24 protein-coding genes and 4 pseudogenes are annotated in these 43,614 nt (G+C 41.1%); 19 read left to right on the top strand and 9 right to left on the bottom strand.

Annotated elements, in window-relative coordinates:
• Positions 1 to 122: 122 nt before the first annotated feature.
• From PseudUWO310_RS15770 to PseudUWO310_RS15745, 5 genes and pseudogenes are all read right to left on the bottom strand, one after another.
• On the bottom strand, positions 123 to 13,742 hold the full coding sequence (locus tag PseudUWO310_RS15770) for a putative Ig domain-containing protein (RefSeq protein WP_142602903.1): 13,620 nt from the start codon (positions 13,740 to 13,742) through the stop codon (positions 123 to 125).
• A gap of 45 nt (positions 13,743 to 13,787) precedes the next feature.
• A complete protein-coding gene (locus PseudUWO310_RS15765; protein ID WP_142602901.1) occupies positions 13,788 to 14,159 on the bottom strand; it encodes a hypothetical protein in 372 nt (123 codons plus the stop codon).
• Between the two features lie 649 nt (positions 14,160 to 14,808).
• Positions 14,809 to 15,258, bottom strand: a pseudogene (locus tag PseudUWO310_RS15755) (transposase); the annotation flags it as partial.
• Between the two features lie 86 nt (positions 15,259 to 15,344).
• Positions 15,345 to 16,391, bottom strand: a complete 1,047-nt coding sequence (locus PseudUWO310_RS15750) for a DMT family transporter (protein WP_142602896.1) — start codon at positions 16,389 to 16,391, stop codon at positions 15,345 to 15,347.
• Positions 16,392 to 16,420: 29 nt separating this feature from the next.
• Positions 16,421 to 18,121 carry an ATP-binding protein gene (locus PseudUWO310_RS15745; protein WP_223805693.1) on the bottom strand — a complete coding sequence of 567 codons (1,701 nt, stop codon included), beginning with the start codon at positions 18,119 to 18,121 and terminating at the stop codon, positions 16,421 to 16,423.
• Between the two features lie 352 nt (positions 18,122 to 18,473).
• On the opposite strand from PseudUWO310_RS15745, the gene PseudUWO310_RS15740 reads away from it, so the two are divergent.
• The 12 genes and pseudogenes from PseudUWO310_RS15740 (at position 18,474) to PseudUWO310_RS15685 (ending at position 32,581) form a co-directional block, all read left to right on the top strand.
• Entirely contained in the window at positions 18,474 to 19,211 is a 738-nt protein-coding gene (locus PseudUWO310_RS15740) for a sensor histidine kinase (RefSeq protein ID WP_190316050.1), read from the top strand.
• Positions 19,212 to 19,257: 46 nt separating this feature from the next.
• Entirely contained in the window at positions 19,258 to 19,938 is a 681-nt protein-coding gene (locus PseudUWO310_RS15735; protein ID WP_142602890.1) for a response regulator transcription factor, read from the top strand.
• Between the two features lie 221 nt (positions 19,939 to 20,159).
• The gene (locus PseudUWO310_RS15730; protein ID WP_142602888.1) at positions 20,160 to 20,537 is read left to right on the top strand and encodes a hypothetical protein; all 378 of its coding nucleotides are present in this window, start codon (positions 20,160 to 20,162) and stop codon (positions 20,535 to 20,537) included.
• 97 nt (positions 20,538 to 20,634) lie between these two features.
• Positions 20,635 to 21,282 (top strand): DUF4079 domain-containing protein, encoded by a 648-nt coding sequence (locus tag PseudUWO310_RS15725; RefSeq protein ID WP_142602911.1) that lies wholly within the window; start codon positions 20,635 to 20,637, stop codon positions 21,280 to 21,282.
• A gap of 101 nt (positions 21,283 to 21,383) precedes the next feature.
• The gene (locus PseudUWO310_RS15720; RefSeq protein ID WP_142602886.1) at positions 21,384 to 22,745 is read left to right on the top strand and encodes a 2Fe-2S iron-sulfur cluster-binding protein; all 1,362 of its coding nucleotides are present in this window, start codon (positions 21,384 to 21,386) and stop codon (positions 22,743 to 22,745) included.
• A 167-nt stretch (positions 22,746 to 22,912) separates the two neighbouring features.
• Complete coding sequence (locus tag PseudUWO310_RS15715) at positions 22,913 to 23,692, top strand: MIP/aquaporin family protein (RefSeq protein ID WP_142602884.1); 780 nt, start codon at positions 22,913 to 22,915, stop codon at positions 23,690 to 23,692.
• A 304-nt stretch (positions 23,693 to 23,996) separates the two neighbouring features.
• Complete coding sequence (locus PseudUWO310_RS15710; RefSeq protein ID WP_142602882.1) at positions 23,997 to 24,803, top strand: glucose 1-dehydrogenase; 807 nt, start codon at positions 23,997 to 23,999, stop codon at positions 24,801 to 24,803.
• 10 nt (positions 24,804 to 24,813) lie between these two features.
• Positions 24,814 to 26,394 (top strand): annotated as a pseudogene (locus PseudUWO310_RS15705) (GMC oxidoreductase).
• Between the two features lie 191 nt (positions 26,395 to 26,585).
• Positions 26,586 to 27,413 carry a hypothetical protein gene (locus PseudUWO310_RS15700; protein ID WP_142602880.1) on the top strand — a complete coding sequence of 276 codons (828 nt, stop codon included), beginning with the start codon at positions 26,586 to 26,588 and terminating at the stop codon, positions 27,411 to 27,413.
• Positions 27,414 to 27,585: 172 nt separating this feature from the next.
• Entirely contained in the window at positions 27,586 to 29,130 is a 1,545-nt protein-coding gene (locus PseudUWO310_RS15695) for a GMC oxidoreductase (protein ID WP_142602878.1), read from the top strand.
• Positions 29,131 to 29,337: 207 nt separating this feature from the next.
• A complete protein-coding gene (locus tag PseudUWO310_RS15690) occupies positions 29,338 to 29,691 on the top strand; it encodes a hypothetical protein (RefSeq protein WP_142602876.1) in 354 nt (117 codons plus the stop codon).
• Between the two features lie 244 nt (positions 29,692 to 29,935).
• On the top strand, positions 29,936 to 32,581 hold the full coding sequence (locus PseudUWO310_RS15685) for an MGH1-like glycoside hydrolase domain-containing protein (protein WP_223805691.1): 2,646 nt from the start codon (positions 29,936 to 29,938) through the stop codon (positions 32,579 to 32,581).
• Positions 32,582 to 32,752: 171 nt separating this feature from the next.
• Here PseudUWO310_RS15685 and PseudUWO310_RS15680 read toward each other — a convergent pair whose 3' ends face one another.
• The gene (locus PseudUWO310_RS15680) at positions 32,753 to 33,490 is read right to left on the bottom strand and encodes an SDR family oxidoreductase (RefSeq protein ID WP_142602872.1); all 738 of its coding nucleotides are present in this window, start codon (positions 33,488 to 33,490) and stop codon (positions 32,753 to 32,755) included.
• A gap of 194 nt (positions 33,491 to 33,684) precedes the next feature.
• On the opposite strand from PseudUWO310_RS15680, the gene PseudUWO310_RS15675 reads away from it, so the two are divergent.
• Positions 33,685 to 34,587, top strand: a complete 903-nt coding sequence (locus PseudUWO310_RS15675; protein WP_142602908.1) for a LysR family transcriptional regulator — start codon at positions 33,685 to 33,687, stop codon at positions 34,585 to 34,587.
• A gap of 186 nt (positions 34,588 to 34,773) precedes the next feature.
• Here the strand turns inward: PseudUWO310_RS15675 and PseudUWO310_RS23965 are convergent.
• A pseudogene (locus PseudUWO310_RS23965) lies at positions 34,774 to 35,758 on the bottom strand (ATP-binding protein); the annotation flags it as partial.
• A 265-nt stretch (positions 35,759 to 36,023) separates the two neighbouring features.
• Between PseudUWO310_RS23965 and PseudUWO310_RS22995 the strand changes: the two are divergent.
• The 6 genes from PseudUWO310_RS22995 (at position 36,024) to PseudUWO310_RS15645 (ending at position 41,655) form a co-directional block, all read left to right on the top strand.
• Positions 36,024 to 36,161, top strand: a complete 138-nt coding sequence (locus PseudUWO310_RS22995) for a hypothetical protein (protein WP_190316047.1) — start codon at positions 36,024 to 36,026, stop codon at positions 36,159 to 36,161.
• A 300-nt stretch (positions 36,162 to 36,461) separates the two neighbouring features.
• On the top strand, positions 36,462 to 37,217 hold the full coding sequence (locus PseudUWO310_RS15665; RefSeq protein WP_142602871.1) for a ParA family protein: 756 nt from the start codon (positions 36,462 to 36,464) through the stop codon (positions 37,215 to 37,217).
• Positions 37,214 to 38,275, top strand: a complete 1,062-nt coding sequence (locus PseudUWO310_RS15660) for a ParB/RepB/Spo0J family partition protein (protein WP_142602869.1) — start codon at positions 37,214 to 37,216, stop codon at positions 38,273 to 38,275. The genes PseudUWO310_RS15665 and PseudUWO310_RS15660 overlap by 4 nt, the downstream gene beginning before the upstream one ends.
• Positions 38,276 to 38,491: 216 nt before the next feature.
• Positions 38,492 to 39,649 carry a DUF262 domain-containing protein gene (locus PseudUWO310_RS15655; protein WP_142602868.1) on the top strand — a complete coding sequence of 386 codons (1,158 nt, stop codon included), beginning with the start codon at positions 38,492 to 38,494 and terminating at the stop codon, positions 39,647 to 39,649.
• A complete protein-coding gene (locus PseudUWO310_RS15650; protein ID WP_142602865.1) occupies positions 39,646 to 40,755 on the top strand; it encodes an AAA family ATPase in 1,110 nt (369 codons plus the stop codon). The genes PseudUWO310_RS15655 and PseudUWO310_RS15650 overlap by 4 nt, the downstream gene beginning before the upstream one ends.
• A gap of 3 nt (positions 40,756 to 40,758) precedes the next feature.
• Positions 40,759 to 41,655: a type II toxin-antitoxin system RelE/ParE family toxin gene (locus tag PseudUWO310_RS15645; RefSeq protein WP_223805689.1), complete on the top strand. Its 897-nt coding sequence runs from the start codon at positions 40,759 to 40,761 to the stop codon at positions 41,653 to 41,655.
• 11 nt (positions 41,656 to 41,666) lie between these two features.
• Here PseudUWO310_RS15645 and PseudUWO310_RS15640 read toward each other — a convergent pair whose 3' ends face one another.
• Both PseudUWO310_RS15640 and PseudUWO310_RS22990 read right to left on the bottom strand, forming a co-directional pair.
• Positions 41,667 to 42,245, bottom strand: coding sequence for a type I restriction endonuclease subunit R (locus PseudUWO310_RS15640; protein WP_317845579.1), 579 nt, complete (start codon positions 42,243 to 42,245; stop codon positions 41,667 to 41,669).
• A 77-nt stretch (positions 42,246 to 42,322) separates the two neighbouring features.
• A pseudogene (locus PseudUWO310_RS22990) lies at positions 42,323 to 43,614 on the bottom strand (hypothetical protein); the annotation flags it as partial.

Here is a 43,614-nt window from a genome sequence, read left to right as displayed (position 1 = left end):
CTAGAACTAATCCTCCTCCCGCCTGTGCTTCTATTGCCAAACGCGAAAAGTTAGATTTTCGTATCGAATTTGCTCGTGTTACCCTTGTCTCATATTGAGACTCAACTGAGTTTTCTGCATCACTAAGCATAAGTTGTTTGATCATTAGGACTCTTAAACTCTAAGAGCGTATTGCCATTCTTATCATAACTATAGGAAGTTATATCACTGGCACTCGTTTCTGTAATTAACCTATCCCCAGTATCGTAAGAGTAAGTTGTCATTCCTGTTAGTGAATCAAACCTACCCAATCGGTTGCCTACTGAGTCAAAAGTATAATCTGTCGTGCGATTTCCAGTTAGAGGATCGATAATTGCTTCTTGAGTCAGTCTGTAGAGATCGTCATAAGTATAAGTTTCTTTCCTACCTCCAAACTCATCTACCGTTTTGATATTGCCTACAGGGTCAAAGGTATAACTGTAATTGGAGAGAACCGTACCCGTTGCAGTAGTATTTGTAAACACAGATAGACGATCCATGTTGTCATACTGTCTAGTTTCTACTACTCCATTTGACAACTTCGTCTCTATTAGATTGCCAACTTTGTCATAAGTATAAGTAGTCACATCACCTGTGGCATCAGTAACTGTATCTAATCGACCAAGGACATCGTAGGTATATTTAGTCTTACCTGATGGTGTTTCTACAGAGGTGATATTGCCATTTTTATAGGTATAACTAACTGTCGTCCCATCTGGTTCTATACGTGAAGTTAAGAGATCGTTGGCATCGTAAGTAAATAAAGTCGTACCTCTTGTATCAGTCTCAGACTTTCGTTTGCCTGTTGAGGTATAGGTAAACGTAGTGGATGTACCATCAGCAAAGTGCTTTGCTGTCAATAGATTATTACTGTCATACTCATAGGTAGTTGTATTGCCGTTAAAATCTTTTATACTAACCAAATTTCCAACACTGTCATAGCTCATTTCTGAGCGATTTCCAAGTGGGTTAACCATCGCTAATCTCCTTCTCAAACCATCATATTCATACCGTGTAATGTGATTGTTAGCATCAGTCTGAGATGTTAGATTACCCACTTCGTCATAGGCATAGCTGGTACGTTGGTTAAGTGGATCGATAACCGCAGTAAGTCGGTTCAAGACATCATATTCATACTGTATCTTCTTACCAGCCTGATCGATTTTAGCAGTGACATTGTTAAGGGAATCATAAACTGTTCTTGCAATTGTGCCATCAGGCAAGATGGTATCCAATTGACGACCGAGGCCATCGTAGGTAAATTGTGTGGTTCTACCTAAAGCGTCTGTGGTTGAGATTTTATGACGGGCTGGATCGTAGGTATTGATTAAGGTGTCACCTAGTGAATTAATAACACTGGTGATATTTCCAGAGGCATCATAAGTATATTCTGCTTTTATCCCACGTTCATCTATTATTGATTTCAGCCATCCTGCGCGATCATAGGTAAGTATTTTGCGAGGATTATCAGAAAGATCGTTAGGCGTATCATCAGGAGCAATTAGTTGGGTTGCTCTTCCTAATGCATCGTAGCTAATAAATGAAGTTCTACCTTCGCGATCAGTAGAGGAAATGCGATTCCCTTTGGCATCATAAGTGTAAGAATTAGATTTACCATCGCTAAAGATAACGGATGTAAGTTCACCTTTCTCGTCATAACGAGATTCAGTACGTCTTCCCAATGGATCGATAGTAGTAATCTGTTTATTGTTGGGATCGTATTCAAAACGAGAGATATTGCCTTCTGCATCGGTGACAGATGTTGTATTATTGTTACCATCAAAGGTCTTTGTTGTAGTTAAGGTACGAATTCCTAAAGATGTAGTAATTTTGAAGGTTTCAGTAAGTTGATTACCTCGAGCATCATAGGTGTAAGTGGTTTCATTTCCTAATGGATCGACCATACGGATACGATTTCCAAAAACATCATATCCGTAGCTGGTTATACCCCCTTTAGCATCTTTAATAGAAATAGCATTTCCTCTAAAATCGTATGTATAGGTTGTCTTATTCCCTTCGGCATCAATTTTAGAAAGAACATTTCCTTTACTATCTAAAGTATATTTAGTTGCATTTCCAAGGGGATCTATACTAGTCAGAAGTTTACTGTTGGCTCCATACGTATAACGAGAAGTATTCCCTAATCCATCTGTTTGGGAAAGTAGATTATTACTATAGTCATACGTATATGACTTTGTACGACCTTCTGCATCAGTTTCGGAAAGTAAGTTGTTCTGCTCGTCATAGGTTCTTGAAATCAAACCACCTAGAGCATCGACTTCTGATACAACATTACCCCTCTGGTCATAAACATAAGTCGTCGGATTGCCCAAAGCATCCTTAATCGTCTCTGTGGAATTAGTCGGATCATAAGCCAACTCCACAGGATTACCCAAAGCATCCACCAACTTCACCAGACGACCCTGCGCGTCATACTCATTCTTCACCCCAGATCTTCCAAGAGGATCGACAACTTCTGTCAAGAAATGGTCGCGGGTGGGTTGAGCATACTTAAACTGGGTCGTATTATTCTCCCTGTCCGATACCCCAATCAAATCACCCTTAGCATCATACTGATACTTCACCACCTGACCGAGAGGATCGGTTACAGAAGTAATCCTTCCACTAGCATCCCTCTGGAATGTCACCGCCTTTCCTGTATCGCTACCTGTGCTGAGCGCAGTCGAAGCAGTAATTCCCGCATCCGTAAACGTGAGCGTATTGCCATTGGGATTGGTAACTTTATTCAAATCCCCCGTCGTGCCATCAATCTCATACACAATCCCCTCCTTCGTGGTGAGAATATACTTATTCCCAAAATATCCATCCGCAGGATTGTAAGCCACCCCACTACCAAGGGAATAGTACTTACCATCGATGTAACTTAACTTAGTATCGACAACGGTCAAGGTACTAGTGGAGCCTTTCTCCGATGTAAAGGCAGGATGATAGATCGATGTATCGTAGCCATCGATCGCAGGGAAATAGCTAGAAATTGGATCGCGGGTGGGCTTAAAGGTAAAGGTTTCGCGCTTGCCCCCTGGCAAAGTGATAAATACCTTCGTACCATCCTTAAACGCCTGTGTTCTCAAACCTGTCTGTTCGTAAACCTCATCCTTTGCCAAACTCGTGCGGAGATCCGTATCTCGAAACTCCAATCTCCACCCATAGCCAAAATCATCGCTAACCTTAGCATTGAGTGAATCATAGGTGCGGGTTACATTAATCGGAATACCTGATATCGGTATCGATAGGTCAGTGAATGAAAGAGTAAAGTTTCCTAGTTTCAGATTCCCTTCTACGCTTACAGTCTGTTCCCAACTCGTAGACTTACCCGTCAAATCCTTGGCCGTTACCCGCACCGTATACAAATCATTAGCTAAAGTGGAAGGGTCAAAAGTGCCTAACTTGCCATTTATAACCTGTGTCGTTCCCCCACCAATCAATACAAAATCTTCGGTACCAATGGGGGCAACTTCAATCTGGTAGTCTTGAAAATTCGTATCCGCCACCGTACCGTAAATATCCACGGCATTGGTAATCGTAGCCCCATCGATTAAAGTATTAGCTCCATCCTTCATGGCAAAAGTAACTGTCGGTGCATCTACATCAGGGGAAATAGCATTAAAGATTACTTTAGCTTGACCGATGTTGCCAGCTTTGTCTTTCGCTATGGCTGTCCCAGTATATGTCCCTAAATTAGAGAGTTTGAAATCTGTTTTACCATTGGCATCGACGAGCAGATTTTGTCCGTTGATATTTAAGCTGAGACTATCTACATCCACGTTGTCAGTCGCATTGACGACTAGAGTAGCAGTTTCATTTTGATTGAAAACGGATTGGTTGACAAAGAGATTAACGACAGGAGCCTCTGTGTCAGCATTGATGCTAAGATTAAAGGCTTGAGTCGTTACACCGCCGCGATTATCGCTGACCTTAACAGCGATCGCATGATTGCCAATGTTCGCAATTTGTGGATTCCAGCGAATTCGACCAAGACTGTCTATGGTAATGCCGAGGGCTTTGCTGATGGCATCAAGTTCGTAGCCGATTGGATCATTATTTGGATCTGTGGCTTTGACATCGTAGCGGTAGATTTGACCAGCGATCGCTTGGACGATTGGCTGGCTAGTGACGATCGGAGCTAGGTTGGTAATTACTTCTAGACTGTATTTCTGAGTCGCTTTTTGTCCTTGGTTATCTGTGGCGACAACCTCGATGGGGAATGTCCCAGCTAGGGAAGAATTCCAAGAGATTAAGCCAGTATTGTCTATGCTCATGCCTGAAGGAGCCGAAGCAAGACTGTAGGTAATAGATGCGGATTCGGGGTCACTGGTGGTGACTTGATAAGTATATTTTGCTCCTGCACTAGCTCCATAGATCGGTTTAGAAGTGATGGCGGGCGGGAGGTTAATTGGTGTAGCAGAGACTTGAATTTGATAGTTTTGACTGGTCGTGCCGCCTTGATTATCATCGACGCGAATCGAGATATTAGCGGTAGTAGCGGTGGTAGGTGACCAGGAGATTAAGCCTGTATTATCGATGGTCATGCCTGAAGGAGATGAATCAAGGAAATAGTTGAGGGGATTACCTTCAGGATCTTGAGCCAGTACGCGGTATTGGTAGATGCCATTGGCGGCAGCAAGCGTAATCGGACTAGAAGTGATGATAGGCGGGAGGTTAAGGGCGCGGATTTTGAGGTTATAGGTTTGGGTGGCGATCGCTCCTGATGAATCGACTACTTGCAGGATAACCGCATGGTCACCGATATCTTTGCTGGTAGGATTCCATTGCAGTTGTTTGGTAACGGGGTCGAGGATTAAGCCGTCTGGTGCTTGGTTGAGGGTAAGAATCAAGTTGTCATTGTTTGGGTCATCAACCTTGACGCTGTATCTATAGGTGCTGTTGACAGTGCCTGAGACAATCGGTTCGGAAGCGAAAAAGGGCGGTTTGTTTTTAACGGTAGCACTGCTGGCAACTTCTAAGTTGTAGGTCTCAATATCAACGCCGCCGCGATTGTCATCGACTTTGATAGTAATGGGGAATTTGCCAGTTTGATCTGCGGTGGGTTGCCAGAATAGACGCGCGCTGTTGCCCAAACTGCTTTGGATGGTTAAACCTGAGGGGGCGTTAACTATTGAGAAGGTTAGTTTGTCGTTATCGGGATCTGTAGCCGTAATATTTGCGGTGTAGGGAAGTCCCAAAAGGGTGCGCTCGGAGGCTCCATCAAGATTGAGGATTGGAGAATTATTCGGTTTGGAAGCTACGACATTAATTTGGAAAGTGTATTTTGCTGTTCCGCCTTGCTTGTCATCGATGCCGATGGTGAAGGTATTTAAGCCTAAGTCGGTGGCTTTCGGTGTAAATTTGAAGGTTTGTTCCTGTCCTAGATATCCAGAAGGAATAAAGCTAATGTAGTAAGGAATTTTCTCTAGGGTTGCTGAACTTAGGCTAGTGGTAAGGGTGAAAATAGGGTCGCTTACGCCGTAGGTATTAAAGGTGCGGATGTCGTATTCAATGGTCTGTCCGACACCGACTTCGCTGAGGGCGGGTGGGGGAACTAGAAATTGCGGGTTGAGATGTAGGGGTGGAACTTCGATGCTGAAGCTTTGCAAGGTGATACCGCCTCTGCCATCACTGGCTTTGAGGATGCCGGTCTGAGTACCGATTTGATCGGCGCTGGGTTTCCATGCGAGTAACCCTCTAGTTTTATCGAAGGTCATGCCATTGGGAAGGGTGACTGCTTCTAAGGTAATTGGATCGTTCTCAGCATCTTGAAGTTTGGGGCGATAGAGAACGGTCTGTCCAACTTGAGCGGCAGTGGGGGCGGTGGTCAGGAATTCTGGGGCGGTGTTGCTGGGCGGAACGACGGGTGGAATGAATGCTCTGATATTGCCGAAGTTGTTGCCGCTGTTTGTTTTACCTGGTGTAACTACAACAGTACGATAGTTTGGATTGGTAGGATTCGTAATCTGGAATCCTGGTTGTAGTTCCTGTACTACGCGATAGCTTCCAGCCGCAACATTAAAGTGATAGATCCCATTGTCGTCAGTCTTGGTATAGACTTCATCAGCTTCACGAATTCCATTATTATTTTTATCGATGAAAACAATTTGATTGGCTAAACTGAGCGGTTTTACACTAGGAACATTCCCTAAGCCTGTAGGAGCAAAGACTAAATTGGAGATGGAGTAGCTAACACCAAGGTTAAGATCACCATTAGCAAGAATTGGTCTGATATCGCTCTTAAATATGGTTTGATTTTTTGTCCCATCAAAATATTGATAGCTTCCCTGCGGTAGGAGATAGTCTCCAACAAAAGGCTGAAATATATCAGCATCTATTATCTGCAACTGATAAGGAGAGTTGGGGCTAGATCCTCCTGTATCTTGACTTATGCCGATAGCATTAGAATTAGGCAATATTGGAATTGAGTCACCATTAATATTCCACCCTACTGTACTGGCAATAAGATCTGGTCTAGTAGAAGATTGCGGAAAGGTTCCATCGTAGCCACTAAGTGGAGAAATATAGCTTTGAATTGTGCCTGATGAGTCAATTGTAAACTTAAGTCCAGAACCAGGAAGTATCAGCTTCCCTGCTAAATCTCCGTAAATTGATTCATTAGGGACTAAAGCCATTCCTTGAAAAGGATATATAAGGGGAAATGAAATTCCATTGTCAGTAAAAGTTGCAAGATTTGACACATTTCCATCAGCTTTTACGCGTAAAATAGAACTGCGTCTATAATTATCTATACCATTACTTTCAACTTTAACCAGAAGATCTCCTCCAAAATTTCCAGTTGTATCAAATAGAAACTCAGATGCATAAGCATAACTTGTATTGATTCCAATTACATTAGCCAAATTAGAAGCTATAATAGCAACAATAGACGTTGTATAAGTACCATCTAAGTTCTTTGTAGTCTTTTGAATTTTAATTGGGTCATAAGTGTATTGTGAAGCGATTGTATAAATATCTCCAGTCTTAAAATCTCCAATATAGTCTTTTGGCACAATTGCAATTTGAGTGGACTGCCCAGATCCACCGCCTAGAAAAGAACCTGCTGGATTAGGTGATAAGAATTGAGATGTTGTGCCGTCAGAGTTGATAGATCGATAGTCGGTACCAAGAGCATCTGCAATGGTACCAGTTGAATTTATAGGCGCACTGATGATCAGTTTGTCATATGCATCAGAGTAGAACAATGTATATGGATAGATACGAGAGGTTAAATCAGGTAGGAGTGTCGAACTAACATTCATCCCATCAAACAAAGCTGCTGTTGTAGGATTGTTTGTAAGAATAGGGAAATCCAATCTATTCCCAGTTTTGGGTTGATTAACTTTTGGCTGTTGCTTGAGGAGATCTACTAGATCCTGTGGAGGCGTATCGCTGTCATAGTAAACCCTACCCCATATCTGTCCAGGCAAGACTCCCGACACATCCACGCTAAAGCTCTGAGTATCTATCCCACCTTTTCCATCATCAACTGACACCTTAATCTGTTGCGTTCCCACATCCGTCGGTTTCGTCGTCCAAGTAACCCAACCCGTATTCGCATCAATCGTTACTCCATCTGGTGCCGCAACAATCTTGTAAGTTAGTTTGTCGTTATCCGCATCCGTAGCCTTGATTTGAGTTAGATATCCCGTAGCAGCATATGCGGTTGTTTCTGGAGTGCTGGTAATAACTGGAGCATGATTTCTAATAAGTCCGAAGTTGTTGCCGCTGTTTGTTTTACCTGGTGTAACTACAACAGTACGATAGTTTGGATTGGTAGGATTCGTAATCTGGAATCCTGGTTGTAGTTCCTCTACAACGCGATAGCTTCCAGCTGCAACATCAAAGTGATAGATCCCATTGTCGTCAGTCTTGGTATAGACTTCATCAGCTTCACGAATTCCATTATTATTTTTATCGATGAAAACGATTTGATTGGCTAAACTAAGCGGTTTTACATTAGGAACATTCCCTAACCCTACAGGGGCAAAAACCAGATTATCGGTAGCATAGCTTACCCCAAGTTGAATGTTACCGTTTACATCAGATCCTTTAATATCGCTTTTAAACAAAAACTGAAACTTTGTACCATCGAAATAGAAATAATTAGCGTTTGTTTGACTCAGATAGTCTCCAACAAATGGTTGCAGAAGATCGGCACTAATCACTTGTACTTGATTTGGGAAATAACTGCCAAATGTACCTGAGACAGAAAATTTACCAAAAGCATTAGAATTTGGCTGGATGATAACAGGGGCAATGCCAGAAAGACTATATTCCCTATTTGTTGATTGAGGAGATGTCCCATCATAACCTCCAGGAGGGAAGGAGTAAGTTTGAATCTTACCTGATGAATCTATTGTAAAAATAATATTGCCTATTCCCTGCATTAATAATTTTCCAGACAATACTCCGTAACTTGATTCATTAGGGATTAGCGTCATATCCAATGACGAATCTGGATATATAGTTGGAATTGGAGTATTGGGAAGAATATTATTAAAAGTTGCTAGGGTTGAGACAGTTCCATCAGCTTTTATTCTATAAATACTTTGACCGATATTTCCTTCCGATCCGTCAGCGCTAGAAACTTTAGCTATAAGGTCGCCTCCAAAGTTGCCAGTTGTATCAAATAATAATTGTTCTACTATGTCGAATTTACCTCTAAGTGTTGAAGGATTTAAGATAGGAGCTTTTAAGGTTGCAAAATCAGTCGTAGTATATGTTCCATCTAGGTTCTTTGTAGTCTTTTGAATATTGGCATTAAAAAGATTAGGTGCGACAGTAAAAATATCTCCTGTTTTAAAATCTCCTATGTAATCTTTTGGCACGATTCCAAACCTATCTCCATCTCTTGTTCCTCCCAAAAAAGTTCCGCCTGGATTAGGAGATAATAATTCAGAAGTTGTCCCATCAGAGTTTAGTGAGCGATAATTCGTCCCAATATTCGTTGGCAATGTGGTACTGAGAATAAGTTTGTTATATGCGTCGGAATAGGAAAGAAAGTATTGATATGCGCTAGGTGCTAAGTCAGGTAATAGAGTCGTACTCAAGTTTATCCCGTCATATTTAGCTGCTGTTGCTGGATCGTTAGTGAGGATAGGGAAATCCAATCTATTCCCAGTTTTGGGTTGATTAACTTTTGGCTGTTGCTTGAGAAGATCTACTAGATCCTGTGGAGGCGTATCGCTGTCGTAGTAAACTCTGCCCCATATCTGTCCAGGCAAGACTCCCGACACATCCACGCTAAAGCTCTGAATATCTATCCCACCTTTTCCATCATCAACTGACACCTTAATCTGTTGCGTTCCCACATCCGTCGGTTTCGTCGTCCAAGTAATCCAACCCGTATTCGCATCAATCGTTACTCCATCTGGTGCCGAAACAATCTTGTAAGTCAACTTATCATTATCCGCATCGATCGCCTCCACTCTCGATACATAACCCGTAGCCGCAAAAGCTGCCGTCTCAGGCGTACTGATAATTATCGGCGCATGATTTCCCGCAATTTCTCCACCCACTGAAACCTGATATTTCTGCTGCGTAACGCCACCCCTACCATCGGTCACCTGCAAAATCACATCCGCAATTCCCATCTGTGTACCTTTGGGCTGCCAACTTACCAATCCCGTATTGGCATCAATGCTCAGCCCTGTAGGACTTTTAACAATCGAGTAAGTGAGATTGTCATAATCGAGGTCACTAGCTTTAACTTGATAGGTATAGAGTTTAGTTATATCGGCACTGACTTCAGGATTGCTAGTGATGACTGGAGGACGATTGGGAATTAAACTTCCATCCATTACATTCAGATTAAAGGTTTGAGTTGCCCATCCGCCTTGATTATCGGTGACTTTAATACTAATACTTTGAGTGCCAGTAGCATCGGCAGTATAGGTGAGCAGCCCAGTTTGACTGTTAATGCTGGCATTAGTTGGACCAGATTCAAGAATATAGGTAAGTGGATTTTGATCTGGATCGGTAGCAACTACTTGATAGGTATAAGGTTTGCCAATTAATGATTCTGTCGGTGCAGTAGAAGTAATAACTGGATTGCGATTGATGCCAGCTAGGACTTGCAAGTCATAGGTAAATTGAACCTGATTGGGATTGTAAAAAGCTAAGGTGCCTAGCTGAGTATTCTGCTGTGGATTTAAATTTTGGTTGTTAACAAGGTTGCTAAAGTTATAAAAAGGAATGCCATCGGGGGTTTTACCTGCGGTATTGATGACTTTGACACTGGGGTCGCTGATATTCCCAATGCTTACAAGTAAAGGACTACTGATGCTATATGTACCTTGATTTAGCAAGGTTATATCGGTGTAAAGAGTTTTTGTTTTTGAGTTAAAGGAGGTTTGTTGATATTGGGCTAAGATGCTGAGAGATACATCGGTGACACCAGCAAAGTCAGTAAAAGGTTGGTTGACCGAAATATTATTAGGAATTATGACCGAGGAAATGCCAGAGCCTCCTGATTGAAGTTGAATATTGCGAATTGTAGCGGTGGTATTAGTATCTTTATCGTCGTTAACTAGTCGAATTGTGAGGTTGGCTATTTGTCCATTTGTACCCGCAGGAAGATTGACGCTTACGGTTTTAGTAATTGGGTTATAGGTGGTATCGGCTCCAAGAACGGGAGTTTGTCCATCGCTAATGTTAAAGAAGACATCTTTGCGATTATCAATGGTATGGACTAATGTATTGCCGTTCTGGTCGGTAAGCGAGATTTCTAAGGAATCCTTGATTTGATTTTGACTGGTGGTATCAAATAGTAAGGAATCAAGTTGAAAGCTGAGTATAGATGGACTAGTGGGAAGAGTTAAGGATTTGGTCTTGGCAGTAGTAAAGTTACTGTTCTCGGTGAGTTGGATGCTGCTGTCGAGGTTGAAAGTTTGGAATGTACTCAGTCCACCGATATCGGTAACCTTGAGCTGGATATTGTAGATACCAGAGTCGGTAAAGCTAGGTGTACCAATGAGTTTAGCAGTGCCGTCATGATTGTCGGTCAGGGTTAGCCAAGTTGGCAGATTGGTGGCGGTAATGTCGCGTTTATCATTCTCTGGATCGGTAGTGATAATGTTATAAAGGTATGATTGGCTACCATTGTTAGTTGGCGTGCTAGTAAATACTGGAGCTTCGTTAACATTGGTGATATTAACTGTAAAGCTTTTCTCGTATGATAAACCGCCCTGATCCGTAGTTCTAACTCGAATGCTGTAAGAACTCTTAGCCTCAAAATCAGGCGAGTTTACAATACGGAGTTCGTTGTTAGCGATCGCAAAAGAAGCATTGTCTGTACTTCCAGTTCCCGTAACCAAACTATAGGTAAACGTGTTACCCGAATCAGGGTCTGTGCTTGTAAAGTTACCAATTAGAGAATTTGCAGCTACATTCTCTGGAGTTGTATTATTGCTGAGAACTAATGCGATCGGTGCTTCATTAACATCAGTGATACTTACAGTAAATACTTTCTCAAAGGACAGCCCCCCCTGATCTGTCGTTCTGACTCTAATGCTGTAGCTATTCTTCGCTTCAAAATCAGGTGAGTTAACAATGCGTAACTCATTGTTGACAATCGTGAAAGCAGCATTATCAGCACTTCCAGTTCCAGTAACCAAACTATAGGTAAACGTGTTACCCGAATCAGGATCTGTGCTTGTAAAGTTACCAATTAGAGAATTTGCAGCTACATTCTCTGGAGTTGTATTATTGCTAAGAACTAATGCGATCGGCGCTTCATTAACATCAGTGATACTTACAGTAAATACTTTCTCAAAGGATAGACCTCCTTGATCTGTAGTCCTAACACGAATACTGTAACTATTCTTAATTTCAAAGTCAGGGGGATTGACGATTCGCAACTCATTGTTAGCGATCGCAAAAGAAGCATTATCTATACTTCCAGTTCCCGTAACCAAACTATAGGTAAACGTGTTACCCGAATCAGGGTCTGTGCTTGTAAAGTTACCAATTAGGGAATTTGCAACTACGTTCTCTGGAGTTGTATTATTGCTAAGAACTAATGCGAGCGGCGCTTCATTAACATCAGTGATACTTACAGTAAATACTTTCTCAAAGGACAGTCCGCCCTGATCTGTCGTTCTGACTCTAATGCTGTAGCTATTCTTTACTTCAAAATCAGGAGAGTTAACAATGCGTAACTCATTATTGACAATCGTGAAAGAAGCATTATCAGTACTTCCAGTTCCTGTAACCAAGCTATAAGTAAAAGTCTGTGGAATTGTATCAGGGTCTGTGCTGGTAAATGTCCCAATTAGAGAATTTGCTGCAACATTCTCTGGAGTCGTGTTATTGCTGAGAACTAGTGCTGTTGGGGCTTCATTGACATCGGTGATACCTACCGTAAATACTCTCTCGAAGGATAGTCCTCCTTGATCGGTAGTTCTGACTCTAATGCTGTAGCTATTCTTGGCTTCAAAGTCAGGAGAGTTTACGATGCGTAACTCATTGTTGGCGATTGTGAAAACAGCATTATCAGTGCTCCCAGTTCCTGTAACCAAGCTATAAGTAAAAGTCTGTGGAGTTGTATCGGGGTCTGTGCTGGCGAATGTTCCAATTAAAGAATTAGCGGATACATTCTCTGAAGTTGTATTATCGCTGAGAACTAATGCGATCGGCGCTTCATTAACATCATTGATATTGACTGTGAATACTTTCTCAAAGGATAGACCCCCTTGATCTATCGTTTTGACTCTGATGCTATAGCTATTCTTCGCTTCAAAATCAGGTGAGTTAACAATGCGTAACTCATTGTTGATAATCGTGAAAGCAGCATTATCAGTACTTCCAGTTCCAGTTACCAAGCTATAGGTAAACGTGTTACCCGAATCAGGGTCTGTGCTGGTAAAGTTACCAATTAGAGAATTTGCGACTACGTTCTCTGGAGTTGTATTATTGCTGAGTAAAAGATTTGTCGGAGCAGAGTTGCTACTAACTGCCGTAACATATGCCCCTCCATTAAAAATAATATTCTGCTTTGCATTGATGCTGCCAAAGATAAAAGCATTACCATTTGCAGTGAAAGTGCCTTTACTAAGGAAGTCACCTCTAGTGTCTAAGGCTCCATTAAAAGTAATATTTCCCTGAGAAATAACCTTGATTGCATCAGCATTAGTTGTGGTTTTAGTAGCTCCATCAAAAGTAATATTGTTACTATTATTAGCAATCAAAGTCTTCCCACCAAAACGGGCTTGACCATTCATGTTGATTGCACCTGAAGCAAATACGGAGAGATTATTAGATTGAACTTTGCCTAAGTTAATATTGCCATTGCTGGTAACGAGTACAACGTTATCGAGAATGTTACCATTCCCATTAAAGTTAATATCACCATTATCTACAGTAATGATGTAGTTGCTGAGATTTACTCCGTTAGGTATGTTGAGTCCACTACCCGTGACCCTGACTACTTTTGGATTAGTGCTAGTTCCTGGCTGGGGAAATTTGTTGTTCCAGTCATTAACATTGTTGATCGGATTGCTACTGGCATTGAAGGTAATAGTTGATGCGCCTAGCGGAGTACGAGCATTTAATTCCTGAGTTTTAATATCGCTATAGCTGGGAATAGTGATCGTTTCTGGGGAGACTACTTTAGGGGGTAGTAACCCTATGTACGGATTATTATTCGCATTGATCGTGGTATAGCCACTGGCTACTGTAACAGCATGGCGTTGCATATATTCATAATGATCAAGCATCAACAGTCCAAGAATGGCTCTTAAAAATCTTGCTGGTTATGGATCTTATCCCAAGATATTTGAATAACCATTATGAATATGTGCAACGCCAACAGCATTATCAACGAGAACTTGTTTACCTGTCAGTGGATCGAATATCGGATCGCCACTCGTAGTGCGATTGACCGGAAGAATGGGTACGTTATTGAAAGTAAACCCTTTAGCAGCATAGATCAGGGCATCATCATAGGGTAATAATGGGTTGCCATCTAGGTCTCCGCCACCATTTATCGTAATAGTTTGGTCTGTACGAATGGCGTAGGATGCCATACTAAGTGTATTACTTGATTGTTGGGTAGGAATTAATAAGTTCGATGGTTGAACATTGAGAGCAAGGGGTGAAGCGGCAATGTTCAGAAAATTTACATCGGGACTCATAAATCAATTACCCTTATCTGTTTTTTAAGCAATTTGCATAAATTATAGATAATTTAAGCGTAAATTGTCTATAAAATAAACGTCTTACATTTAATCAAGCAAAAATTCTCAGGGTAAAACTGAATTTTATTTTTTCATTGCCGCAGACAGCAAAAAACTGCTGTCAAATTTATGATGTCGTCATTTTTTAAAGCGCTTTGTGCTGTAAATTTACCTTTGTGATTGGAATCGCTCTAAATACATTAACCTCATCCAAACCTTCAGCCGCCTTCAAGAAAGCACGTTTCGCCGCTACGCTGAGCAATCAAATCCACAAACGCAGGTAAGCGTCCGTAGCCAACAACATGCAATGAATATCAGGCTTACAGGGGCCAGCAGTATTAAACCATTTGGGCATAACGACAACTAAACTAACGGACAGAGATACCCCTTCAATATATCGCAACGCGCCAAGCAAAGCCCTGAAAACAAGAAAACACGTCATCAAAAATAAGTATTTATACTTATTCGCATAAATTTAATAACAAATAAGTGGCAATTATTTGCTCTAAGGTATTTCTATGTCAATTTAGAGCTTATGGATAGTTTTAGATGGCTTTGTTGCATGAATAAAAAGAAGCCAAAAGATGAAGGATCTTAGGATAGACAATTAACGAACAACAGAACAGGAGACAGATTTAGCAGGTTGAATCATGCGATTGAGAGCCGCACATTTGACGAACAACTCAACCGCTTGATTGTCAAATTTACGAGAACATAAAGTACCCCCAAAGATTTTTTTGAACCGAAACATCGTCGTCTCTGCCAAAGAACGTCGATGATAACCTGAGTTACGTTTCCATTTTTTACGCCCATGTTTACAGATATAGCGCAGGTTTTGGTCACGGGGATGAGCAGGAGCATTGGTATTACCATGCAGCTAAATTTTGGCATCTTTGCGCGGAGGAATCACGGCTTTAGCTCCATGTTGAGTAATCTCGTCATAACAATGGCGATGGTCATAGGCTCCATCTGCGGAAACTTGACCGACCTCAGCATCAATCCCCTCGAAAATATCGGCGAGTACTTCACCATCGTAGCAATCATTCGTAGTGACAACCGCAGCCTAACAATGGAGAAATATGTTTATGTCTTATCTCCTTTTTATTTTCGATGAAGTCTACTGATCTGAAACCCGCTATAAGGTTAAATGCCTCGAAAACCAATATTCATTTCCATTGCCTCATGAAGAATTGGTTTAGATAATTTCTGATTAGTTTTAGATTGGTATAGATTGCCAATAAAACTCAAGACAACTCCGATTAACAATAGACTGCCTCCCCAATATTGTGCAGAAGTTGGTACTTCACCCAAGATTAAATAAGCCATAAAAATAGCGATAATTGGGTTGAATAAACTCGCTAAGTTGAGTTCGGTTGAAGTAGCTTTTTTTACACCAATTAACCAACATAGTTGTCCTGTAACTACTATAATTGCTGCATAAATTAGCATCCATTGCCAGAGAAAAGGAGATAGTACATCAGCAAAATGCTTTGCTCCATATAGAAAATTAGCTAGCATGAAGAAAATCAAAGTTCCAAGAACATTACGATAGATAGTAATAATTCCTAACGGAATTGATCGCAGTTGTAATTTATTTACAACAGTTGAAATGGAAACAATAACTGCGGCAATCGCTACCAAGATTTCTCCTGTCCCAAGTTGAAATCCCAACATCGTCATTTTTTGTGGTGAATTTGTTAAAAAAGCAGTTGTTACTGCACCCACAAAAGAGACTAGGGAACCTAAAATTGTCCAAGAGTTAACCTGTGATCGCAATAGCCAAACACTCAATAAAAGAGTAAAAATTGGTTCAATACGACCAATTAAAACGATATTGGTGACATTTGTCTGCCCTAAGGCTGTGAAAATTAATGCTGGGGCGATCGCCCCCGATAAAATGCCTGTAAAGGTTATGCTAACCCAATCTTTACGAGTTAAAGCTTTGAGTTTATGCAAGGTCCAATGTTTATGAAAGATTAGAAGCATTAACCCCAAAGCACAAATATTTCCAACAAATAAGACGTTACAGAGTGAGATCGGATTTCTGCCATCGATCAAGTTATCTTTCCCGATTTCAACAATTTTCCGAGTAAGAGAGTTAGAAGATGCAAAGATTAATATGGCAAAGACAAGATAAACTGAGCTAGGAGTTTGATTGAAAATTTTCTGTAGATTATTAGTAATCTTCATAGTTTATTTTTAAAAAGTTATGGAGCTAACTAATCTATCAACAAATGTGAAACACTATTACCTGAAGTAAAGCGTAAATGTCTATAAGTTGGATCTATATCTGTCAGCAATAAAACCTTAACGATCGTGCCTGCGACCGATGAAGATTCAATCACTAATTTACCTCCATGAGCTTCCACAATTTTTTTGACGATCGCTAAACCTAAACCATTACCTGAGGATTTAGTCGTCATAAAAGGTTTGGTTAAGTTGGGTAAAATCTCAGCGGGAATAGGCGTACCTCCATTTTGGACTTGCATACAAATTTGACGAGAACTTGTCAAAGGAGACAAACTAACAGAAATTTTTTCTCCTTCTGATACTGCTTCACAGGCATTTTGCAATAGGTTGATTAAAACCTGAGTTAACTTATCTTTATCTCCATAGATTATCAGGGGGTCAGACAAGGCTTCAAAACATATTTGTTTGTCAGTTGCAACTTGCGTACTAGAAATATTTTCAATTATCTCTAGTGTTAGTTCGTTTATATCAATGGACATAGGCTGAATCACTTCAGGCTTAGCATAGAGCAGAATCTCATTTAAAAGTCGCTTGAGTCGTTCTGCTTCATCTAAAGCCAGCATCAATCGCTTCCTAGCATTTTCCGGCAGTTCCATGCGCTGAAAGAAGTTTAATCCCATCAGTACTGTAGTTAGAGGGTTACGGACTTCATGGACGATTGTCGCTGCTAGTTCGCCAATCTCTGAGAGTCGTTCTAACGCTTCAATTTTGCTCTGTTGTTCTTGCTGACGGTCGGTAATATCTTCGGTAATCCCCGCAACGCGATAAATTTTCCCAACTTCATCGAAAATCGAAAATGCCCGATCGCGAATAACTCTCAGGTTGCCATCAGGACGGATAATGCGATATTCCAGATCGTAATTATCATTATGTGTAAACACTTTGTTAAATGCCATAGCCACGCGCTCACGCTCTTTAGGATGAACCGCATTTAGACAAACTTCGCGATCGCTATACCATTGGGCAATTTCAATACCCCACACCTTCTCAAACATTGGACTCATATATATTGGCTCCCCATCATGGGAATATAACCATACCAACGGCTCTAAATTTTCTGCGATCTGGCGCAACTGCTCTTCACTTTTCTTTAATGCTAAGTTCGTTTCTATTTGCTGTTGATAGAGATTATAGTTATCAATAGCAGTAGCAGCACGTTCAGCAAAGATTTCCACCAATCTCATATCTTCTTTTGTAAATTTGCGCGGTTTGCGATGGAATGAACAAATCGTACCAATAATTTCGCCATCTGGTAGCCTTAAGGGCGCACCTAAATAAGCAAAATAGCCTTCTGGTGGTTCGCCATATTCTTTATTGATGGATGTATCTTCGACAAACAAGCAGCGTCCAATTTTGATGACAGTGCCCGTGAGAGAGCCATGCAGTTCATAGGTTTTATCTACATCAGTACCCATGTCAATTGAACTGGCTAAGACTCGCTCATACCCTTCTCGACAAAGGGTAACTACAGCCCAATCCAATCCCAGTAACTCACTAACACTATCTGCTACCAATTGTAGATAACTATTCAACTCACCTGCACGATAACTAAGAGAAGATAAGACTTCTAAAGTACGCTTTCTTTGCCATGAGTGTTGTTTTATGCGCTGAGGCAATAAAACTGAAATCTTGTCTTTAATAAATCTGAGCGATACTTTAACGGCCTTCATAGAGTAAAAATAAAGACTGTTCAGGTAATTCATAAAGATACGCTCAGCTAAAACTTAGCTTTTATTAATTAATTACTTAAAGATAAATCATATTAGAGAGCTTTAGAAAAGCGATAGTTATAATATAAATATCTACATTTATAGGAATAATTTGTGATGCAAGTAGCACTTCTTGCTGCCCATGGCTTAAATTTCTGTAATCTTTAACATTGCCAAGTTTTTTAGTATTAGTAATTTACTTTTCATGATCTCAATCTGGAATCTTTTTGAATTTATCTTGATCAGCATCACGATCATGGGGGCTATAACGATCACCAAGAGCTTTTCACGACCAAATCGAAGAGAGATGCTAATGCCACAGAATATATTACAGATTAACTCAGCCAAAGAAGATTTAATGATTAGTCTCTCCCAAGTTCAGGCAGAGCAGAGACAATTGATTGGCAATTTTTCCCATGAGTTACGAACTCCTTTGACTGTAGTGTACGGCTATATGCAAAGTATCCATCGTCGTAGTGAAAACCTCACTGAGCTTCAGAAAGATGTGCTTAAGATCGCGATGTTAGAGATGCAGCATACTATTAATTTATTACAAGAATCTCTCGATCTAGCACGGTTAGATCGTGACTCCATTTGCTTTCTGCCGACATCAGTGACATTGCAGAATTTGGTATTGGAGGTAATCGCTAATTTTGATAAAGCAGAAGAACGAGAATTTGTACTTGAAAGTGAGGAAAAGCCTATTTTCGTTCTAGCAGATGTCGATCGCCTTAAACAAGTTTTATCAAGGTTGATTGATAATGCTATTAGGTATTCTGATACGATGATTACGATTAAATTGGAAAAACTGGATAGTTATGCCGCTATTAGTATCTGCGATCGCGGTTGTGGCATTCCTATTCAAGATCAACCTCATATTTTTAGCCCTTTTTATCGTGTTGATCGATCGCGTAGTCGGATTACGGGCGGAGTAGGATTAGGTTTGACGATCGCTAAAGTATTAGTAGAAGCAATGGGGGGAGATCTAAGTGTAGATTCTCAAATGGGTAAAGGTAGTACCTTTAAGGTTATGCTCAAATCTTCTATTTAATATTCACTTAATATCTACTTAAATACTTAATATCTACTTAAATACTATGTCAATCAAAATTCTGTTAATTGAAGATGATATTAAACTAGCACAATTCATTGAGATGGAATTGAGCTGCGAAGGTTATCAGGTAAGTATGACGCATAACGGGCTAGATGGCTTAACTCAAGCTAGACAAGATCCTCCTGATTTAGTAGTTTTGGACTGGATGATGCCTGGGCTAACAGGAGTAGAGATTTGTAGACGTTTACGAGCGACGGGTAGTAAAGTCCCCATTATCTTGGTTACAGCAAGAGATGAAATTAGCGATCGCGTGGCGGGTTTAGATGCTGGAGCTGATGATTATGTGATTAAGCCCTTTAGTATTGAGGAATTGCTTGCCAGAATCCGTAGTAATTTACGCCGTACTTTTGAAACAGAGAGTAACATTCTCCAATTTGAAGATCTGAGCTTAAATCTCCGCTCTCGCGAAGTAATTAGAAATGGGAGAGCAATCGAATTGACAGTTCGAGAGTTTGAATTATTGGAATATTTGATGATGCACCCACAGCAGGTGATGACTCGCGATCAGATCTTGGAGAAGGTTTGGGGCTATGACTTTGGTGGTGATTCTAATGTGATTGAGGTTTATGTTCGCACTTTACGACAGAAGTTAGAAATTGATGATGCCCCGCGCATAATTCAGACTGTCCGTGGTGTGGGATATGTCCTGCGTCTTGTTAAGTAATTCAATAGATAGGCGGCGCATAGCGCCGCCTATCTATTTTCTATAAATAAGTAAACGCTGAGTTTTAACCTACTTGCTTTTAATTCTAAATTTATGTAACTCATAATTTGATCTCAGCCTCGTTTCATGGCGATCGCCGATCATTAAAGAAGTTGAGATTAAGACAGCCAAATTAAATCGCTTCACACCAGACTCACACACAACTTAAGGAAATCATTATCATGAAACTTACTTCTTTATTTGCTACAACTGCGATCGCAACTATAGTTGCCGCTTCCACAGTTCCCGTACAAGCATTCAATCCTAATGCAGCCCATGCATCAGTCCAAGAAGTTAAGATTGCTCAAGCTCTAACAAGTCAAGAGAAAATCGATCAAATTACACCAATTAAGGGGAAACCAGGCAGTGGCGATTTGCTTCGTAAATTGTATGCAAAAGACCTTACCCCGATTGGCATTCAAGTTGGGGGTGCTGGTATGGTAGTTAACCTTTACAGCAAGAAAGATGACACTACGATCTCACTCTGCACGACTTATGACGTAGTAGTTGCAATTAAGAAAGGTTTGATCGTTAATTTTGCTCCAAGTGAAGTTAAATAATTTAATTTAAACTTATAACGGGTTTCAGTTTGCCATAAGCGAAATGAAACCCGTTATGTTATTTCAGTTTGAATTTGAAGTTTCATTGTCGAGTCATATGGAAATAAAATATTTTTTTGCTTTGTTACATCCTGCGATCGCGATCGCGATCGTATTCCCATTAATTGGGATCGTGCTCAATCGTTCTTGGTTAACCCGTCAGCGACGCTTGCAAGCGGCAAGTGGTGTTAAGAGCAAAATTCCTCCGAATGTTGGTTCAGAACATTTAGCGATCGGCTATTGGCTGACTGGTTCAGTAGTGGGGGTCGCACTTTTAGGTATGGGGTTTCCAATAGTCTCAAAGATGATCGCTCATGATAGTCTAACTAAAGAACCTTTTCGGGTTGCCTTAGTTGCCCTGTTGTTTTTCGGTTCGATCGCTTCAATGGTATTTCTTTACCGTGCTACCAGTAAATTATGGCGCGGAACCTTTGCTACCCTTGCAGGGATGGGGCTTATTGTCATTGGTTCTCAACCTGAGATTTATCGCAAAGATAGCGAGTGGTTCTTTTCCCATTACTATTATGGAATAGCTTCAGCTTTACTGATGATTTTTTCAGTAGCGATCGTGCAAGATATCTATCAAGATCGCCAAAATCGTTGGAGAAATGTGCATATTATATTGAATATTTTTGCAACCATCCTATTTTTTGGGCAGGGCATAACTGGTTCGAGAGACTTGTTCTTTTGGTTTAAGCCCCAGTAATCTGGAGATAGCATTCTATCTAAATATAATTTCGTCAGTCCTTTTCAGCTTCAGGGTTATGGCTGAATTTAAAATTATTAGATTATCGATGGAGCTAGACAATGTTAGAAGAGATTAGGGAAATTTCAAATCCTCTATTTAGAGCAATAACATCGGGGATATTTTTAAGTACTTTAGTAACAATTCCAATTACTGCTTCCCTGTACTTGTTTAATCCTAGAAATGAAGCTACCCATAAATTAATTGTTTTTGTATCTCTAGCAAGCGCTGCTATTGGTACGATTGGGGGCGTTGCTACTGGGAAAAGCAGATCGATTTCTTCTAAATCTACTGCTTCTCTGGTGGAAGAGGTTGAGTCAAGTACGGAGTGGAAAGATTGGCGCAAATTTGTGATTGCTCGCAAAGTCAAAGAAAGCGAAAGCATTACGTCTTTTTATTTGAAGCCCGTCGATGGTGGTAACATTCCCAATCATATTCCAGGACAATTTTTAACAATTCAGCTTGATATTCCCGACCAACCCAAACCAATAATTCGTACCTATTCGCTTTCCGATTATTTAGAATCACCTGATTATTATCGCCTATCGATCAAACGCGAGCCTGCTCCCCCCGATACGATCGCACCTCCCGGAGTTGCTTCTAATTTCATGCACGACAGCATTCATGAAGGTTCTATAATTGCTGCTAAGCCTCCTGCTGGCAAATTCGTGTTGGATCTTAGTAGCCCCCAGCCTGCTGTTTTAATTAGCAATGGTGTTGGCATTACCCCAATGATTAGCATGGCAAAAGCGGCTACCTTGCTCAATCCGCAACGACATATCTGGTTCTTACATGGTGCGCGAGATGGCAGTCTTCACGCCTTTCGCGATGAGGTCAATGCGATCGCCGAACACAATCCCAATCTGCATATCGCTTATAGCTATAGCCGCCCTACGGCTGATGATGAAGGGCAGTATCAGCACAAAGGCTATGTCGATGCCAATTTAATTAAGAGCACAGTGGCTCCAGAAATGGAAAAATTATGCGGCTCTTCTGTCGCCGATTATTTTCTATGCGGGTCACCTTCATTCATGGATTCCCTTAGAGATGGTTTGCGAGAATGGGGCGTTCCAGACAAGAATGTGCTATTTGAATCCTTTGCTAAGGCTAAGCCCAAGAAATCCGAGCAATCTCAAGAAATTATTCCTAGAAATGAAAATTCCGATGCCATTGAAGTTGTATTCAGTAAATCTGGTAAGGCTATTCATTGGAATCCCGACCAAGGATCGATTTTAGAGTTTGCGGAAGCAAATGAAATTTATCCAGACCATAGCTGTCGAGTTGGGGTATGCGGTACTTGTGCCTGCAAAATTTCCGAAGGAGAAGTCGAATACGAAGAAAAGCCAACTGCTTCCGTCGAAAACGGTTCGGTGCTAATTTGTATTTCTGAACCTAAGACCGCAAAAATCATTCTCGACATATAGCGGTTTTCAAATGAGTACATACTCATTTGAAAACCAAAGATCAATCCCAGTAAAGGTTTTGGGTTTTCATTTTACCTATAGCAAAATGAAAACCGCTATATAAGTGCGATCAAATTTAATCTTTATACAGTTGATACTGTTGAAAAATACCTTGCTAGGACATCCAAATGAATCTAGTAGAATATGCGATCGAGGCATTGTGCTTGGGTGCATTCATGGTCAGCGCTACTCTCGTAACCGCATTATTTGAGCTTCCTTTTTCGCCCATTCATCAGGCAATCGCCGATCCTCTATTGCGGCGGTTGGCGATCGGCATTGCGATGGCATTAACCTTGATTGCCATTGTCTATTCCCCCTTAGGAATGCGATCGGGAGCGCATCTAAATCCATCGGTAACTTTGACTTTCTGGCGGCTTAAAAAAATTCGCTCTCTTGATGCCTTTTTTTATATCTTGGCTCAGGCGATCGGCGCAATATCAGGGATCTGGCTGGCTGGAGTTTTGCTAGGTACAGCGATCGCCAATCCCTCGGTAAACTATATTGCGACTGTTCCGAGCTTCGCTGGAGAAATGGGAGCTTTCTTAGCTGAGTTTGTTATTTCTTTAGGAATGATGACCTTGATATTACAGGTATCAAATAATCCAAAGATATCTCAACTTACGGGATTATTTTGTGGGTTATTGATAATAATTTATATTACCTTTGAAGCTCCAATTTCAGGGATGAGCATGAATCCCGCCCGTTCTCTGGGTTCGGCGATACCGTCTCAGGCTTGGCATGGCTTTTGGGTTTACTGTATCGCTCCGCCGCTGGGAATGCTCTTGGCTTCAGAAATTTATCTGAGACTTAGTAAGAGAAGGAGTCGCGCAGAACTATGCTGTAAGCTCTGCCCGAACAGTACTACCCCATGCATCAGTCCCGTATGTTGTCAGATGTGCAAACTATAGGAACATCAAACCCTAGAGAGTTGCGGAGCAAAGCTCCGCAACTCTCTAGGGTTTGATGTTCTGACTTAAGTGACTATAGCTATATTTATGGCTATATTTATGATGATTCGCTGAGGGAATGATTAAAGATTATTCCAAAAGCATCATCTGATTTCAATCAAGTTTTTATAGCTTTCTAACTTTCTCAAGTTTCTTCTGAAACACAATAGATTAAACGTTTAGCTAAAACCTTAAGTCTCATAGGATATTTTAGCTCTTCGAGAATCTTTCCAAATAATTGCAAATCTTACTGCGGTGAAAATATATGAGTCTTGAAGGAAAAATTGCTCTAGTTACTGGTAGTAGTGGTGGCATCGGTCAAGGTATCGCGATTCGATTGGCAAAGGAAGGCGCTAAAGTTGTGGTCAACTATCGCTCTAATCCCCAAGGTGCTGAAGAGACTTTAAATGCTATCAAAGCAACTGGTGGAGATTGCATGATGGCTGAGGGCTTCTGTGATAACGATCGCGGCTATAGCATTGGTGCTGACTTGGGCATGGTGGACGATGTTCGCAAATTGATCGATGAGAGTATCCAACATTTTGGCACGCTCGATATTCTAGTGAACAATGCGGGAATTGAAAAACACGCTGATTTTTGGGATGTGACCGAAAAAGACTTTGAAGCGGTAATGAATATCAATTTTAAGGGGGTTTTCTTTGCTACGCAATCCTTTGTGAAGCATCAAATTAGCGAAGGCAAACGCAATGGGCGCATTATTAACATTAGCTCTGTTCATGAAGAATTGCCATTTCCACACTTCACGGCATACTGTGCTAGCAAAGGAGCTTTGAAGATGATGACCCGCAATCTATCGGTTGAACTTGGTGCAATGGGCATCACCATCAACAATGTCGCTCCAGGTGCGATCGAAACTCCAATTAATAAAGCACTTCTCAACGATCCCTCTAAATTGGAGCCTTTGCTTAAGAATATTCCCCTTGGCAGATTAGGGCAACCTGAAGATGTTGCTTCCGTGGTGGCGTTTTTAGCTTCTGAAGAAGCCCGCTACATTACTGGTTCCACTATTGTCGTCGATGGTGGCTTGCTTTGGAACTATCAAGAGCAGTAGGAGCAGAACAATGTCCGCAGAACTCTTGTCTACAGAACATTACGACATCATTATCATTGGTACTGGTGCAGCAGGAGGAACTCTCGCTTACAAGCTTGCTCCTACTGGCAAAAGCATCTTAGTCCTAGAGCGTGGCTCCTTTATGCCTAGAGAAAAGGAAAACTGGGATACTAAAGTCGCATTCAAGAGCAACCGCTATCATAACGACGAAATTTGGTACGATCGCGACGGCAACGAATTACATCCTGGCATGAGCTACTCTGTTGGTGGTAATACCAAGATTTATGGAGCAGCATTATTTCGTCTGCGCGAGCGAGATTTTGAAGCCTATGAGCATAAGGACGGAATCTCTCCCGCTTGGCCCCTAAAATATCGAGACTTTGAACCCTACTATACTGAAGCGGAAAAGCTATATCAAGTTCATGGCAATCAGGGGTTCGATCCGACTGAACCACCCCGCAGCCAAGATTATTTTTATCCTGCGGTTAGCCATGAGCCACGCATGGAATCCGTAAGCAGATCACTCCAGCAAAAGGGGCTACATCCATATCATACGCCTCTAGGGATCAAACTAAATGAAGTCCAGCAACATCTAAGTGAATGTATTCGCTGTAATACCTGTGATGGATTTCCCTGCCTAGTTCGAGCTAAATCTGATGCTGAGGTAATTGGGATTCTGCCTGCTATACAGCATCATAATTTGACTCTATTAACCGAGGCTAAGGTGTTAAAACTCCATACCAGCGATTCTGGGAAGGAGATTGCTACAGTTGAAGTAAGTGTCAATAATGAGATCAGGCATTTTTCTGGTGGGATAGTTGTTCTTTCCTGCGGAGCGGTGAACTCATCGGCGATCATGTTGCGATCGTGTAATGACCAACACCCAAATGGTTTGGCAAATAGCTCCAATTTGGTAGGTCGCAATTTTATGAAGCACGTACTCGGTTCCATCATTGGGGTAACGAAACAACCCAATCCCACCAAATTCCAAAAGACTCTATCGATCAATGATTTCTATTGGGGTGAAGATGGCTACGACTACCCAATGGGGCAAATTCAAACCCTTGGTAAAGTCAATAAGGAAATGATCGAAGGCAATGCCGCAGCCTATGCTCCTCTTACACCTGAGGAAGTGGCAAGCCATTCTGTAGATTGGTGGTTGACTGTAGAGGATTTGCCTGACTCCAATAACCGAGTTCGTGTCGAGGGCGATCGCATTATTTTGGACTATACCGAAAATAATTCCGAACCCTATGCCCGATTGGAATAGAAGTGGATCGAGACTCTTAAATCTATTGACTGTGGCGAGAGCATTCTGTCTCATGACAGTTATTTTGTCAAAGGTTCCACTAACTATTTTACTGGGAAACTCCCTTTGCAAGGAATTGGGCATCAAGTGGGGACTTGCCGCTTTGGCGAAGATCCCCAAACCTCTGTATTGAACCTTAATTGCCAAACCCACGATATTGATAATCTCTATGTTGTCGATGGCAGTTTTTTCTGCTCGAGTGGTGCTGTCAATCCTACTTTGACTATCATTGCTAACGCTTTAAGGGTTGCTGAACATCTCATCAAAAGACTAGAGGCATGATATGGCTGTTAAATTCCAGAAGTGTTCGTCTCGCCCGAAGCAATCGCCATGCCTTCTCTTGCTTTAGGGTTTAAACGCGGACTTTTAGTCAGAGATCCTGATGGTCATGCCCTGAGAATTATTGAAAAATGAGTGAAGCCCTAGCCAAACAATTTTAATCAAAAACTCTAATCAAAAAATTAGCTATAACAATGAATATTCCCAATCAACCATCATTTATATTTGATCGCCAGCAATTTGCTGAAGCGAGAATCCAACTCCACTATGCAATTCAACCCTTAGCAGCTATCTCCAATGCTCTAGCAGATTCGAGTAATAAAGGATTATTCTGGGACTATGGGCGAGGATTTACAACTCGTGCAATTACACCTATAAAATCATATCGGGTCGCACTCGAACCGATCTCACTAACCCTAGAATTTTTAACTGATCGAGATCAAGTTATTTCTGCTTTTACTTTGAGCGATCGCACATTATCTGAAGCATTTGATTGGATGAAGGCGATCGTTAGTGGATTGGGTGGTGACGCAGATCTAATTACGCCAATTTCCTATCCACCAAACGATTTCCCAGATAGCGATCTTGCCCGTGGCAAAACTTTCCAATTCCTGAATCTAACTTCAAATCTAGCTGAATATTATGCTATTGCCGATCGCATTCTCCAAGATATAGTCCAGCAAGAAGCTATGGTGTCTAACGTTCGCATTTGGCCACATCATTTCGACATTGCAACATTAATTTCTATCCCCGCTAGTAATGGAGAAGAACTATCAATTGGTGTGGGTTTATCTCTAGGCGATGGTAGCTATGACGAGCCTTACTGGTATGTGACTCCCTATCCTTATCCTGAAGATCGCAGTAGCTTACCCGCGCTAAATGGAGATGGGATTTGGCATACAGAACATTGGGTTGGGGCTGTCCTAACCGCTTCTCAATGTGGCGAACCTCAGGCAAGTGCGGATCAAGTTAAAACTTTTCTAAATTCTGCGATCGCTGCTTGTAAACAATTACTGAATTAGCAGGGATTTGGGCTTGGAAACCCAGCCCCTACTTATACCAATTCACGAAAGTGTGACAACACTTTTGTGAATTAAAAACTAAACCTAGCAAGGGTTTTCAAGTTAAGAAATGGCTACGCCATTTCTTAACTTGGTATTATCCAAAAAATGTAGCGATGCAAAAGGGAAATTTATGTCTACTGAACATTACGACGTGATTATTATTGGCACAGGTGCAGGTGGTGGAACCTTAGCCTATCGCCTCGCTCCCAGTGGCAAGAAGATTTTAGTTTTAGAAAGAGGCGCATTTTTACCTCAAGAAAAAGCAAATTGGGATACAGTGGAAGTCTATAAGAAAGATCGCTATCACACTTCAGAAGTTTGGATTGATGATCAAGATGGCAGTAAGATTCATCCAGGGACTGGTTACTGGGTCGGTGGTAACACTAAGGTATATGGAGGTGCTTTACTCCGCTTGCGAGAACGGGATTTTGATCGTGTAGAGCATCAAGGCGGTATTTCTCCCGCATGGATGCTGAAGTATCAGGATTTTGAACCCTATTACACCGAAGCCGAAAAACTCTATGATGTTCATGGTGAGCGTGGACAAGATCCTACGGAACCACCAACTAACTCTCCCTATCCATTTCCACCTATTTCTCATGAGCCTCGCATCCAAGAAATTCATGATGACTTGGTGAAGCAAGGCTTAAATCCGATCAATCTGCCTTTGGCAATTAAACTCAATGAAGTCAATCGTCGTTTAGGAGCTTGCATTCGTTGTAATACCTGCGATGGATTTCCTTGTTTAGTCAATGGCAAAGGAGATTCAGATATAAATTGCGTGCGTCCTGCGATCGCCAAAGATAATGTCACCTTGCTCACTGAGGCAGAAGTATTACGCCTGTATACTAGTCCATCTGGCAGGGAAATTACCAGTGTTGAAGTGAAATTGGATGACCAAATTATTAACTTCTCGGGTGATATTTTCGTGGTTTCCTGTGGGGCAATTAATTCCGCCGTCTTGTTGTTGCGATCGGCTAACGATCAATATCCTAATGGTTTAGCGAATAGCTCTGACCAAGTGGGCAGAAACTTTATGAAGCACCAACATGGTGCGATTATTGGAATTACGCCTAAACCGAATCATAGCGATTTCCAAAAGACTCTCGCCGTCCTCGACTACTATTGGGGAGAGGAGGGTTTTAACTATCCTATGGGACTAATCCAATTATTGGGCAAGGTAAATAAAGATATGATTTCTCTAGATGCTCCTGCCTTCGCTCCAGGGATGGCGCTAGACCAAATTGCACAGCATTCAGTTGATTGGTTTGTCACTGCTGAGGACTTACCCAATCCTAATAATCGAGTTACGATCAAAAATGGATCTGTACATCTCAGTTACACTGAGAATAACACGATCGCTTTTGATCGCCTCATGGATCGATGGACGCAAGTGTTAAAGACTATTAACTGTGGCGATCGCATTTTGCCTCTCTCCCTTTATTTTCGCAAGAAATTAGCGATCGCAGCAGTGGCTCATCAAAATGGGACTTGTCGTTTTGGCGAAGATCCCAAAGATTCAGTCCTAGACGTTAATTGTCGAACCCATGATTTGGATAATCTCTATGTTGTTGATGGTTCCTTTTTTCCCTCCAGTGCAGCCGTCAACCCCACATTAACAATTATTGCCAATGCTTTACGAGTAGGCGATCATCTGATCGAACGAATTAAGTAGCTTATAAAACCAAGAGATAGCGATGCAGGGCAAAGCCCCGCATCGCTATCTCTTTAGTGAGAAGAGAGTAACTTCTCAGTCAGAATTAATCATTCTCTCATTTTTGGATCATGGTGTTCTCAGGCTCAAAGCCCATAATTAAATTGAACTAAAAACAAGTCAATAAAATAATTAGTTTTTTAAAAGAACTCATTAGGAAATAAATCCATGAAAAAAGTACTTCTCACCTTCTTGCCAGCACTATTACTCTCAGCCACTGCGATCGCCCCTGCTGCTAAAGCTCAAGATATAATGCAGATGCCTTCAGTAGAAGTAAAAATGAAGGTAACACTAACTCCTTTTAATCTCGCTTATCTTGCCCATCAAGGATTTCTTGTAGATCAAGGAATTCCAGACTCTGCTGAATTGATGAGAGGTTTTAATGAAGGTAGAATCACCGCAGCCCAAGTTGTAAAGGCAGCAGTTGACTCCAAGAATCTACCTGCTGCTTTTCTGAATAACGACTCTTACATTGCCTCAGTTAAGCAACAACTATATATCCTTACATTGTCAGCTCGCTAAACTGAACTTGTAAAAGTAAATTCTCTAGTAAGTAGCTAGGCATAAGTAAACTTAAAACCAAGAAGCGTGGGTCTCCCGCGTAGCAGACGACCCACGTTTTGGTTTTTAATTATGTTGAACTACTTAGCGCTAGGCGTTGCAGAAAAACATAAATTTTTTTTGATAGTTTTACATTGAAAAGCTATCAAAAAAAATTTATTACTTTAAGAACTAATATCTCTAATGAGTACTATAGAGAAAAATGATGAATCCAGAAGCAATAAGATTAGCAGAAACCCGAGATGGTAAACCTTGGAAGCATTGGGGTTCTTATTTAAGTGAGCGTCAATGGGGAACAGTGCGAGAAGATTATAGCGCTGGTGGCAATGCTTGGGATTATTTCTCCCACGACCAATCGCGATCGCGGACTTACCGATGGGGAGAAGATGGGCTTGCGGGTATTTCTGACCATCGTCAGTTTCTCTGCTTTGCGATCGCACTATGGAACGGAACCGATCCGATTATTAAAGAAAGATTGTTCGGGTTAACTGGTAGCGAAGGAAATCATGGTGAAGATGTTAAAGAGTATTACTTTTATCTAGATAATACGCCCACACATTCCTACATGAAATATCTTTACAAGTATCCTCAGGCAGCTTTTCCCTACGAACAGCTAGTGAATAGGAATAAACACCGCAGTCGGCAGGAACGAGAATTTGAGTTGTTGGATACAGGAGTGTTTGATGGCGATCGCTACTTTGATGTAGTGGTTGAATATGCTAAAAATTCGCCTCAGGATATTACGATCCAGATTAGCATTACCAATCACGCTCCCAATTCACAAACTATCCATCTCCTACCTTCACTCTGGTTTCGCAATACTTGGACTTGGGACAATAGCGAGAAACCTTTACTAAAGGCTCATTCCTCGGATGCGATCGCCGCAAGCCATGCAGATCTGGGGCAAATGTGGCTCTATTGTCCAGAAAGTAAAGAATTACTATTTACAGAAAACGAAACCAACTATCAGCACCTTTTTGGAACTGTAAATAGTTCCCAATATGTGAAGGATGGCATTAACGATTATATTGTCAATGGTAAAGCTTCAGTAAATCCCCAACAACAAGGCACAAAGGCTGCCGCTCATTACGAACTAGCGATCGCTTCGGGCGAGACCAAAGTAGTAAGATTGCGCCTGAGCGATATCGTACCTAATGCTATTAATTTAGGATTGGAAGCCGAAATTGTGGCAAAGCGTCTGAGCGAAGCCCATGAATTCTATCAACAAATTTCACCGTTTGCGATGACGGATGATATGCGAAATGTCCAGAGGCAGGCTTTTGCAGGAATGTTATGGAGCAAGCAATATTATAACTACTCCATAAAACCTTGGTTAGAAGGCGATCCAGCTACGCCTAAACCACCAAGCGATCGCCTCCAAGGACGCAATGCTCAATGGTTTCATTTAGAATCTGAAGATATTCTTTCGATGCCCGATAAATGGGAATATCCTTGGTTTGCGGCTTGGGATTTGGCTTTCCATGCAATTCCCATTGCCATGATTGACCCAGATTTTGCCAAACGACAACTGGATGTAATTACTCGCGAATGGTTTATGCATCCCAATGGACAAATCCCCGCCTATGAATGGAATTTTGGTGATGTCAATCCTCCCGTTCATGCATGGGCAACCTATCGGGTTTACAAGATCGAGCAGAAGATGTGTGGCAAAGGCGATCGCAAATTCTTAGAGCGCGTTTTTCAGAAACTTCTATTAAACTTTACTTGGTGGGTAAATCGCAAAGATCGCGACGGCAAAAATGTTTTTGAAGGCGGCTTTTTGGGATTGGATAACATTGGCGTGTTCGATCGCAGTGCCGAACTTCCCACTGGTGGCTATATCGAGCAAGCTGATGGGACTAGCTGGATGGGCATGTATTGCTTAAACATGCTAACCATTGCCTTAGAACTTGCTCAGGGAAATAACGTTTACGAAGATATTGCCACAAAATTCTTCGAGCATTTTCTTTACATTGCTGATGCGATGAATAAAGTCGGCGAGAAGCATACCGAGATTTGGGATGACGCTGATGGCTTTTATTATGACGTACTACATCTCCCCGATGGCAAGCAATTGAAGTTAAAAGTGCGATCGATGGTTGGTTTAATTCCTCTTTTTGCCGTTCAAACCTTAGATCCAGATTTGCTCGATCGGTTGCCCGAATTTAAAAATAGAATGCAATGGTTTATCGAACATCATCCAGAACTAACTCAAAATGTTTCTTGTATGGAAACCTGTGGGATGGGAGCTAGGCGTTTACTTGCGATCTGCTATCGCGATAAACTCCAACGCATTCTTTCCAAAATGTTAGACGAGAACGAATTCTTAGGCGACTATGGCATTCGCGCCCTCTCCAAATTCCATAAGGATTATCCCTATATTTGGAGAACAAGTGGAAGCGAATACAGGGTCGATTACGAACCTGCCGAATCTTCAAGTAGCCTATTTGGCGGAAATTCTAACTGGCGCGGACCGATTTGGATGCCAGTAAATTATTTGATTATCGAATCCTTACAGAAGTTTCATCATTTTTATGGTGATAGCTTTCAAATCGAGTATCCCACTGGTTCGGGAAACTTAATCACATTGAACGATGTTGCCACCGAGCTATCACAACGATTAATTAATATCTTTGTGCAAGATGATCGTGGCGATCGCCCTCTAAACGATCAGTATCAACAAGATGGTAAAAAGTCAAAATTCCATACCGATCCTCACTGGAAAGATTTAGTTTTATTCTATGAATATTTTCACGGTGACAATGGATCGGGAATTGGTGCTAGCCATCAAACTGGATGGACAGGGCTTGTGGCAAAACTAATCCATCAATCGAGCGAATATTCTGATTAAAGCCCAGTAGTTAGCATTGTGTAATACCAATTCACGAATGTGTGACAACACTTTTGTGAATTAAAAACTAAACCCAGTAAGGTTTTGAGATTCCCAAAATGGCGTTGCCATTTTGGGAATTGGTATAAGTATAGTCTGGGATCAGCTATATAGGATTGCTCTCTCGGCTCGTTATTGAGGTAACCAACCTGCAAACTGCTTCTCAACTGCCTTGAGAGGAACCTGAATCTCAGAAAATACCCCTTGGGAAACAGGATCAGGATAGACATCTTCAATACCTTTCTCAACCGCTTGCAAAATTAAATTGGCAACTTCAATCGGTGCAACCTTATCCATTGGAACCGCTTCCGCCATGTCTGTATCCACTGGACCAGGGAATACTCCAATCACTTGAGTTCCTTGTGAGGCAAGTTCGGCGCGAATGCCTTGAGTCAAAGAATTGAGTGCAGCTTTAGAAGCACTATAGGAACTAAAGACAGGGGCATTCGCCACAGACACCACTGATAGAATATTGACGATCGCGCCTCCACCATTATTCTTCAAAATCGGCGCAAAAGCACGAACCATCGCAAGAGTACCGAAGTAATTAGTATTCATCTCCCACTGTGCTGTTGCAATGCTACTCTCGATGAATAAACCACCAGCACCCAATACACCAGCATTGTTAATCAAGAGGGTAACATCTTGAGCTTGTTGAGCCGCAGCAGTCACTTGTTCAGGATTGGTGATGTCTAAAGCAATGGGAATAATCCGATCTGGGGCGATCGCGACAATATCCTTGAGCGACTCAATCGAGCGTGCTGTAGCATAAATGCGGCTTGCGCCTGCTTTGACTAGAGCTTCGACATCAGCTTTACCAATGCCACGATTTGCACCTGTCACAAATGCGATCGATCCCTGAATGTTCATAACAATCTCCAGTTCTGGGTGATGTAGGTTTGGATGTCTTGGGTTACCTATTTTGAGGTAACTTGATTTTTGAAATTTCTGAGCTGGTGTTTGCCTCACCTGCTTTCTATGTTTCTAATATTGACTTATTTAAATACGTTTGATAAGACAGCAAAATGGAATATGATTTATCCTTATTTGGAATAAATCGACCTATGGATCGCCTCGACTGCATTAAAAGCTTTGTGCGCGTGGTAGAAACGGGGAGTTTTTCGGCGGTGGCGCGGGAGTTTGACACCACTCAGCCAGTGATTAGCAAACAAATTGCTGCTCTCGAAGAATATTTGGACGTGCAACTTCTCACCCGTTCGACACGTAAGCTCCAGCTCACGCAGGAGGGAGAACGCTTTTTAGAACATTGCCAATTGCTTTTAGATAAAGCTTCAGAGGCGATCGCTAGTGTGGGTAAGCGCCAAAACCTAGTTGGAAGGTTGCGGGTAAATTGTTCTGTTGCCTTTGGGCAGTATCAAGTCATTCCCTATCTAAAGGGATTTCTGCACTGCTATCCCGATCTGCAACTAGATTTATCAATGAGCGATCGCTTTGTTGATTTTCTCGAAGAGGGTATCGATCTTGCCATTCGGATCGGAGAGATACGCGATCCGACCTTGATCTCCCATCGAATAGGTGTCACTCGCCGCGTGACAGTTGCTTCTGTTGATTATTTTCGCGATCGCGAAGTGCCGACAACACCTGCCGATTTAGTCAATCATAACTGCATCGTCTATTCTAATCTTGCAACGGGTAATAATTGGCATTTTCAACTTCCATCGGGTGGTACAACCCAAGTCCCTGTGAAGGGGAATCTGCAAGTGGATAGTTCTAATGGGATTCGGGAGGCAATTTTATCGGGTTTAGGAATTGCGGTTTGCCCTGTTTGGTTACTGGGCGAACTCATCCATTCTGAAGATTTACAAATAATTCTCAAGGATTATCAGCCCATATCCTTTCCAATTTATGCTGTCTATCGTCGAGGACGCTTTATCCCTGCCAAAGTGCGTTGTTTCATCGAATATTTCGCAAATGAATTTAAGCTTAATCCTTGGGTATCGGACTAAAATAATTAGTGAAATGTAGCGCTGTCGCTATCCACAACTCATTTACTTAAAGTGCATATTGGCTACAAGAAATCGGCAGATATGGGTGCGATCGCTTCGCCTCCTTCATCTAGGGCAAAATGTCCTGTATCGAGATTGAAACTTATTAAAATTCCTTATTTTGCAGTGAAGCCCTGATCTATCCCCGAACGAATCTAGTAGCGCTTGGGCATTGAGATTACCATCATTATCTAGCCATGTAGGTGCTATTGAAGTTAAAGATGCGATCGTAATTGAAGCTAGTACTTTAGGAATAATTTCTCGATAGATCGGATTGGCAATCTGGATACCTCCCCTACTATCTCGGCTACATAAACCTAAATCAAGTACGAAGCGTAAGTCATCTTCGGGCATATTGACCAGTTCCTGCCCTGACAGAATTGGTTGGATAATTACCCTGACTCTATCTTCCCTCAGTCTCTCGGCAAGACTATCCAGATGCGTGTCTTGTCTCTTAATCAGTATTTCCTTAGCTTGATTCACCAAGTCAGGAGTAATCGGAATTGCGGGATCTTTAGTAATATATTCCACAATTTCCTTAGCGATCGCATTGACCAACCAAGGCTGTCCCTGCGTCAAATGAAAGGCTAAATCAACTGCTTCAGGTGTAAATATTTGTCCTGTCAATTCTGTATGTTGCTGATAGAGTTTTCTCACATCCTCAAGGGTAAAGTTACTCAGCGTAAAAGAACGCACTTTAATATTAAAAGGGGCTAGAGGTATTCAAGCGATCGCTTCCTCCTGAAGCATACTTATAATCCCGCACATCTCTCATCCCCACCAGCGCCACTGACTGCGGAAATCCCTGCGGACGGCGTGGAAATCCATCTCTTAGTTGTCGTAGCACAGTCATCAAAGTTTGATTTTGTAAAGAATCTATTTCATCAATAAATATTACCAATGGTCTTAATGAAGTCTCCGACCATACCTTTAAAAAATTACCGATATACTGTGTTGGCTGATTTAGATCGTAGGTTGGTGGTTTTAGTTCGTCTGGTAGCCAGAAATCTGCCGCATCTCGCCAAGCCGCTAAAATTACCTGTTCAGCTTTTTCAGGTTCATCGGGGCAAGTTGATCCCACTTCCGCCGACACCATTACCGACGTATATGCACCACTTGCTGTGAGTTCCTCATATCGCAACGCGCCAAGCAAGTTCCTGAAACCTTGAATTGACATTTATTTGCTTGTAAGATAGTTCTATAACAAGTTAGTTTTTTGTGTTAGGTTTACTAGCATCGTTTACCAAGTTGTATCAATACCTAGCAATCTAATTGAGGTCTACAAGCAAGGTATGCTGGTTTACAATCGATGTCATCCCACAAACTGCGTGATCGCTTTGGGATGCTTTTTGTTCTGAATTAAGCGAGTTCTTTGTCGAACCTGCGCAAGATGAGGCTTGGGATGTTTTACATTCCTTTGGTCGCTTAACTATGTCCATCATCGCGATCGCCGTAATCTGATTCGCCTCCGTAAACAGGTTGAGGCAGATCGCGATTTAGTTGTGAATATTGATGAGTTTGCGTCAGTATTTTGAGATGTACTAGTGGTTTATTAACAGTCGGGGACTGATATGGCGATTCATGTGATCGTTGCTCAAGTTTGGAAAGGACAAAAAAGTTTACATCGATTCCACCCAACTAATGGGGTTGTGAGCACGAAGCACTCACAATCTTGTTTCTGGAAAAGCTATGAAAGTTAAACAGCTTGAGTTGAATTTGTTGAGATGTCCTTTCGACCACAAGACAGAATTTTTTTGTTTTTTGTTTAGCTTTACACCAAAGCTAATGTTAAATTATTGGCATACTTCCAATCATTTCAGAGGTTAAAAGTATTTGTGACTAAAACTATAGCTATTTTTAATCAAGCTGGTGGCGTAGGTAAAACTACGCTTACCCATAACTTAGGCTACCAAATAGCTAAACGCGATCGCCGAGTTTTATTAGTGGATATGGATCCCCAGTCATCTCTCACTAAGTTTGTCGGGTTAATTCCTTCTGAGTTAGCCAAGACAGTTGCTAATGCGATTATTGACGAAGAAGCACTGCCAATTCACAAAGATTTGTTAGGAATGGATTTTGTCCCTGCTAATCGTTTTTTAAGCGCTACAGAAATGCAATTAGTCAGTGCTTCTCTACGTGATTTTCGGCTCAAAGATGCCTTGGAGTTGGTGCATCAGCAATATGATTATATTCTGCTCGATTGCCCCCCAAGTTTGGGACTGCTTAGCTATATTTCATTAGTTGCCGCGACCCATGTTCTCGTCCCTGTAGAAACTCATCTCAAAGCATTTGAGGGAACCGATGAGTTATTGCAGACACTTACCTATGTAAAAAGCAAACCTAATAAACAATTACAGGTGATTGGGTTTGTCCCAACTCGCTACGATGGTCGCAACTCCGCAGATATTCGTACCCTTGAGGCAATGAATAAACAACTTGCTGTATGGGGTAAAGTGTTTGAGGCAATTCCCCGTGCTACAGCATTCGTTGATGCTAGTGAAGAGAGATTACCTCTAGCAGCTTTACAAGCTAAGCATCCTGCTGTAAAGATTATGGACAAAATTATCGATCATATTGAGAAACTGGCATGACCCGAAAAACAACAAAGCCTTTTAGCGGACGTATCACTGCACCTAGCGCTCCTTGGCTTGCACCTGAAGTTGATGAATCTCCTATACCTAGCGATCGCCTTAAGTCTGAGGTTGAGATTCAAATTGCGGATATTCATTTACCGCCGAAGCAACCTCGTCGTTATTTTGATGCAGAGGCATTACAAACCTTAGCAACATCGATCGCGCAGCACGGAGTTTTACAACCTCTACTAGTGCGTCCTCGTTCGGCGGGTGGTTATGAACTGGTTGCTGGTGAGCGTCGTTATCGGGCAGCGCAGTTATCAGGTTTAAAAGCTGTTCCTGTAATTGTGCGGGAGTTAGACAATAATGAGGCTTGGCAAATTGCGCTGGTCGAGAACCTCCAGAGAGAAGATCTCAATCCCATTGAAGAAACGGAGGGGATTCTCGATCTTTTAGCTCTTGAGCTTGCGCGTCCGTTGGATGAGATTCCTAATTTACTGCGTCTACTGTTTAATCAGAATAACCGCAGCAAGACGGATTTCAGCAATCCTGACAATCTTGATGAGGTTGATAATAACGTTATTATCAATGGCAAAGACGATCTAGCCGAGACTGATAATAACGTTATTATCAGTGGTGAAGATAATAATAATGAGCTTGGTAAGGCAACTCTAATCCAGCAAATCGAACGAATTTTTGAACAATTAGGGCGGATGAATTGGCAGTCGTTTGTGACAAATCGGTTGCCTTTGCTAAAACTTTCGGAGATTGTGGTTCAGGCTTTGCGTGAGGGAAAGATTGAATATACTAAGGCAAAGCTGATTGCTGGTGTTAAGGATGCAGCGTTTCAAAAGCAGTTGTTAGATGAGGCGATCGCTGATGGGCTATCTTTAAATGAAATCAAGATCAGAATAAAAGAAAGCTCTCAAAAGTCTCTAGCTAGTGAACCAACGGATCTCCGTTCTCGATTTGAGTCTACTTTCAAGGCAGCAAAGTCTTCACCTGTTTGGAAGGATGCGAAAAAGCAAAAGAAGTTGGAGGCTTTGTTAAAACAGTTAGAGGCTTTGATTGGTTAATAGGAGGGATGGCGATCGCCTCAAACAGCAAAAGTTGAGTAAGGGAGGAAGTGGCAATCGCCTTTTGTCATCATTAAAGGTCTTGTAGCCAAAATAATTACGATAAAGGCTTAAAGTAAGTAAGGTAGATAAATCAATAGATATTAATCACCTACTGCATTTAACTTGCTATAATGCTAAAAGTCTAACTCATATTAATTGTAGCAATAAAATTCCATGTCAATAGGTAACAACTTACAAACAGAAGAATATCTTGAAGACATAGAGGATGGAATAGATCCAGATGAAGATGAAAGTATTACTCAACCATTCGATCCTGAATTGATTAGGATTGAGACAAGATCAATGACAATTGATCTATTATTACAACGCATTAAATATGAAGAGCTAAATCTAGCACCAGACTTTCAGCGTAAAGGTGGAATATGGAATAGTCGAACTAAAAGTCGTCTTATTGAATCCTTACTTGTAAGAATTCCATTACCTGCGTTTTATATGGATGCAACAAATGAAGATAAGTGGATCGTTATTGATGGTTTACAAAGACTAACAACTTTAAAGGAGTTTGTAATTGATAAAGATGAAAAAGATAAACAATCACTAAGACTAAGTGAACTCGAATTCCTAAAACTCAATGGTAAAAGCTTTGACGAGTTACCACGAAATTTGCAAAGAAGAATTATTGAAACTCAAGTCACTGTTTATCTAATTGAAAAAGGGACACCACCAGAAGTTAAGTTTAATATGTTCAAACGGATCAACACAGGTGGACTTCCTTTATCCTTGCAGGAAGTTCGACATGCTTTGAATCAAGGTAAATCTACTAAGTTTCTAGAAAAGCTTAGTAAACTTCCCGAATTTAAGAAAGCTACTACAAAAAGCATCTCTGGTGAACGCATGGAAGATCGTGAGTTTGTACTTCGTTTTTTAGCTTTCATAATATTTCCTTATAACGATTACAACGCAAAAGAGTTTGACAGTTTCCTGAGTGACGTAATGGCAAGAATAAATAGAATGGATGAACAATCACTTGCAAACTTAGAGGAAAAATTTAAGAAGTCTATGATTGCTTCACATGAAATCTTTGGCAAATATGCTTTTCGTAAATGTTATAAACTAGATGCGCCAAGATCTCTCATTAATAAGGCTTTATTTGAGTCTTGGTCAGTCAATTTAAGTAAATTAACTGAAGAACAGATTCAAATCCTAATAGAAAGAAAAGATATATTAATTGATAAATTTATTACATTAATGAATGACCGAGAACAAGACCCAAGATTTGACTCCGCGATTTCTCAAGGAACGGCAGACACTAAAAAAGTTAAGCGTAGATTTAGCGCTATTGAGGAATTAATTCAGGAGGTATTATCATGATTAAACAACTTGGCTTGAAAAATTTCAAGCGATTTGAAGATCAATGCCTAGAGTTTGGCTCATTAACCCTACTTACAGGGCTAAATGGCATGGGTAAATCATCAGTGTTACAATCTCTACTGCTATTACGTCAGTCTTATCAACAGAGACTCTTAGAATCTACTGGCTTATCTCTTAATGGAGACTTGATTCATATTGGCACGGCAAGAGATGCTCTATTTGAAGATGCAAAGGAAGATAAAATCGAATTTTTTCTAGCATTTAAGAATGGAACTGATGCGAATTGGAGATTTGATTATGATCCACAGACAGACATATTGAAACTAGCATCAACAGTTAAAACATCTGATATTTATCAGACCAGTTTGTTTAGTGATGATTTTCAATACTTACAAGCAGAACGGATTGGTCCTCGAACTTCTTTTGAGACATCTGATTTTCAAGTGCGTGAGCATCGACAGTTGGGAGTTATGGGAGAGTACACTTCTCATTTCTTATCAATTTTTAGAGATTCCGATATTCCAAATCAAGATCTTGGACATGAAAATGCAAAGTCTTTAAGCCTACTGAGTCAAGCCGAAGCATGGTTAGGAGAAATTAGTCCTGGAACTAGGATTCATATCACTGAGAATCAAGGAATGGATTTAGTTAGTCTAGAATACTCTTTTGGACTCAGTAAAAAATATCGTGCAACAAATGTTGGATTCGGTATTACATACACATTACCAGTAATTACTGCTCTTCTAGCAGCTAAGTCAGGGTCTTTACTATTACTTGAGAATCCAGAAGCGCATCTACATCCTAGAGGTCAAGCTCAGATGGGTAACTTACTTGCAAAAGCGGCGGCTCAAGGCGTACAGATAATTTTAGAGACTCATAGTGACCATGTACTGAATGGAATTCGCTTGGCTGTACATGACGGAAAAATCAGTCCTGACGATGTAAAACTCCACTTTTTCCAGAGAAGAATATCACAAGAACAAAACATCAGTGAAGTTATTTCTCCCAAAATGAATCGAAAAGGCAGAATTGATCAATGGCCTGATGGATTCTTTGATGAGTGGGATAATATTCTTGCTGCATTGCTTCAGCCAATTGAGGAGTAAACAATGACAGTGGAAATGGTTCTAAATGATCTGTCTATTCCCTCTCCTGTAAACGAGATAGGATATGCCAGAAAATTAATGACTGATTTAGTAGATGTTCTTGGCACAGCAATTTTTTATGGAGCTAAGAAAGCCTTACGTTCAGAAGGCAGTTTATATAGCATTGACCTTTCATATAACTATCCTATCGCTGCTTGGTTAAATGATGATCAAGTTGATATTGATGACCGTAGGCTTCTGAGATCATTTGAAATTAACTCACCATTATTAGCCCAAATTAGTGATTCAAGAATTCACGATCAGAAGGCTCTATCTGATTTTTCTTGCCAAGATGAAACAGCTTATGCGCTTGGTATTTCATATCTACTAAATTCTATAGCAATTAGTTTTTGCTCTGATCCCAAATGGAACTATGACTCATTAGAATTAAAGATAGTTAGCTTAAACGACAGTACAGAAGAATTTACGACTAAGTTTGAGAGTATAATTCATGCTAGTAAGGGACAACATATTCGGCAAAACAAAGAAAAAATTAAAGCGCGAATTCTAGCACTACCTTGGCATAATCAAGATGATTTACTACCTTGTTATACTGAGGCAAATGGAGATAAACCTCTTGTTAGTTGGATAGATTCTCTGGGAGACTTACTAGCAAAAGAAATTATTCAAAGTAGGCTTACTCAATGTAAACAAGGGAATTTAGGTAATTACAAATCGGTTGGAGATGGATTGATAGAGTTAAAGATATTTTATGGACCGGGCTACAGAGTTTATTGTGGTAAAATTGGAATAGATAAATACTTGCTTTTGAATGGAGGAGATAAAAGTACTCAATCTCAGGATATTGTTAATGCTAAAAGATATTGGCAAGACTATAAGCAAAAAGAAAACGTTGTCTAATTGTCAAAGCATCAAACTTCTATTTCTGCAATCTTGCGTAAAACTTGCCATGCTACCTCTAACTCCCCCTGATTAACTAAAGGAGCCAAAACCTGAGACATTGCATATTGCTTACCCTCTAACTTCACAAACACAATATCATCACCATTCGTCAACATCGCAAAAGTCGGGCGATTCCCTGCGGGATGTGTACCGTCGCTATTTGGACTGGCCATCAAATAAGCCAAAGTTTGCGGCAACGCAGACCAAACCGAAAGCATTGTTTTCTTTGATTCTAAAACAATGATCCACAGGCGATCGCGCAATACCAACACATCGATGCGCCCCTGTAGAGTCTCTTCACTATCAGAAACATTGATCGCAATCGACTCCTCCGCCTTAATCCGACAAGGAGGATCGTATAAACCAGCGATAGTGAGCAATGGCGAAACTAGTAAGAGCATCACCGTACTCTCTAGCAAATGTCCACCAGAACGATGATAAATATAACGCCGCCAGAGAATATCTAGATTGGCACGATCGCTAGAATTGATCTCTGGTAAATGGTCATGCCACTCTGTAAAATAATCCTTCGATTCACTACGACTCAAGCCAAATTTTCCCTCTGCCTCAGCGATCGTCGTGATAGCTTCAGTAACAGCAGATTGGGAAAGTTCAGCAATAATGATTATTCACTAATAGCCAAAACCGCCAAAGTCGAGAACAATTTATGACGAGCATGATTAGAAAGGCTCGCCAGAATATGGCTATGTAAATAGAGTGGAATATGTTCGGCAAAGAACTCAAAAATACCAACCAAAGTATCTTTAATCGGCAGATTATCACTCAAAAATAGCTCAGTTACACCAACCCAAAGATTAACCAATTCCAAATCAGAAGGCTCATTAAGAGAATTCAGCTTTTCATTAAAACTATGGATCAATTTGTTATACAAATTATCTAATAACGGTTTGATCCAATCAAAATGGTAAAGCAGCACTCCTCGAGGAATGCCGAAATAATCTGATAGTTGACGTTGAGAAGCATTCAACAAATCAAACCCACCATCCGCAACAGTATTAATCACCTGAGCCACCTTGAGTTGTAGAAGCTCCAAATTAGACATCGCTTCCGCAGTAATATCACCAGACTTAATCAGAGTATGGGGTATATTACCAAGATCAAAATCCGACAAAAAGTAAATAATATCACCCTGATTAAAGCGATCGCCTGCTTTCCTGCCAAAACACTGCGTTACCGTCGCCAAAATATGGCGATCGACAAACGCTGCAAAAGCGGGATCTTTATCAGTGGGATGCAAACCTGTCATCGCCACATAATCCGCACGAAGCATGGCAATATTGGCACAGGGAGTCCCGACGATCGCAAAGGTTTTTGCCGATTTAAAATCATTAGACCCACGAGAATCGCGGAACCAAAAACCATCTTGACTCTTGGCAAACTTTTTAAAATCAATCACCCTAGTGGTGGGATCGAGTTCAGTAAGATGAGCAATAATCGCTTGAACTTTAGCTATCTTTTCCTCACGACGCTGCAAACCCAAACGCCCCAGATTATGCACCTGAAAAATCGGTGGCATCACCAATTCACCAGCTTGCTTAAGCGTATGGACAGGATTATTAAGCCGCATTTCCAGATCAGTCACATCAATCGTGGCATCCAGATAAAGATTAGCCGCCGACCTATGAGCAATATTCCGTAAGCTCTCATCTGCGAGAGAAACAGTTAACCGCTCATATTGAATATGCAAATCCCCATGAGTGACTGCCCCAGATAAAATATCAAGAAACTCCACCAACCACTGCTTCAAAACCTCATGGTTAATCTTCCTCTCAATTTCATGACTATTAAGAGTAGTCGCGTGCTTCAGCAAAGAATTAACCCTAGCTAACTCCCGCTTATCCCTACCCTTAACATTTTCAAACTCAGAATCTGCAACCGCATCAACCGTATCGAGAA

Origin of the sequence: Pseudanabaena sp. UWO310 (assembly GCF_006861605.1) — a bacterium.
GTDB lineage: Bacteria > Cyanobacteriota > Cyanobacteriia > Pseudanabaenales > Pseudanabaenaceae > Pseudanabaena.
The sequence above is the reverse complement of the archived record's forward strand: the minus strand, read 5'-3'. Positions and strand labels throughout refer to the sequence as shown.

What these genes read in the sequence shown, in the direction of transcription:
- PseudUWO310_RS15765 (WP_142602901.1), bottom strand. Translation starts at nt 14,159, where the DNA reads ATGAGTCCCGATGTAAATTTTCTGAACATTGCCGCTTCACCCCTTGCT.
- PseudUWO310_RS15695 (WP_142602878.1), top strand. Translation starts at nt 27,586, where the DNA reads ATGTCTACTGAACATTACGACGTGATTATTATTGGCACAGGTGCAGGT.
- PseudUWO310_RS15645 (WP_223805689.1), top strand. Translation starts at nt 40,759, where the DNA reads ATGACAGTGGAAATGGTTCTAAATGATCTGTCTATTCCCTCTCCTGTA.
- PseudUWO310_RS15725 (WP_142602911.1), top strand. Translation starts at nt 20,635, where the DNA reads ATGGAAATAAAATATTTTTTTGCTTTGTTACATCCTGCGATCGCGATC.
- PseudUWO310_RS15740 (WP_190316050.1), top strand. Translation starts at nt 18,474, where the DNA reads ATGCCACAGAATATATTACAGATTAACTCAGCCAAAGAAGATTTAATG.
- PseudUWO310_RS15730 (WP_142602888.1), top strand. Translation starts at nt 20,160, where the DNA reads ATGAAACTTACTTCTTTATTTGCTACAACTGCGATCGCAACTATAGTT.
- PseudUWO310_RS15685 (WP_223805691.1), top strand. Translation starts at nt 29,936, where the DNA reads ATGAATCCAGAAGCAATAAGATTAGCAGAAACCCGAGATGGTAAACCT.
- PseudUWO310_RS15720 (WP_142602886.1), top strand. Translation starts at nt 21,384, where the DNA reads ATGTTAGAAGAGATTAGGGAAATTTCAAATCCTCTATTTAGAGCAATA.
- PseudUWO310_RS15680 (WP_142602872.1), bottom strand. Translation starts at nt 33,490, where the DNA reads ATGAACATTCAGGGATCGATCGCATTTGTGACAGGTGCAAATCGTGGC.
- PseudUWO310_RS15690 (WP_142602876.1), top strand. Translation starts at nt 29,338, where the DNA reads ATGAAAAAAGTACTTCTCACCTTCTTGCCAGCACTATTACTCTCAGCC.
- PseudUWO310_RS15710 (WP_142602882.1), top strand. Translation starts at nt 23,997, where the DNA reads ATGAGTCTTGAAGGAAAAATTGCTCTAGTTACTGGTAGTAGTGGTGGC.
- PseudUWO310_RS15675 (WP_142602908.1), top strand. Translation starts at nt 33,685, where the DNA reads ATGGATCGCCTCGACTGCATTAAAAGCTTTGTGCGCGTGGTAGAAACG.
- PseudUWO310_RS15745 (WP_223805693.1), bottom strand. Translation starts at nt 18,121, where the DNA reads ATGAAGGCCGTTAAAGTATCGCTCAGATTTATTAAAGACAAGATTTCA.
- PseudUWO310_RS15700 (WP_142602880.1), top strand. Translation starts at nt 26,586, where the DNA reads ATGAATATTCCCAATCAACCATCATTTATATTTGATCGCCAGCAATTT.
- PseudUWO310_RS15650 (WP_142602865.1), top strand. Translation starts at nt 39,646, where the DNA reads ATGATTAAACAACTTGGCTTGAAAAATTTCAAGCGATTTGAAGATCAA.
- PseudUWO310_RS15750 (WP_142602896.1), bottom strand. Translation starts at nt 16,391, where the DNA reads ATGAAGATTACTAATAATCTACAGAAAATTTTCAATCAAACTCCTAGC.
- PseudUWO310_RS15660 (WP_142602869.1), top strand. Translation starts at nt 37,214, where the DNA reads ATGACCCGAAAAACAACAAAGCCTTTTAGCGGACGTATCACTGCACCT.
- PseudUWO310_RS15655 (WP_142602868.1), top strand. Translation starts at nt 38,492, where the DNA reads ATGTCAATAGGTAACAACTTACAAACAGAAGAATATCTTGAAGACATA.
- PseudUWO310_RS15735 (WP_142602890.1), top strand. Translation starts at nt 19,258, where the DNA reads ATGTCAATCAAAATTCTGTTAATTGAAGATGATATTAAACTAGCACAA.
- PseudUWO310_RS15715 (WP_142602884.1), top strand. Translation starts at nt 22,913, where the DNA reads ATGAATCTAGTAGAATATGCGATCGAGGCATTGTGCTTGGGTGCATTC.
- PseudUWO310_RS15770 (WP_142602903.1), bottom strand. Translation starts at nt 13,742, where the DNA reads ATGCTTGATCATTATGAATATATGCAACGCCATGCTGTTACAGTAGCC.